At 68.9% G+C, this 55,125-nt stretch carries 57 protein-coding genes and 2 pseudogenes (2 of these 59 cut by a window edge); 32 read left to right on the plus strand and 27 right to left on the minus strand.

The features are described from left to right. Positions 1–129 carry the 5' portion of a MoaD/ThiS family protein gene (locus AB0H88_RS26855; protein ID WP_357648951.1) on the minus strand. The gene continues 123 nt to the left of window position 1, outside the view, so 129 of the gene's 252 nt are visible here — the first part of the coding sequence; it begins with the start codon at positions 127–129; the stop codon falls past the left edge of the window. 175 nt (positions 130–304) lie between these two features. Here AB0H88_RS26855 and AB0H88_RS26860 point away from each other — a divergent pair, with 175 nt between their 5' ends. The 3 genes from AB0H88_RS26860 (at position 305) to AB0H88_RS26870 (ending at position 5,065) form a co-directional block, all read left to right on the plus strand. Then, entirely contained in the window at positions 305–991 is a 687-nt protein-coding gene (locus tag AB0H88_RS26860; protein ID WP_357648953.1) for a response regulator transcription factor, read from the plus strand. A 250-nt stretch (positions 992–1,241) separates the two neighbouring features. Continuing rightward, on the plus strand, positions 1,242–4,592 hold the full coding sequence (locus AB0H88_RS26865; RefSeq protein WP_357648955.1) for a tetratricopeptide repeat protein: 3,351 nt from the start codon (positions 1,242–1,244) through the stop codon (positions 4,590–4,592). A gap of 83 nt (positions 4,593–4,675) precedes the next feature. Beyond that, positions 4,676–5,065 (plus strand): hypothetical protein, encoded by a 390-nt coding sequence (locus tag AB0H88_RS26870; protein WP_357648957.1) that lies wholly within the window; start codon positions 4,676–4,678, stop codon positions 5,063–5,065. Here the strand turns inward: AB0H88_RS26870 and AB0H88_RS26875 are convergent. Together AB0H88_RS26875 and AB0H88_RS26880 are read right to left on the minus strand one after the other, a co-directional pair. Further along, entirely contained in the window at positions 5,043–5,729 is a 687-nt protein-coding gene (locus tag AB0H88_RS26875; protein WP_357648959.1) for a hypothetical protein, read from the minus strand. The genes AB0H88_RS26870 and AB0H88_RS26875 overlap by 23 nt on opposite strands. A 238-nt stretch (positions 5,730–5,967) precedes the next feature. Beyond that, complete coding sequence (locus AB0H88_RS26880; RefSeq protein WP_357649337.1) at positions 5,968–6,393, minus strand: TetR/AcrR family transcriptional regulator C-terminal domain-containing protein; 426 nt, start codon at positions 6,391–6,393, stop codon at positions 5,968–5,970. A 43-nt stretch (positions 6,394–6,436) separates the two neighbouring features. Between AB0H88_RS26880 and AB0H88_RS26885 the strand changes: the two genes are divergently transcribed. After that, a complete protein-coding gene (locus AB0H88_RS26885; RefSeq protein ID WP_357648961.1) occupies positions 6,437–7,030 on the plus strand; it encodes a hypothetical protein in 594 nt (197 codons plus the stop codon). Between the two features lie 16 nt (positions 7,031–7,046). On the opposite strand, the gene AB0H88_RS26890 is transcribed toward AB0H88_RS26885, so the two are convergent. After that, a complete protein-coding gene (locus AB0H88_RS26890) occupies positions 7,047–7,460 on the minus strand; it encodes a glutaredoxin domain-containing protein (RefSeq protein ID WP_357648963.1) in 414 nt (137 codons plus the stop codon). 95 nt (positions 7,461–7,555) lie between these two features. Between AB0H88_RS26890 and AB0H88_RS26895 the strand changes: the two genes are divergently transcribed. Next, complete coding sequence (locus AB0H88_RS26895) at positions 7,556–8,935, plus strand: FAD-dependent oxidoreductase (protein ID WP_357648965.1); 1,380 nt, start codon at positions 7,556–7,558, stop codon at positions 8,933–8,935. Between the two features lie 62 nt (positions 8,936–8,997). Here the strand turns inward: AB0H88_RS26895 and AB0H88_RS26900 are convergent, their stop codons facing one another. Next, the gene (locus AB0H88_RS26900; protein WP_357648967.1) at positions 8,998–9,879 is read right to left on the minus strand and encodes a DMT family transporter; all 882 of its coding nucleotides are present in this window, start codon (positions 9,877–9,879) and stop codon (positions 8,998–9,000) included. A 38-nt stretch (positions 9,880–9,917) separates the two neighbouring features. On the opposite strand from AB0H88_RS26900, the gene AB0H88_RS26905 reads away from it, so the two are divergent. After that, entirely contained in the window at positions 9,918–10,433 is a 516-nt protein-coding gene (locus tag AB0H88_RS26905; protein ID WP_357648968.1) for a MarR family transcriptional regulator, read from the plus strand. Positions 10,434–10,617: 184 nt separating this feature from the next. Here AB0H88_RS26905 and AB0H88_RS26910 read toward each other — a convergent pair whose 3' ends face one another. After that, on the minus strand, positions 10,618–11,538 hold the full coding sequence (locus tag AB0H88_RS26910; RefSeq protein WP_357648970.1) for a LysR family transcriptional regulator: 921 nt from the start codon (positions 11,536–11,538) through the stop codon (positions 10,618–10,620). 76 nt (positions 11,539–11,614) lie between these two features. Then, on the minus strand, positions 11,615–12,217 hold the full coding sequence (locus tag AB0H88_RS26915) for a cadmium resistance transporter (RefSeq protein ID WP_357648972.1): 603 nt from the start codon (positions 12,215–12,217) through the stop codon (positions 11,615–11,617). Between the two features lie 129 nt (positions 12,218–12,346). Here AB0H88_RS26915 and AB0H88_RS26920 point away from each other — a divergent pair, with 129 nt between their 5' ends. Then, on the plus strand, positions 12,347–12,892 hold the full coding sequence (locus AB0H88_RS26920; protein WP_357648974.1) for a flavoprotein: 546 nt from the start codon (positions 12,347–12,349) through the stop codon (positions 12,890–12,892). 48 nt (positions 12,893–12,940) lie between these two features. On the opposite strand, the gene AB0H88_RS26925 is transcribed toward AB0H88_RS26920, so the two are convergent. Next, entirely contained in the window at positions 12,941–13,297 is a 357-nt protein-coding gene (locus AB0H88_RS26925) for a hypothetical protein (RefSeq protein ID WP_357648977.1), read from the minus strand. Next, positions 13,290–13,982: a hypothetical protein gene (locus AB0H88_RS26930; RefSeq protein ID WP_357648980.1), complete on the minus strand. Its 693-nt coding sequence runs from the start codon at positions 13,980–13,982 to the stop codon at positions 13,290–13,292. Before AB0H88_RS26930 ends, AB0H88_RS26925 begins: the two co-directional genes overlap by 8 nt. A gap of 126 nt (positions 13,983–14,108) precedes the next feature. Here AB0H88_RS26930 and AB0H88_RS26935 point away from each other — a divergent pair, with 126 nt between their 5' ends. From AB0H88_RS26935 to AB0H88_RS26955, 5 genes and pseudogenes are all read left to right on the plus strand, one after another. After that, entirely contained in the window at positions 14,109–14,309 is a 201-nt protein-coding gene (locus tag AB0H88_RS26935) for a DUF5708 family protein (protein ID WP_357648982.1), read from the plus strand. A 152-nt stretch (positions 14,310–14,461) separates the two neighbouring features. Next, a pseudogene (locus tag AB0H88_RS26940) lies at positions 14,462–14,587 on the plus strand (hypothetical protein); the annotation flags it as partial. A gap of 320 nt (positions 14,588–14,907) precedes the next feature. Then, positions 14,908–15,360, plus strand: coding sequence for a hypothetical protein (locus AB0H88_RS26945; protein WP_357648984.1), 453 nt, complete (start codon positions 14,908–14,910; stop codon positions 15,358–15,360). Then, complete coding sequence (locus tag AB0H88_RS26950) at positions 15,347–15,898, plus strand: DUF3995 domain-containing protein (RefSeq protein ID WP_357648986.1); 552 nt, start codon at positions 15,347–15,349, stop codon at positions 15,896–15,898. The genes AB0H88_RS26945 and AB0H88_RS26950 overlap by 14 nt, the downstream gene beginning before the upstream one ends. A gap of 7 nt (positions 15,899–15,905) precedes the next feature. Continuing rightward, positions 15,906–16,757: pseudogene (locus AB0H88_RS26955) on the plus strand (PhzF family phenazine biosynthesis isomerase). A gap of 1 nt (position 16,758) precedes the next feature. Here AB0H88_RS26955 and AB0H88_RS26960 read toward each other — a convergent pair. Then, complete coding sequence (locus AB0H88_RS26960; protein ID WP_357648989.1) at positions 16,759–20,169, minus strand: BTAD domain-containing putative transcriptional regulator; 3,411 nt, start codon at positions 20,167–20,169, stop codon at positions 16,759–16,761. 203 nt (positions 20,170–20,372) lie between these two features. Here AB0H88_RS26960 and AB0H88_RS26965 point away from each other — a divergent pair, with 203 nt between their 5' ends. From AB0H88_RS26965 to AB0H88_RS26980, 4 genes are all read left to right on the plus strand, one after another. Further along, complete coding sequence (locus AB0H88_RS26965; RefSeq protein WP_357648991.1) at positions 20,373–21,890, plus strand: FAD-dependent monooxygenase; 1,518 nt, start codon at positions 20,373–20,375, stop codon at positions 21,888–21,890. Between the two features lie 91 nt (positions 21,891–21,981). Next, positions 21,982–22,644: a GDSL-type esterase/lipase family protein gene (locus AB0H88_RS26970; protein ID WP_357648993.1), complete on the plus strand. Its 663-nt coding sequence runs from the start codon at positions 21,982–21,984 to the stop codon at positions 22,642–22,644. Between the two features lie 197 nt (positions 22,645–22,841). After that, positions 22,842–24,101, plus strand: a complete 1,260-nt coding sequence (locus tag AB0H88_RS26975) for a vanadium-dependent haloperoxidase (protein WP_357648996.1) — start codon at positions 22,842–22,844, stop codon at positions 24,099–24,101. A gap of 98 nt (positions 24,102–24,199) precedes the next feature. Then, the gene (locus AB0H88_RS26980) at positions 24,200–25,390 is read left to right on the plus strand and encodes a MarP family serine protease (RefSeq protein WP_357649000.1); all 1,191 of its coding nucleotides are present in this window, start codon (positions 24,200–24,202) and stop codon (positions 25,388–25,390) included. A gap of 15 nt (positions 25,391–25,405) precedes the next feature. On the opposite strand, the gene AB0H88_RS26985 is transcribed toward AB0H88_RS26980, so the two are convergent. Together AB0H88_RS26985 and AB0H88_RS26990 are read right to left on the minus strand one after the other, a co-directional pair. Further along, a complete protein-coding gene (locus AB0H88_RS26985; protein WP_357649003.1) occupies positions 25,406–25,828 on the minus strand; it encodes a DUF6069 family protein in 423 nt (140 codons plus the stop codon). A 195-nt stretch (positions 25,829–26,023) separates the two neighbouring features. Beyond that, positions 26,024–26,182, minus strand: a complete 159-nt coding sequence (locus tag AB0H88_RS26990; protein WP_357649005.1) for a hypothetical protein — start codon at positions 26,180–26,182, stop codon at positions 26,024–26,026. Positions 26,183–26,733: 551 nt separating this feature from the next. On the opposite strand from AB0H88_RS26990, the gene AB0H88_RS26995 reads away from it, so the two are divergent. Next, positions 26,734–27,723: an aldo/keto reductase family protein gene (locus tag AB0H88_RS26995; RefSeq protein WP_357649007.1), complete on the plus strand. Its 990-nt coding sequence runs from the start codon at positions 26,734–26,736 to the stop codon at positions 27,721–27,723. A 232-nt stretch (positions 27,724–27,955) separates the two neighbouring features. Here the strand turns inward: AB0H88_RS26995 and AB0H88_RS27000 are convergent, their stop codons facing one another. The 3 genes from AB0H88_RS27000 to AB0H88_RS27010 all read right to left on the minus strand — a co-directional run bounded on the left by AB0H88_RS27000 (position 27,956) and on the right by AB0H88_RS27010 (position 29,740). Further along, a complete protein-coding gene (locus AB0H88_RS27000) occupies positions 27,956–28,543 on the minus strand; it encodes a UTRA domain-containing protein (RefSeq protein ID WP_357649009.1) in 588 nt (195 codons plus the stop codon). A gap of 157 nt (positions 28,544–28,700) precedes the next feature. Next, the gene (locus AB0H88_RS27005; RefSeq protein ID WP_357649011.1) at positions 28,701–28,919 is read right to left on the minus strand and encodes a DUF397 domain-containing protein; all 219 of its coding nucleotides are present in this window, start codon (positions 28,917–28,919) and stop codon (positions 28,701–28,703) included. Next, the gene (locus tag AB0H88_RS27010) at positions 28,916–29,740 is read right to left on the minus strand and encodes a helix-turn-helix transcriptional regulator (RefSeq protein ID WP_357649013.1); all 825 of its coding nucleotides are present in this window, start codon (positions 29,738–29,740) and stop codon (positions 28,916–28,918) included. Before AB0H88_RS27010 ends, AB0H88_RS27005 begins: the two co-directional genes overlap by 4 nt. 218 nt (positions 29,741–29,958) lie before the next feature. Here AB0H88_RS27010 and AB0H88_RS27015 point away from each other — a divergent pair, with 218 nt between their 5' ends. Beyond that, on the plus strand, positions 29,959–30,423 hold the full coding sequence (locus AB0H88_RS27015; protein WP_357649015.1) for an ATP-binding protein: 465 nt from the start codon (positions 29,959–29,961) through the stop codon (positions 30,421–30,423). Next, positions 30,420–30,605 carry a hypothetical protein gene (locus AB0H88_RS27020; RefSeq protein WP_357649017.1) on the plus strand — a complete coding sequence of 62 codons (186 nt, stop codon included), beginning with the start codon at positions 30,420–30,422 and terminating at the stop codon, positions 30,603–30,605. Before AB0H88_RS27015 ends, AB0H88_RS27020 begins: the two co-directional genes overlap by 4 nt. Positions 30,606–31,164: 559 nt before the next feature. On the opposite strand, the gene AB0H88_RS27025 is transcribed toward AB0H88_RS27020, so the two are convergent. The 3 genes from AB0H88_RS27025 to AB0H88_RS27035 all read right to left on the minus strand — a co-directional run bounded on the left by AB0H88_RS27025 (position 31,165) and on the right by AB0H88_RS27035 (position 34,497). Continuing rightward, positions 31,165–31,698, minus strand: coding sequence for a pyridoxamine 5'-phosphate oxidase family protein (locus AB0H88_RS27025; RefSeq protein WP_357649019.1), 534 nt, complete (start codon positions 31,696–31,698; stop codon positions 31,165–31,167). A gap of 54 nt (positions 31,699–31,752) precedes the next feature. After that, entirely contained in the window at positions 31,753–32,844 is a 1,092-nt protein-coding gene (locus AB0H88_RS27030; RefSeq protein WP_357649021.1) for a serine hydrolase domain-containing protein, read from the minus strand. 663 nt (positions 32,845–33,507) lie between these two features. Beyond that, entirely contained in the window at positions 33,508–34,497 is a 990-nt protein-coding gene (locus AB0H88_RS27035) for a LacI family DNA-binding transcriptional regulator (protein ID WP_357649023.1), read from the minus strand. 171 nt (positions 34,498–34,668) lie between these two features. Here AB0H88_RS27035 and AB0H88_RS27040 point away from each other — a divergent pair, with 171 nt between their 5' ends. The 5 genes from AB0H88_RS27040 (at position 34,669) to AB0H88_RS27060 (ending at position 40,241) form a co-directional block, all read left to right on the plus strand. Continuing rightward, a complete protein-coding gene (locus AB0H88_RS27040) occupies positions 34,669–35,970 on the plus strand; it encodes a sugar ABC transporter substrate-binding protein (protein WP_357649025.1) in 1,302 nt (433 codons plus the stop codon). Then, positions 35,967–36,848, plus strand: a complete 882-nt coding sequence (locus tag AB0H88_RS27045; protein ID WP_357649027.1) for a sugar ABC transporter permease — start codon at positions 35,967–35,969, stop codon at positions 36,846–36,848. The genes AB0H88_RS27040 and AB0H88_RS27045 overlap by 4 nt, the downstream gene beginning before the upstream one ends. Continuing rightward, on the plus strand, positions 36,848–37,735 hold the full coding sequence (locus AB0H88_RS27050; protein WP_357649029.1) for a carbohydrate ABC transporter permease: 888 nt from the start codon (positions 36,848–36,850) through the stop codon (positions 37,733–37,735). The genes AB0H88_RS27045 and AB0H88_RS27050 overlap by 1 nt, the downstream gene beginning before the upstream one ends. Before the next feature lie 25 nt (positions 37,736–37,760). Further along, positions 37,761–39,710: a beta-galactosidase gene (locus AB0H88_RS27055; RefSeq protein WP_357649031.1), complete on the plus strand. Its 1,950-nt coding sequence runs from the start codon at positions 37,761–37,763 to the stop codon at positions 39,708–39,710. A 156-nt stretch (positions 39,711–39,866) separates the two neighbouring features. Next, positions 39,867–40,241: a hypothetical protein gene (locus AB0H88_RS27060; RefSeq protein WP_357649033.1), complete on the plus strand. Its 375-nt coding sequence runs from the start codon at positions 39,867–39,869 to the stop codon at positions 40,239–40,241. Here the strand turns inward: AB0H88_RS27060 and AB0H88_RS27065 are convergent, their stop codons facing one another. Continuing rightward, on the minus strand, positions 40,242–41,186 hold the full coding sequence (locus tag AB0H88_RS27065; protein WP_357649035.1) for an ATP-dependent DNA ligase: 945 nt from the start codon (positions 41,184–41,186) through the stop codon (positions 40,242–40,244). 165 nt (positions 41,187–41,351) lie between these two features. Between AB0H88_RS27065 and AB0H88_RS27070 the strand changes: the two genes are divergently transcribed. From AB0H88_RS27070 to AB0H88_RS27085, 4 genes are read left to right on the plus strand one after another with little or no spacing between them, the layout of a single operon-like run. Next, the gene (locus AB0H88_RS27070) at positions 41,352–42,632 is read left to right on the plus strand and encodes an extracellular solute-binding protein (RefSeq protein WP_357649037.1); all 1,281 of its coding nucleotides are present in this window, start codon (positions 41,352–41,354) and stop codon (positions 42,630–42,632) included. Further along, complete coding sequence (locus AB0H88_RS27075; RefSeq protein ID WP_357649339.1) at positions 42,599–43,510, plus strand: sugar ABC transporter permease; 912 nt, start codon at positions 42,599–42,601, stop codon at positions 43,508–43,510. Before AB0H88_RS27070 ends, AB0H88_RS27075 begins: the two co-directional genes overlap by 34 nt. Then, entirely contained in the window at positions 43,500–44,330 is an 831-nt protein-coding gene (locus tag AB0H88_RS27080; RefSeq protein WP_357649039.1) for a carbohydrate ABC transporter permease, read from the plus strand. Before AB0H88_RS27075 ends, AB0H88_RS27080 begins: the two co-directional genes overlap by 11 nt. Before the next feature lie 19 nt (positions 44,331–44,349). Continuing rightward, positions 44,350–44,889, plus strand: coding sequence for a GNAT family protein (locus AB0H88_RS27085; protein WP_357649041.1), 540 nt, complete (start codon positions 44,350–44,352; stop codon positions 44,887–44,889). Here the strand turns inward: AB0H88_RS27085 and AB0H88_RS27090 are convergent, their stop codons facing one another. Both AB0H88_RS27090 and AB0H88_RS27095 read right to left on the minus strand, forming a co-directional pair. After that, entirely contained in the window at positions 44,890–45,141 is a 252-nt protein-coding gene (locus AB0H88_RS27090) for a hypothetical protein (protein WP_357649044.1), read from the minus strand. A 166-nt stretch (positions 45,142–45,307) separates the two neighbouring features. After that, complete coding sequence (locus AB0H88_RS27095) at positions 45,308–45,922, minus strand: GNAT family N-acetyltransferase (RefSeq protein ID WP_357649046.1); 615 nt, start codon at positions 45,920–45,922, stop codon at positions 45,308–45,310. Positions 45,923–46,051: 129 nt separating this feature from the next. Between AB0H88_RS27095 and AB0H88_RS27100 the strand changes: the two genes are divergently transcribed. Next, positions 46,052–46,336, plus strand: coding sequence for a hypothetical protein (locus tag AB0H88_RS27100; protein WP_357649048.1), 285 nt, complete (start codon positions 46,052–46,054; stop codon positions 46,334–46,336). Between the two features lie 312 nt (positions 46,337–46,648). Then, complete coding sequence (locus AB0H88_RS27105; RefSeq protein WP_357649049.1) at positions 46,649–47,920, plus strand: MFS transporter; 1,272 nt, start codon at positions 46,649–46,651, stop codon at positions 47,918–47,920. A 60-nt stretch (positions 47,921–47,980) separates the two neighbouring features. On the opposite strand, the gene AB0H88_RS27110 is transcribed toward AB0H88_RS27105, so the two are convergent. Then, positions 47,981–48,835: an NAD(P)H-binding protein gene (locus AB0H88_RS27110; RefSeq protein WP_357649051.1), complete on the minus strand. Its 855-nt coding sequence runs from the start codon at positions 48,833–48,835 to the stop codon at positions 47,981–47,983. 63 nt (positions 48,836–48,898) lie between these two features. On the opposite strand from AB0H88_RS27110, the gene AB0H88_RS27115 reads away from it, so the two are divergent. Together AB0H88_RS27115 and AB0H88_RS27120 are read left to right on the plus strand one after the other, a co-directional pair. Next, the gene (locus AB0H88_RS27115; protein WP_357649053.1) at positions 48,899–49,381 is read left to right on the plus strand and encodes a MarR family winged helix-turn-helix transcriptional regulator; all 483 of its coding nucleotides are present in this window, start codon (positions 48,899–48,901) and stop codon (positions 49,379–49,381) included. A 212-nt stretch (positions 49,382–49,593) separates the two neighbouring features. Beyond that, a complete protein-coding gene (locus tag AB0H88_RS27120) occupies positions 49,594–49,800 on the plus strand; it encodes a cold-shock protein (RefSeq protein ID WP_357649055.1) in 207 nt (68 codons plus the stop codon). A 114-nt stretch (positions 49,801–49,914) separates the two neighbouring features. Here AB0H88_RS27120 and AB0H88_RS27125 read toward each other — a convergent pair whose 3' ends face one another. From AB0H88_RS27125 to AB0H88_RS27145, 5 genes are all read right to left on the minus strand, one after another. Next, entirely contained in the window at positions 49,915–51,420 is a 1,506-nt protein-coding gene (locus AB0H88_RS27125; protein WP_357649058.1) for an NADH-ubiquinone oxidoreductase-F iron-sulfur binding region domain-containing protein, read from the minus strand. Beyond that, positions 51,417–52,226, minus strand: coding sequence for a hypothetical protein (locus tag AB0H88_RS27130; RefSeq protein WP_357649060.1), 810 nt, complete (start codon positions 52,224–52,226; stop codon positions 51,417–51,419). The genes AB0H88_RS27125 and AB0H88_RS27130 overlap by 4 nt, the downstream gene beginning before the upstream one ends. Positions 52,227–52,253: 27 nt before the next feature. Then, positions 52,254–53,354 (minus strand): hypothetical protein, encoded by a 1,101-nt coding sequence (locus AB0H88_RS27135; protein WP_357649062.1) that lies wholly within the window; start codon positions 53,352–53,354, stop codon positions 52,254–52,256. Between the two features lie 306 nt (positions 53,355–53,660). Beyond that, complete coding sequence (locus tag AB0H88_RS27140) at positions 53,661–54,944, minus strand: HAMP domain-containing sensor histidine kinase (protein WP_357649065.1); 1,284 nt, start codon at positions 54,942–54,944, stop codon at positions 53,661–53,663. Continuing rightward, a protein-coding gene (locus AB0H88_RS27145; RefSeq protein ID WP_357649066.1) for a response regulator transcription factor crosses the window boundary here: on the minus strand, positions 54,941–55,125 show its end. The gene runs 502 nt beyond the window's last position; the window shows 185 of its 687 coding nt (coding positions 503–687); the start codon falls outside the window, past its right edge; the stop codon is at positions 54,941–54,943. Before AB0H88_RS27145 ends, AB0H88_RS27140 begins: the two co-directional genes overlap by 4 nt.

Consider the following 55,125-nt stretch of genomic DNA (forward strand, 5'->3'; position numbering starts at 1 on the left):
GGCCAGTTCGGCACGATTTTGTGTGATTTTTGTCATGAGTTCACCAAGTGTGGCCGCGTCGAACGGCTCTTCGGCGACTCCGGCCGCCTCTTTCGCGGCGGCCCAATAACGTACCTTTCCCGTGGCCATGGCCACCTCACATTCTTCCAGACTCCATTGTGCGACCGCGTTAACATCGGCGTTCCAGGGTTTGCGCTGTTCATCTGGTGGACGCGCAATGGACGTGACGTTCGCGTGAGATATCCTCGCCTACAGGACCTGGGCGACGAAGCCCCCGGGTCCTTGCGTGTTTGAGGAGGCCGATATGAGCAACCTGCTCCTGCTGACCAACGCCCTTGAGCCATCGGCCGAGGTGCTGCCGGCTCTGGGGTTGCTGCTCCACTCGGTCCGCGTCTCGCCCGCAGAGGCGTCCGCGCTGATCGACACCCCGCCCGCCGACGCCGTTCTGGTCGATGCCCGAAAGGAGTTGGTGCAGGCCAAAAGCCTGTGCCGGCTGATTCGCACGACGGGCATCGACTGCCCGCTGCTGGTGATCGTCACCGAGGGCGGACTGGCGGCCATGACCGCCGAGTGGGGGGTCGACGACGTGCTGCTCGACAGCGCGGGACCGGCCGAGGTGGAGGCGCGCCTGCGGATGGCCGTCGGCCGTACGACTCAGGCCGAGGATGTTCCGAACGAGATCCGTAGTGGCGATCTGTCCATTGATGAGGCGACATATACGGCGCGACTGCGGGGGCGGGTGCTCGATCTGACGTTCAAGGAGTTCGAGCTGCTGAAATACCTCGCGCAGCATCCTGGCCGCGTGTTCACCCGCGCCCAGCTGCTGCAGGAGGTGTGGGGCTACGACTACTTCGGGGGCACCCGGACGGTCGACGTGCACGTCCGGCGGCTGCGCGCGAAGCTGGGCACGGAGTACGAGTCGCTGATCGGCACGGTCCGCAACGTGGGCTACCGCTTCGTCCCCGACCGCACCGACCCGGCCCACGTCTGATCCCGCACAGTTGACATGTGATGTTGACATGTGACGCCCCCAGGGTTCCACTGATGTGACAGGACGGCCCTCGGCCGTCGTGTCGCTGTCATGTCATGTGGGCTGTTTCGGTCGTGGACACCGCCGTCCCGAGAGGGGTGGTGTCGGGGTGGGGATCTTCCGGTCGCTGGTCGAAGAAGGCGCGCGGCCCCGGATTTTTCGGCGTAACGAGAGCATTTGTTCTGCATTTCGGCCGAGCAACCGGGTATTTGTGATCGATTATGGCTATGCGCGGGAGTATTTAGCGGGCGGCGAGCGCGACGGCATTCACGATCTGCGGGCCGGCGGCGATCTCGTCGGGGAATTGGCGTTCTGGAGTCCGGGCGAACGGGTGCGGATCGACGCGCTGACCGAGGTTCGCGCCTGGTCCATCGACGTCCGGACATTGCGCGAGCACGCCGCGGCCAATACGGCTGTGGCCATGGCGCTGGTGCGGGAACTGTTCGCCAGGGACGTCGCCGCGCGCCGGCATGAGGCGCTGGCCCGGGCGCCCGTCGCCGCGCGGCTGGCCGTGTGGCTGCTGCACCTGGACGAGCGCTACGGGCTCGCCGGCGAGTCGGCGCCGCCCCTGTCCATGGAGACGCTGGCCGATCTGGTGGGCAGCGCGCACGATGTGGTGCAGCGGCAGCTGACCCGGTGGGTTCGGCAGGGGTGGCTGGTCCGGCCCGGTTATCGGCGGCTGCGGATCGCCGACGCGGCGGCGTTGCGCGGTGTCGCCGGAGCCTGGGAGCACTTGTCCGCGCCCTGGGAGGGGCGGGTCATACCGTTCCTGACCCGGCCGGGTGCGCCGGCCGAGCCGTTGCCCGCCGGGGAGGTGCCCCGGCCCGCTCAGCTGCCCGCCGACGTGTCCGACTTCACCGGGCGGCAGCAGAGCCTCGATCTGCTCACCTCATGGCTGGACCGGCCGCGCCGCCCGAACACGATGGTCGTGCAGGGGCTTCCCGGCGTGGGGAAGACGGCGCTCGTGACGCGCTGGGCGCACCAGCAGGCGGCCCGGTTCCCCGACGGGCAGATCGTGATCGACCTGCGCGGGCAGTCCCCCAGCCAGCCACCCATGAACCCGGCCGAGGCGCTCGGGCAGATCCTGCGCTCGCTCGGCGTCGGCGAGCACATGCCCGCCGCCGACGAGGCCGAGTTGATGCTGCTGTACCGAAGCCGGCTGGCCGGGCGGAAGCTGCTGCTCATCCTGGACAACGCCGCCGATCCGGCCCAGGTGCGGGCGCTGCTGCCCGGCAGCAAGGACTGCGTGGTGCTGGTGACCAGCAGGACGAGGATGGCGCCGCTGCGCGCGACCGGGCACGCCGACCTGATGGACCTGTCCGTCCTCGACCCGGGCAACGCCGTCGCGCTGCTGGTCGCGGTGCTCGGCGAGGAGTCGCCACGGGCCGCCGACCGCGACGCGCTGGCCGAGCTGGCCAGGGTCTGCTCGTACCACCCGTTCGCGCTGCGCATCTCGGCGGCCAAGCTCGCCGAGGACCCCGGGCTGAGCGTCGAGTCGCGCGTACACGAGCTGCGCGGCCCCGGCCAGCGGCAGCCGCTGTCCGGTGATCCGGAGGACGCCTTCCGGTCCGCGCTCGACCTGGCCTACGAGTCGCTGTCTCCGCCGCAGCGGCGCGCGTTCCGGCACGTCGGGCTCCTGCCCGGCCGCGATTTCACGCCCGAGGTGCTGGCCGCCGCGCTGGGCGGCTCCGTCAGCGAGGCGGTGATCGCGGTCGAGGGGCTGCACCGGGCGTACCTGGTGGAGCCGATGGCCGAGACGCGCTATCGCGTGCACGATCTGGTCAAGCGGCTGGCCAGGGAGCTGGGCAGGCACGCGGAGGCAGGCGTGCGCGAGGCCAGGGTCCGGCTGCTCGACCACTACCTGGGCATGGCGACCGATCCGGCCACACCGCGCGCGTGGTTCGAGGCCGAGCGCCGTTCGCTGGTCTCGGTCGTACGGCTGGCGGAGGAGACCGGCGCGCACCACGCCGCCTGGCGGCTGGCCGAGGCGGTGTTCGAGCCGTTCAGGCGGCTGCGGTACTACCAGAACGACCTGGAGATCCAGCAGATCGGGCTCGACTCGGCGGCGCGGATCGGCGACCGGCGGGCGATCGCGCTGATGCGCAGCCATCTCGGCTCGATATACCGCGACATCGGCCCCTCCACGCAGGCCGCCCGCCACATCGGCGAGGCGCTGTCCGACTTCACCTCGCTCGGCGACCGCGAGGGCCGGGCCCGCGCCCTGAACGACCTGGCCGAGGTACACGGCATCGCGGGCAACAGCGAGGACGCGCTCACGTGCGCGGGCCAGGCCCTGGAGCTCTACCAGGAGATCGGCGACCTGGCCGGGGTCGCCGACTGCCTGCACTCGCTGTCGCGGCTGCACCTGTCCCAGGAGCGGCACGAGCTCGCGCTGCACCACGCCCGGCAGGCGCTGGAGGTACGCGAGCAGCTCGGCGACCCGCACGGCACCGCGCAGAGCCTGATCATCCTGGCCCGCGTACACCACCACCTGGGCGAGCCGAACGCGGCCCTGTCGGAGGGGCTGGAGGCGCTGACGATCTGCCACGACCTGGGCGACGAGCACAGCGAGGCCGAGACGCTGCTCTGCCTGGCCGAGATCTACGACTCGCTCCGGCTGCCGCACGACGCGCAGCGCGACGCCGAGCGGGCCCTGGCCGGGTACACGGCCACCGGCGACCAGCACGGATGCGGCCGGGCCCTGTGCGCGCTGGGGCGCATCGCGCGCAACGGCTCCCGCTACGACGAGGCCCTCGAACACTACGAGCAGGCACTGGCCGTACAGCGGGAGCTCCATCATGAGCAGGGACGGGCGGAGACGCTCGGCGACATCGGGCTGGTGCACTGGCGGCTGGCCGACTACCTGCGCGCCGACGACTACCTCAGCCAGGCGCTCGCCATCAGCCGGGAGATCCACGACCTGCCCGTCGAGGCCAGGATGCTCAACCGGCTGGCGCGGGTACGGCGCCGCCAGGGGTTGCCGCAGGTGGGGTTCGTCCACGCGCTGGAGGCGCTGGACCTGGTCCAGGGCATGGGCAACCGCCGGGCCGAGGCGGACGTCCAGGAGACGCTGGCCTACACCTACCTCTCGCTCGACCGGCACCAGGACGCGCTGCGCGCCGCCAAGGCGTCGCTGGCGATCAGGGAGGAACTGCGCGACAACAAGGCCAGCTCGCTGCTGTCGATCGCGCAGGCCATGCACGTCGCGGGCAAGACGGCTGACGCACTCGGGTACGCCAGGGTGACGGTCGAGCTGCAGAACGAGAGCGGCACCCGGGACCGCTGGGCGGCGGCGCTCACCACGCTCGCCATGATCCTGCTGGACCTGGACCGGCCCGAGGAGGCGCTGACGTTCGCGTCGCAGGCCCGGGAGGTGCACCTCGTCTCCGGCACCCGGCGCGACCTGGGCTGCGCGCTGCGGGCCCTCGGCCTGATCGCCCACCGGCTCGGGGACCGTACGGAAGCCGTGGCCAACCTGAGGGAGGCGGTACGCATCCTGGAGGAGGTGGGTGACGTCTTCGAACTCAAGAAAGCCTCCGTCGAACTCCGCCAAATGTCGTAAATTTTGCGACCAGAGGTCGCAGATCTTGACCGGGTTCCTGCCGTTAGCTGGTACGACCAGCTACTCCAACGGAGGTGAACCGGATGCTCAGAAACCAGCCGCGTCGTGACCTGCGCTGGCTCAAGCGGGACCTGCACTGGCTCAAGCGACAAGGACGCAAGGACCGGCGGATCACGCTCTCCGTGCTCACCGGAGTGCTCGCCGCCTGGATCCGCCAGCTCTCCCCCACCGACCCGATGCCCGGGTCGGGTCCCCTGCTGGCCATCTCCCTGGGCCTGGTGACCGCGTCGGGGGCGGCCTGGCTTGTGGCGGCGGGCTTCCTCGCCATCACGACTCGGCCGCGTCGGGAGCCGGCCGAGGTGCTGCGGTGGGTGTCGCATATCGCACGGGCCAAGGAGTGGGCGTTCTGCTCGCTCAGCGCTTATGTGGCGTGGCACCTGCTGCAGTTCGTCACCGCACTGTTGGTGAGGTAACCCGCTCCAGTGCGTCGAGCCGCACTCCGGTCCCCGTGTAGACGGCCTGGACGATCTCGACCGTGGTGAGCTCCGCGAGGCCGATCGGCAGGTCGGCCCGCTCGTCGCACCACCCGACGATCGCCTCGGCCGTCATCGCGGACACGGGCTCGGCAAAGTGGACGAGGCTGACGTACCAGCGATCACGCAACCGGCCATGTTCGAAGTCGCGCACCCCGCGAGCGGCCAGCCCGTGCGCGAACCGCTTCTGGAGGGTGACCAGCGTGTCGTCAGCCGGATGGCCGCAGGCGAGCACCCCACCCGCGTGGGGGCTCACTCCCCGCAGCACCACCCGGACCGGCGGCAACCCCGCAGCCGCCTCCCGCAAAGCGTCCGCGTAGGCCCGCCGGAGCGGATCGTCCGCTGGGATGACGGACCGGTAGGGCTCCAGGGAACGCAGCGTGACATGCAGGCAGTCCGTGCGGTGCGCCCAGTGTCCGGGCCCGGCGACCGCACCCGCCTGCTGGGCCAGCTCCGCCAGCCGGTCGAGCACCGTACCGGCGGGCCGCAGGATCGCGGCGGCACCCCAGCGAGCGGCTCCCTCCACCATCGGCCGGTCGTGGATGGCCCGGCCCGAGAGGAGCGCCTCGCGGCCGGCGGCGAAGAAGGCAGCGAAATCGGACATCCGGGCAGTATGCCAGCATCGTTGGCATCTCTAGTGATCATGGATGTACGCGGATGGTGTGAGAAGTGGCTGGGCTCGGTCCCGGCGGCGCTTCTACCGCTGCGATGGTGTGCTCGAACATCAAACCGATGGCTACGCGCCTCGGTAGCAGCACGGCTGTGGTCCCGCATTCTGCTGGGGCAGGCTCGATGAGTGGCGTCCCGGGTGGCTCCTTGGGCCCGAGGTGCTAGTGCGCGGCTCAGCCGGTGGGCGCGGGCCGGGCGGTGAGTTGGGATTCGAGGCCGTCGAGGATGGCCTGGAGGCCGAGTTCGAAGCTCTTGTCGGGAGGCGCGGTGGCGTCAGCCTCCTCCCATTTTTCGAGACGGGCGCGGAGCCGCGGGAAGCGCATCGCGATCTCGCTCGCCTGGGCCATGGCGGCCCCTACCTGCTCCTCCTCGTTGCCGCCGTTACGGTGTAGTCGGGCTCTCCAGGCGGCCTCGGCCACTTCGCTGAGGGCGGTGCCGAGGACGTACGTCAGGACTGTTTTGCTGGCGTTGTCCGCATGCACGCCGACGAACCCGGCTGCTTCGAAGACGGCGAGGCAGTGGTCGTCACGGCGTGCCTTGCCGGGGCCGTACATGAGGTGGGTGCTTATGGCAGTCACGAGCCACGGGTGTTTGCACAGTGTTCAAGTCGCGTGTTGACGGAATGCGAATCGGGGTTACGCCGTGATCAATCCAGCTTCTGTTCGGGAGAAGCGTCGTCCGCGCAGTGTCGTCTTCGCGGCGACGGTGCAACTGCTGACCGCCGTGCCCTTCCTGGGCGGTTCCGTCATCGTCTTCTTCTACGGGGCCGGTGCTCAGACGGCGGCCGAGGCCGAGGTCGTGCGGCAGAGTCTTCCCGCGACCGTCCTGGCCGAGCACGGCATCAGCTTCGGGTCGAACCTCGCGGAGATACCGCTCGCCCTCGGGATCGCCCTGGTCCTGACGACCCTGGCGCTGCTCAACCTGACGGGAAACCGGATCGGCCGGACCCTGTCCTGGATCTTGCAGCCGATCCTCTTCGTCGCCGGTTGCGTCATCGTGCCCAGCCAGGTGTTCACCGCTCAGGTCCTCGAATCCTCCTTCAAGAACTCCGGCGACCCGGTGCTGACGCGTATCGACGTGCAGGCCATGGTCGACGCGGCCGTGCACGTCATGCCCGGGTGGCTCCTCCCCGTGAACATCGGGAAGCTCGCCCTGACGACCCTGGGCTCGCTGCTCGTCGTCATCCTGCTCGCCGTCCCGTCGGCGAGGGTTTATTTCCGCAGGGAACGGCCCTGAGGAAACCGGTCGGCCGTCAGCCGCGACCGCCGGTCGGCTCTCCAGGGCCGGGCAGGAGGTGCGGGGTGTACATCGTGACCGCTTCCAGCAGTTGCGGCTTCGACGGGTTCACCATCGCCTTCCCGGCCACCGTCACGGTCGGCACGGTCTCGTTCCCGTCCGCGACCGAGCGGACGAACGCCGCCGCCTCGGGGTCTCGCCAGATGTTCACCTCCGCGTGCCGCAACCGTGTGAAGCGCAGACGCATGCGCAGCCTCATGCAGTACTTGCAGCCGGGCCGCCAGTAGACGACCACGCCCGTGCGATCCGCCAGCGCGTGCGACGTCGCCCGATCTCGGCGGGGCAAGTTCGCGATGATCATCCACGCCGCATAGAGGACGAGGAAAGAGATCGCGATCATGGAGAGCGCACTGGGGAACACGGAGGACATATCGGAAGTATCTCAAGGACCGCCCGAGTCCGACGATGACAGTGGCGGCGGGATGCTGACAGAGATCTGGCAGTACGGATCGGCATGGTCGCACCATGACCGAGAAGACGAACGTACTCATCGTCGGCGGCGGCCCGACCGGGCTCACCCTCGCCGTGGATCTGGCCAGGCGCGGAGTCGACTGCCGCGTCGTGGAGCAGGCCCCGGAGCCCTCAGGTGGCTCCAAGGGCAAAGGGCTGCAGCCCCGCACGCAGGAGGTCTTCGATGATCTGGGGGTGATCGACCGAGTCATGGAGGCTACGACGCTCTATCCGCCGTTTCGGGCAAGGATCGGCAGGGTGCCGGTGTACCAGGGCCGCATGCACAAGCTCGTCGCCCCCACGGAGGCGGTGCCGTACCCCATGGTGATGATGCACCCGCAGTGGCGCACCGAGGCGGTGCTGCGTGAGCGGCTGACCGAGCTGGGCGGAAAGGTGGAGCAGGGCACCGGGTTGACCGGATTCGAGCAGGACGCGCGCGGAGTGACGGCCAGGCTGAGCACGGGGACGACCCTGCGGGCGGACTACCTGGTCGCGGCGGACGGCGGCAAGAGCTTCGTACGCAAGGCGCTCGGCATCGGTTTCGCCGGGGAGACCCGCGACGAGGAGCGGATGGCCCTCGGCGACGTGCGGGTCGAGGGGCTCGGCCGGGACCACACCCATGTCTGGTTCCGGCCGGGCAAGGGAATGGTGGTGCTCTTCCCGATGGCCGGCACCGACAGCTTCCAGATGATCGCCCCGCTGAAGCCGGGCGTCGTGCCCGACCTGACGCTCTCCGGCTTCCAGCGGATCTTCGGGGAACGGTCGATGCTGGGCGGGGTTCGGATCACCGAGTTGCTGTGGTCGTCCCTGTACCGGGTGAACATCCGCCTGGCCGACAGCTACCGGGCCGGCAGGGTCTTCCTTGCCGGGGACGCCGCCCACGTGCACTCGCCCGCCGGCGGACAGGGGCTCAACACCGGCGTACAGGACGCCTACAACCTGGGCTGGAAGCTTGCCCGGGTGCTGGCCGGAGCGCCGGAGGCGCTGCTCGACACGTACGAGGAGGAGCGGCGGCCCGTCGCCGCCCGCGTGCTCGGCCTCAGCACAGAGCTCCTCGACAAGAAGGCGTACAAGCGCGACGAGGAGACCCACCAGCTGATGGTGAGCTATCGGGGCGGCTCGCTGGCCCGGCGGGGCGGGGATCGCGTGCCGGATGGTCGGGTGCGGCTGGCCGACGGGTCTCAGGCTCGGATGTTCGACCTGTTGCGTGGGACGCACTTCACGCTGCTGTCGCCCGATCCCGCGCCTCGCGTGGTCGGTGGGCCGGAGGTGCGGGCGTACGAGCTGGCCGAGCCGTACGGTGCCGATCGCCACACGCTGGTCCGGCCGGATGGATATGTCGGGATCTCGACCTCGTCGGCGGAGGAACTCGCCGCTTATCTGGCCATGGTGTGACCGTGTTAGCTGGCCATGGTGTGACCGTGTTAGCTGGCCATGGTCTGACCGTGCCCGTGGCATCAGGTGCGGGCCGTCGCTATCAGCGCGACGAGGCGCTTGGCGGCCGGCTGGCCCAGCAGGATGCCGGAGAGCACCAGGACCAGCCCGCAGACCTGTTGCGCGGTGAGCGTCTCGCCGGCGAGCGCGGTGCCGAGCAGTACGCCGGTTACCGGGTTGAGCAGCCCGATCAGGCCCACCGTCGCGGCGCTCAGGTGCCGCAGCCCCGCGAACCAGGCGGCGAACGCCAGCGCGGTCGCGACGACCGTGACATAGCCGAAGCCGAGCAGCGCCGGGCCGTCCAGGGACGGCGGCGCGCCCTCCACGGCGACGGCGACGGGTAGCACGGCGATCCCTCCGGCGATGAGCTGCCAGGAGGTCAGCGAGAAGACGTCGACCTGCGCGCTCCACCGTTTGGCCAGCACATAGCCGGCCGACGACATGACCATGGCCAGCACGGAGGCCAGCACGCCGGACGCCTCGACCGACGCCGTACCGTCGAGCAGCAGCAGGCAGACGCCCGCGATCCCGATCCCGGCCCCGGTCACGTGCGCCACCCTCGGGCGCTCGGCGAGCGCCGCCCAGGCGAACAGCATCATCACCACCGGAGAGGTCGCCATGATCGTCGATGCCATGCTGGTCGGCAGCTTCTGGGCGGCCAGGTAGACCAGCGCGAAGAACGCCCCCATATTGAGCGTGCCGAGCACCAGCGAACGCCACCACCACGCTCCCCGGGGCAGCTTCCGAGCGAGAAGCAGCAGGAGTAACCCGGCCGGCAGGGCCCGGATCACCGCTCCGTACAGCGGGTGATCGGGCGGCAGGAACTGGTGGGTGACCAGATAGGTGGAGCCCCAGGCGATCGGCGCGAGCGCGGTCACAGCCGCCCATCGGAAAGTACCTTCCATGGAAGCAATATAGCTTCCATGGAAGGTATATTGGTGCCGTGACGAACAATTTCGACCACGTCGCCCGCATCCAGCAAGCGTGGGCCCACGAGCGGCCCGATCTGGACGTCAGCCCGCTGGGCGTGATCGGACGGCTGCACCGCCTCGCCGGCTACCTGACCGAACGGCTGTGCGTGGTGTATCGCCAGTACGGGCTGGGCGAGGGAGACTTCGACGTGCTCGCCGCCCTCCGGCGGGCCGGAGCGCCCTACGAACGCGCGCCCGGCGAACTGGCCGCGCACACCATGGTCACCACGGGCGCCATGACCAAGCGCATCGACCGGCTCGAACGCGCCGGCCTGGTCACCCGCCAGCGCAGCGCGAGCGACGGCCGCGGCCGGGTCGTCGCGCTCACCCGGGCCGGCCGGCAACTGTTCGACCAGGCGTTCACCGAACACGTGGCGAACGAGCGCCGCCTGCTCGATGGCCTGACGCCTGAGCAGGCCGCCCAACTGGAGTCGCTGCTCACCACCTGGCTCTCCTGCTTCGAGACCCCGCAGCCCGATCAGAGCTGAGGCGACAGCACCCATCTACGTTGGAGATTGCTGCCATTGAAACCATGTGTTGGACCGATGGGCGGGGTCGGCTTCAGGCTAGGTTGCGTGAACCACATTCCGCACCTGTGGCCGCTGGCCTACGGACCCCGTCACCGTTTCCCCCTCCGTCTCCTGGCCCGTGCCGCCCTGAAGGTCACCGCCTTCATCCGCCTGCTGGCACTGGCCGACCATGACCCGTTCCTGACGCACTGACCTGTGGGGTCAAGTGGTGCAGCAAGGCGGACGCGGCGGGATTGGTCGGTCGGGGAGCGCGACCGACCAGCACCACCGTCCTGACCGGGTCGGGCTGGCGCATCTTCACCCGGGGAAGGTTCGCCCGCTCGGCGATCTGCCGCGAGACGATCGCCACACCGATCCCCGCCCGTACCAGATCGACCAGCACTCCGGCCTGGGTGACCTCGCAGGTGATCTGCCGGTGCAGACCGCACCCGGCGGTCAAACGATGTACGGCGGTCTCCAGCCCGGTGCCCGCCTTGAAATCCACGAACGCCTCCTCGGTCAGTTCGGACAGCAGGACGCGTTCGACCCGGGCCAGCCGATGCTCGGGCCCGGTCATCAACACGAGTTCCTCCTGCCAGGAACCAAAGACGGCCAGACCGTTCGGCAGTTCGGCACCGTCCAGCGTGAGATAGGCCAGATCGAGCTCACGGGTCAGCAAGGCGTCGAGCAGGCCGGCGACCGATGCCTCGCGAACGGCGATCTGGATCGCCGGCCATGCGCGATGGAAGGCCGCCAATTCCGCGGGCAGGTCGACGCTGGCCAGCGTCTGGATGGCGCCGATCGCCACCCGCCCGGCGGTCAGCCCCGTGACCGCGGCCACAGCGTCACTGGCGGCAGCGGCGTCGGCGAGCAGCCGCCGGGCGGCAGGCAGGAAAGCGTGCCCTGCCGGCGTCAGTACGGGGCGGCGCCCGGTGCGTTCGAAGAGCTCCGCGCCGAGTTCCCGCTCCAGTTTGCGGATGGAGGCACTGAGAGCGGACTGCACGATCAACTCCGCGCGGGCCGCGGCGGTGAAGCTGCCATGTGTGGTGACCGCGACGAAATGACGAAGCTGACGCATCTCCATCCATCAATGTTAGTGACAGCTGATGGAAGAAGCATGCGCAAGACAGATGGGTGAGTGGTGGGCCGGGTCGTCCCGGTCATAGGCCGAAGGCGCCGCCCTGGATGAGAATGAGCAGGCCGATCGCGATCAGGACGATGGGCAGGAGGATGTGCCCCCATCGGCTGAGGGCCTTGGCGATGACGGGTCGGGTGGCGAAGAACTTGCCCGCCAGGCACCAGACGGCGACCAGGACGAGGAAGACGACGGCGTAGACGCTCATACCGCCGAGCCCGGCGGTGGCGAAGACCGGGACATAGACGCCGATGTTGTCGCCACCGTTGGCGAAGGTGACCGCCGCGACCTCCAACGCCTTGGGTCCGCCCGTCGCGGCCTGCTCGTTGTCGGCGTTCTCACCGTTGGCGTGGTCGCGCCACGCCCGCCAAGCGGCCTTGAGGCCCAAGGCCAGGGGTAGCAGGCCCAGGTAGGGGATGACGGGCTCGGGCAGGAAAGTGGCGCCGAAAGCGGCGGCGATGGCGACGACGAGGATGGCGGCGAACCCGAGGTATTGCCCCACGAAGATCCGCGAGGTGGCGCCGCGATGCCCGGCCCCCTGCGCGAAGAACAGCGCGAGGATCACGATGTCGTCGATGTTGGTGACGGCGAACAGGCCGGCGGCTTGCCCGATGATGCCCACGTGCACGAGGGGCGTGGTTCCTCTCCGGGAGGCGGGAGTACCTGAGGAACGTATCGGGCGTACCGATACCGCTGGTAGTCCCCGCAGCGTTTACCGTGAAGCCCGCGAGTATGCCGCGCCGCCGGGAGTCCTCACGTGATCCAATCCAGCAAGATCCTCTACATCATCGTGTGCGCCGCAGGAGCCGCCGCCGACGTCGGCCGACTGGTCACCTACGCCCAGGATGAGGGCTGGACGGTCCAGATAGTCGCCACTCCGTCCGCTCTGGACTTCATCGACGTTCACGAACTCGAGCAGCAGACCGGCCGCCCCGTCCGCAGCCAGTACCGCAAGCCACACGAGCCTAGGCCCCCCAGAGCCGATGCGATAATCGTCGCTCCCGCGACCTACAACACCATCAACAAGTTCGCCCAAGGCATCGCCGACACCTACGCTCTCGGCCTCCTCGCTGAGGCGCCCGGCCTGGGCATTCCCGTCGTCGTCCTGCCCTTCGTCAACAGCGCTTTAGCCTCCCGCGCCCCCTTTCTCCGAAGCGTCGAAAGCCTGCGTGCCGAAGGCATTGCTGTCCTCCTCGGTCCTGGCCAATTCGAGCCCCTTCCCTCTGGAATCGGAGGGGAGAAGCTGGACACTTATCCTTGGGCATTGGCGCTCAAGGAGATCAGGCGGCACCATCCCCGCTAACAATGTGGAGGTTGTCCACCACAGCGGTTCGTCGAGGGAGGGCCTTACTCATGATTTCTCAGCGTTGGGATCGGTGAACGCTCGTAGACGCAGCCTCGCTGCCACGTTTCCGGCGAACCAGGCGAAGAAGTCGCTGTCCGGATCATGGCCCGCGCGAACCGTCGCGCACCAGTCCTCCCGGTCGAGCACTGCCAGGTACTGGCGTAGGAGGCGGTCTCGATGTTCGGGGGTGCAACCGAGCCTTTCCGCCGGTTTCTTGGCCAGGTGGTCGGCAATCATGGCGGCGTCGACATACCTGCTCACGGTCGCTGTCTGACGGCTGAGATGACCGACGTACGCGTCCAGGACGATGCGTGCCGGCGGATAGTGCTCCAGGGTCAGGCCCATGCCGCCGCAGTCAGCCATGGTCTTCAGCAGCCGGCCGGTGTGATCGATCAGGCCGTCGTCGGCTTCGGGCTCTTCCCCAGCCGGCGACCCTTTGGGCAAGCCACATCAGTGCCTCCTGGCCACCACCATGGCGTCGTGGCAGGGCATCGGCGGCCAACGGACCGAACCAGTTCGACAGCAGCCCAATCGTCTGGATCAGCGGGATGTCCTCTTCCGCCCAATCGGCGGCGAGCAACGCCAGCCCCACGACGGCGGAGCGCCGATCGCCGCTGTGGCGTACGAGCCATCGCCCGGTCCGCTGAACCCGCTGTTTGTCCGCCCGTAGCGCTGCGGCGGCGATGTGCTCGTTGTGCTGGATCGGGACGTCAACGTCGTGGAAGGCATCGGCGAGCTCGCTGGGCGGTGCGTCGGCTCTGGCGAAGTGCGCATCCAGGATCGCGGCGACGTCCACGCCGGCCAGCCGCTGGTCTTCTGGGAGCTCTCGCCGCGATCGCCGACGGTACTGGTGCTCGTCGGGGTACGGCTCGCCGTCACGCGGCAGAGGAGAGTTCGGATCTTGCCGGTGCAGGCTCAACGCGTGGTCGAACAGGCTGATCTGGGGTCCGAGCAGTCCCGGCTCGGGTGTCACGCTCACCGGCGGACGAATGACTCGATTCTGTCGATCATGTTCGGCATGATGCCAGCGCTTACCGGCCAGGGGCAAGGAGTGAACGTCACCCGAAAGATGTAGTCCGATCTCCTCAACGCGCAGGAAGCCTCCGACCTGGCTCTTGATTAGCGTTTCCAGAGAGCGGGGGCGCCGGGTCCCTCATGATCGAAAGAGATTCGCATGGCCCCCGCCCGCAAGACACTCCTCACCGGCCTGGCCGTCTTCGCCGCCGGGTTGGCGCTGTGGTTGTTCGGGCTCGACACCGAGATCTTCGTGTTCACACCGACGAAGGTCGGGCTGGTTCTGATGGTCATCGGCGGTCTGGAGGCCCTGTACGGGCTCTACAAGATCGTACGCGGCGACGGCGCGGAGCCGCGCTGAGCGATCGACGGCTGCCGGAGCGTCACTATGCAAACAGGGAGTCGCCGCAGGCGGCCATCTGGCAGACGAGATCGGCCGGTGCGGCGGTGATCGACACCACCGCCACCCCGCCCTCCGTCAGTACGATCAACGTCGGCCGTTTCCCGACCGGTGTGGCGATCAACCCGGCGGGGACCCGCGTTTACGTCACCAACTACGGGTCGAGCAACGTGTCGGTCATTGACACCGACACCAACGAGCAAGCCACCACCATCAACAACATCGGTCGGCTTCCGATCGGTGTGGCCATTCTCGAGAAACCTGTGGACCGGACCGCCATCGTCTTCCTCGGTGACAGCTACATCTCCGCGAGGCCGGTCGTTGGAAGGGCAACGCCGTCCCGGCGAGCAACCGGGGTGACCGTTGGGGGACCGACCGCGCCGCCTACCACTGCACCGCGAGCGGTTTGCGGTGCACGCCCCAGAGGAGGTGAGCCTCACCAGCGGCAACTGGTGAGCAGGGCGGGCGCCAGCGGCAGTTGGATCTCCCCCTGGCGGGGGGGCAACCTCCCTCGCTCTGGGGAAGAGACCCCCGGTGCGCGGCCCCTACTGTCGCAGTCATGGTTGATTCTGATCGTCGGAGAAGTTGGCCGGCTTACGCGGTGGCGGTGCTGTTCCTCGGTTACGCCGCGGGAAAGGCCGCCTTCGCTCTGCAGGCCCGGCTCGGGTTCCCGGGCGGCCCGCCCGTGTCGGCTGCCGAGACCGGAAGCTATTTCATGGACGCGGCCACCGCGCAGTGGCTCGCAACCGCGTCCGGAGTGTTGGGCGCGTGCGTCGCCATCGCCACGGTCACGGCACTGGGGCGCAGGGTGCCGAGAATGTTCATGCTCCTCGTCCTGGTCGGGATGCTGTTGGCCGTTGGCGGCGGCGCGGGGATCATGATCGTGGACGGGTTCGTCGGCATCGGTGTGGGCTGGCAGTGGTACCACGGGATCCTTGGCATCCTCGTGATCGGGCTGTTCCTGGAGATGACCCGGTCCTACGTGGCGGTGACGAGACGTGCGACGGGCTGATCGGGCGCGGGTGGGCGCTTACGGGGCGGCGGTGTGCGCCGCGGCGTACGGATCGATGAAGTTCGCCCAAGCGCTGGGGGCCAATGCGCTGGCTGACAAGGACCCGCTGCCTCCACAACTGCGCGAGCAGCTGCTCGCGCGTGATCCCTTGTTCGTGGCGAGCCACTGGTTGCTGGCCGGTGCCGCGATGGTCGGTGTCATCGTCGCGCTGGCCACCGTGCGGCCCTGGGGCGCGAGGGTCCCGCGTCGGCTGCTGCGCACGATCGCATGGACGCTGGGGGTCTTCATGATCGCCCGGTCGATCGGGGCGCTGGGATTCGGCTTCGTCGGCGACACACTGCTGCTGGCCGGGGTCCACCCGGCGCCAGTCGAGCACGCCGCGCTGGCCCGCACCTTGGCGCGCTGGGATCTGCTGTTGTGGTCGCCGTTCTTCCTGCTCTGGGGGATGTGCTGGGCAACGGCCGGATGGCGGCTGGGCCGGCGCTGGGGGCCTGCGGGCGGCATGGTCCAGGGCTCAGTAGGCTGCCATGCGCCATGATGACCGCATGAGCGAAGTCCTCAGGTATGCCGCTTTCACCACTACCCCCGCTGGCGGCAACCCCGCCGGAGTGGTCTTGGATGCCCGGGAGTTGTCAGACGCGGAGATGCTCGCCATCGCCGCCGAACTCGGCTACTCCGAGACCGCCTTCCTGCACCCCACGGACGAGCGCCAGTACCGGATCCAGTACTTCAGCCCTCTGGCTGAGGTCGCCTTCTGCGGCCACGCGACGATCGCGGCCTCGGTCGCGCTCGGCGAGCGGATCGGCCCCGGAACCGTGCACCTCGCCACCTAGGCGGGCCCGGTCCCGGTGGAGATCGCCGCGGATCCGGCCGGTGGGATCACCGCGACCCTGACCAGTCCGCCGACCTCCACCCGCCCGGCCTCCGAAGAAGAGGAGGTACGGCCCGTGCTCGCCGCACTGGGCTGGTCGGCCGACGACCTCGACCCCGCCTATCCGGCGCACGTCGCCAACGCCGGCAACGACCATCTCGTCCTGGCCGCGGCCAGCCGGGGTCGCCTGGCCGATCTCTACTACGACTTCGAGGCCCTGGGCAAGATCATGGCTGACCTGGGATGGACCACGGTCCACCTCTTCTGGCCCGAATCCCCCACCGTCTTTCACGCCCGCGACCCCTTCCCGCCTGGCGGCGTCGTCGAGGACCCGGCCACCGGCGCCGCGGCCGCCGCCTTCACCGGCTACCTGCGGACGCTGGGACGCCTCGAGGACGGGACCGTTCTCACCATCCACCAGGGCGTCGACATGGGGCGACCCAGCCTCCTGACATGTAGCACCATTCCCGGCGACTCTCGCGTCACGGTCTCCGGCACCGCGGTGCCCATCCACACGCCTGGCTGAATCACTCGGGATCTGGGTGAGCCGTCCCGAGTTCCCGGCGCGGCCGGGCCGGGTCGACTGCGGTCACGGCCGCCTTCCCGTCCAGCTCCCAGCCTTTGCCGTACGCCGCGGCGAAGGCTTCCTCGCCCAGCGCGGCCCGCCCTCGGCGGCTGAGCTCGCGAACCTGCTGATCGGTACGGTCGTGCGCGCCGCGCAACCTGGAGGCGGCGCCGAGCAGGACGGCCGACTCCTGATGCCGCCCGTGCGCCTCGGCCAGCGCGGCCGCGGTCACCGCCCCCAGGGACATGATCGGCAGGTCCCGGGTCTTCAGTGCCGCCGTGTACGCCTTCGCCAGCATCTTCTCCGCGCCGGCCAAGTCCCCCAGCTCCAGGCAGAGGGAGGCCCGCACGTTGCCGGCCAGCGCCCGCGCGTGCTGACCGGGGAACGTGGTGTCGCCGTGCAGAGCTCGTTCGGCGTCGTCGAGCAGGTCCCGCGCCCGGTCCAGGTCGCCGAGCCGCACCCGGAAGGCGGCCTCCCACGCGTCGACCAGGGCCGACAGCTCCGGCGAGGCCGCGCGTAGCGCCCGCTCCCGGGCCGAGCCGAGCATCGCGATCGTCGCGTCGGTGTCGCCACGCCGCAGGTGCAGGTCGATCCAGCGCAGGTGGAGAAACACCTCGTCGCTGAGGCTGAGCGAGCCGAACTCGCCGGCCAGCGACTGCGCCTCGCGCAGGTCGGCCAGCGCGCCGTCGAGCTCATCGTCGTACTGCCGCAGCTGGGCACGCATCGGCAGCACGGTGGCCTGACCCCAGCGGTCGCCGGCCTGCCGGAAGCAGGCCAGGGCCGCCGCCACGTCGGCGCGCACGTTGTCGAACTCGCCCGCGTTCTCGGCGAACTGCGCGCGGAACATGCCGGCCAGCCCGGCCAGCCACACGTCGTCGCCGTCGGCCAGGCGCGCGATCTTCGCGACCGCGGTCTCCTCCTGTAGGAACGCGAGCGTGACCGCGGTGAGCGCGCCGCACGGGCCCGGCAGCTCGGGGTAGGCGAGCAGCCGGTCGGCCAGCTCGCGCAGCCGCGCCTGGTCGTCCGCGACCTCCTCGGTGGTCGGCCCCAGCCGGGTGTCGGCCCGGTGGATCAGGTAGATCGCGTACGCGCAGTCGCGGCCGGGCGTCGGCTCGCCGCCGCCGGGCACCGCCAGCGCCTCGCCCAGCCAGTAGGCCGCGTCGGGGTACCGGTCGAGCATCTGCCAGTACCAGGTCAGGTTCAGGGCGAGAGTGATCGCGCCGGAGGCGTCGCCGGTCTCGCATCGCCGGCGCAGGGCGGCCAGCGTGTTGTCGTACTCGGCGCTGATGACTCGCAGGGCCGCCAGCTGGCCGGGCCCGCGCAGCCGCGGGTCGTTCTGGGCCATCAGCTTGGCGAAGTGGTCGGCGGCCAGGTCGCGGGCGGTGTCGAGGTGGTCTGTCTCGGCCAGGCGGTCGGTGCCGTACTCGCGCAGCGTCTCCAGCATGCGGTAGCGGCCCGGGTCGGGCGCGAGTTGCAGCAGCGACCGGTCGACCAGGCCCGCGAGCAGCTCGGGGATCTCGGCGGCCTGCACCGCGGTGCCGGCGCAGACCGCGGTGGCCGAGGCCGGCGTGACGCCGCCGGGCAGGATCGAGACGCGTTCGGCGACCGTACGCTCCTGCTCGCTCAGTAGTTGCCAGCTCCAGGCGATGACCGCGCGCAGGGTGCGGTGCCGGGGCAGCGCGGTACGGCTGCCGGTGGTGAGCAGCCGGAACCGGTCGGACAGCCCGTCGGCCAGCTCGGGCAGCGACAGTGTCCGCAGCCGGGCGGCGGCCAGCTCCAGCGCCAGCGGCATCCCGTCCAGGCTGCGGACCACCCGCCGGACCTCGGGCAGGGTCGTCTCGTCCACCTCGAAACCCGGCCGCACGGCCGCGGCCCGCTCGGTGAACAGGCGTACCGACGCCGCCCGCCGGGCCTGCTCGACGCCATCGTTTGGCCCGGGCAGCGCGAGCGGGCCGAGCGGCACCAGCGCCTCGCCGTCGACCGCGAGGGGTTCGCGGCTGGTGGCGAGCACGCGCAGCCCGGCGCATCGGGACAGCACTGCCGCGACCAGGTGGGCCACGGCGTCGATCAGGTGCTCGCAGTTGTCGACCAGCAGCAGGCTCTCCCGGCCGCCGAGTTGGTCAACCAGTACGTCTAGATCGGAGCCCTCGACTAGATCGGAGCCCTCGACCCGCCTCCGGGCCTCGGACAGCGCGCCGGACTCGACCCGCGACCGGGCCTCGAACAGCGCACCGCCCTCGACCCGCCTCCGGGCCTCGAACAGCGCGCCGCCGCGCAGCCCGATCCCGGCGAGCACGGCCGCGCCGACCTTGGCCGGCTCGGTGACCGAGGCGAGGTCGATCATCCAGGCGCCGTCGCGGTACTCGTGGCAGTGGCGGCGGGCGGCCTCGACGGCGAGGCGCGTTTTGCCGGCGCCGCCGGGACCGAGCACGGTGACCAGACGCCCGGCGGCGAGCAGCGTGTCGATCCGGGCGAGGTCGCCGTCGCGCCCGATGAAGCTGGTCAGCGGCGCGGGCAGGTTACTCGGCCTGGTCTGCGGCGCGGGCAGGTTACTCGGCCTGGTCTGCGGCATGGGCAGGTTATTCGGCCCGGTCCGTGCGGCATCGGCGGCCGGGGCGGGCCGCTCGGCGCGCAGCAGGCGCAGGTGGCGCTCGTGCAGGGCGTCGCCCGGGTCGGTGCCGAGGGCGTCGGCCAGGGATTCGCGGACGCGCTCGTACAGGGCCAGAGCGTCGGCCTGGCGGCCCTGGGCGGCGAGCGCGTCCATGAGCAGCGCGGCCGCCCGCTCGTGAACGGGGTGCTCGGCGAGCAGGGCGGTCAGGCGGGCGGCGGCCGCGTCGGCACGGCCCAGAGACAGCTCGGCGTCGGCGAGGTCGGCGACGGCCTCGACCGAGGCGTGGGCCAGCCAGGTCGCGACGGCGGGCGCGACCGCGGCGACGACCGTCGGCTCGGCTCCGGGGCGGTCGCCCCACAGCGTCACGGCCTCGCCGAGCACGGCCGCCGCGGCATTCGGGTCGCCGGCGCGCAGCCGGTCACGGCCGGCGGCGGCGAGCTGCTCGAATCGCAGCGCGTCCACATCGGCCGCGTCCACGTTCAGCCGATAGCCGCCCGCGACCTGCGTGACGTCGCCGGCCGAGCCGAGGGTCCGGCGCAGCCGCGAGACGAGGGCCTGCAGGGCGTGGGCGGCGCCGACCGGCGGGTCCTCGGCCCAGATCGCGTCGACGAGGACGCCCTGCTCGACCGCGCGCCCGCCGGCGAGCGCCAGCCGGACGATCAGCCCCTGCGACCGCGCGCCGGGAACGGGCAGGTCGGCGTCACCGCGAGACGCCTGAAAGGCACCGAGCAGCGTGACGCGAAGCCGCGCATCCCCGTCCATCTTCCGAATCTTCGCGCGCGTGCCGTCGAGTGCCAAATCAGGACTTGTTCCCCCGTGTGAGCGCCGTGTGTGCCCCGTGTGAGCGGCCCGCGCCAGTCTTCGCAATGCCTCAGAGAACGGGATGAACGATCTCGTGGGGCGCGCGGAGGGACCGCGCAAGCGCTCTGGAATAGCGTTCCCATAATTTTCGGAAGGGGGCTCTCATGCATGATGTAGTGATCGTGGGCGCCGGCCCGGTCGGTCTGTTCCTCGCCTGCGAGCTCGGCCTCGCGGGCTGCTCTGTCCTGGTGCTTGAGCGGGAGCCCGAGCCTCGCTCCCCGTGGAAGGCGTACCCGCTCGGGATGCGGGGCCTGTCCGCCGCGTCGGTGGAGGCGTTCTACCGCCGGGGGATGCTGCACCCGCTGCTGACGGCCTCAGGCGTCCCTGCCGGCGGGAACCTCGGCACGGACGAGCCGTCACCCCCTCGTGGCGTGGGCCACTTCGCCGGCATGATGCTCGATCCGGCCAAGGTCGACGTCGCCGCCCTGCCGTTCCGACTGCCCAGCCCGGCGATGGAAGGCGTGATGACGAACCTCGAAGCGGTCGAGGAGGTGCTGTCCGAGCGGGCGGCCCAGCTCGGCGTGCAGATCAGGCGCGGCGTCATGGTCTCAGCCGTCGCGCAGACCGATGAGAGCGTGGTCGCGCGAGCCGGCGAGCACGAGTACGCGGCGCGCTGGCTCGTCGGCTGCGACGGCGGCCGCAGCACGGTGCGCGGGCTCGCGGGCTTCGACTTCGTCGGCACCGAGCCGCAGTTCACCGGCTACGTCGTACTCGCCACCATCGCCGATCCCGAGAAGCTGCGGCCCGGGTTCACTCTGACGCCGACCGGCATGTACCTCCGGACGCCCGCGGACGGGTACATCGGCATGCTGGACTTCGACGGCGGCACCTTCGATCGCTCGCAGCAGCCGACTCGCGACCATCTCCAGGCGGTTCTGCGCCGGGTGTCCGGCACCGACGTGACGCTGAGCGACGTCCATCTCGCCTCGAGCTTCACCGATCGGGCGATGCAGACGACGACCTACCGGCAGGGACGCGTCCTGCTCGCGGGCGACGCCGCCCACATCCACTCCCCCCTGGGAGCACAGGGACTCAACACCGGCGTCGGCGACGCCCTGAACCTGGGCTGGAAGCTCGCGGCGACCGTACACGGGGACGCGCCGGACGAACTGCTCGACACCTACACCCGCGAACGCCACCCGATCGGCGCCTGGGTGCTCGACTGGACGCGCGCCCAAGCGGCGGTCATGCGGCCGGACCCTCATGCCCAGGCGATCCAAGCAGTGATCCGCGACCTGCTCGGGACCCGTGACGGAACCACCTACGCGTTCGAGAAGATTTCAGGATCGTCGCTCCGCCACGACCTCGGCAGCGAGCAGCCGCCGCTGGTCGGCCGCAACGCCCCGGACCTTCACCTTGAGGACGGCACTCGCCTCGGCGACCTGATGCGGGACGGACGAGGCGTCGCACTCGATTTCAGCACCGACCGACGCCTGCACGACTCAGCGATGGGCTGGCAGAGCCGGATACGGTACGCGGCCGGCCCGGCGAGAAACGACCTCGGATTCGGGGCCGTGCTCATCCGCCCCGACGGCATAGTCGCCTGGGCAGGCGATCGCGACCCTGATCGTGCAGCGTTCGAACGAGCCGCCGGCCATTGGTTCGGCAGTCCGGCAGTTTGAATCCCTTTTCCTTCCTGCGAGCGCTACAAGGGCGCGAAGGAAATCACGGTGCTGCCATTTTCCTCTCCTCAACCGAGTTCAAGGAGCACACATGACGATCACCCTCCGACCGGGAAGCACCGTGATGTTCACCGGCGATTCCGTCACCGACTGCCAACGACTGGAAAGCGAAGACGGCCTCGGCTTCGGCTACCCCCTGCGCGTCGCGGGCGAGTGGGGACTGCGGCACCCGGACCGGCCCGTGACCTGGCTGAACTCCGCGATCGCGGGCAACAAGGTGATGGACCTCGAAGCCCGCTGGCAGGCGGACGTGCTCGACGCGCGCCCGGACGTGGTGTCGATCCTCGTCGGCGGCAACGACGTGGCCTGGCACACGTACGACCCGGACGGCTACGTGATCTCCGCGGAGGAGTACGCGGCGGGTTACGACCGCCTGCTCGCGCCCCTCGCCGAGGCCGGCGCCGACCTGATCCTCATCGAGACGTCCCTCCTGCCGATCAGCGGCAGCGTCGAGGTCGGCGACGTGCACATCGGCGAGGAGGAGCGGAAGGAGTGGCGGGCCGAACTGGACCCGAAGAACCAGGTCGTCCGCGAACTCGCCCGCAAGTACGGCGCGCACCTGCTCGCCGCCGACGGCATGTTCGCCGAGCTCGCCGCGACGACCGGGCCGGAGTACTGGGCCGCGGACGGCGCGCATCCCACGCCGGCCGGTCACGCCGCACTCGCGGCGGCCTGGCTGCGCCTGGTCGCGTGACCGGGCTTCGCAATCGCCCGCGACGACGTTAATCCAGAAAGCGCGGATCGTTGAGCCGGACACTTCAGCTTCGCGTTTCCGGCTACGTCATTATCGGCTTTTCGCCCATTCGGCCGCTGTAACGGCCGGAGCCGGCATAGTACTTTGCTTCAGTGCTTAGATCACGCAATGCGGGCTGGGTCGCCAACCTGCGGCGCATGGCCGTTTGGCCGGTCGTCGCCGGAATCGTCATCGCCGGTTCGCCGGTCGCACTCGGCCCGCCATTCGCGTACGCCTCGAATTCCCGCACACCCGCCAATGCCGTCATTGTCTGGGACGGCAACGCCCAGACAGCGATCTGGGATATCGCCGCGCAGCAACCGCAAGTCCAGGCACGTAGCTTCGCGATGGTGCACGGGGCCGTTTACGATGCGGTGAACGCGATCGCCGGCACTCCGTATCAGCCGTACCTGATCGCACCGCCGGCCAGGGGAACCGAGTCGACGGACGCGGCCGTCGCGACCGCGGCCTTCCGTGTGCTGAACGCGCTGTTCCCGGCGCAGCAGGCGAGGTTGGAGACGCAGTACGGCGAGTCGCTGGCCGCGATTCCCGACAGTGCGGCGAAGCAGCGCGGGATCACGGTGGGCACTCAGGCGGCCGCTGCGATGATCGCCGCGCGGCGGGACGACGGGGCGTTCGGCAGCCAGACCTGGACCGTCGGCACCCAACCCGGCCAGTGGCGGCCGGCACCTCCCGCTTTCGCCTCCGACGGGGCATGGGTCGGTGACCTCAAACCATTCCTTATCCCCCGCGCGTCCATGTTCCGCACCTCCGGCCCACCTTCGCTGACCAGCCGCCAGTACGCCCGGGACTTCAACGAGGTCAAGACCATCGGCTCGGCAACCAGCACCGTCAGGACCGCCGACCAGACCCAAGCCGCGATCTGGTGGCATGATCGGCATCTGGCCGAATGGGAGATCAAGCGCCAGCTTGCGACGACGCGGGGACTGAACACGCTTCAGACGGCGCGGATGTTCGCGATGGTCGATCTGACCGAAGCCGATGCCACGACTGCCTGCTTCAACGAGAAGGCGGCATGGAGTTTCTGGCGGCCGGTCACGGCGATCCAGCTGGCCGACACCGACGGCAACCCGGCAACGGCCGCCGACCCCAACTGGGCGCCGTTGCTCGTCACGCCGCCGCACCCCGACTTCACCTCGGGGCATACCTGTTTCACCGCGGCGAGCATGTCGGCGCTGGCGTACTTCTTCGGCCGGGACGACATCCCCTTCAGCGGGTACAGCGCCGCCTCGGGCACCACCAGGTATTTCCGCGGCTTTTCACAGGCGCTCGCCGAGGTCGTCAACGCCCGCGTCTGGGGCGGCATCCACACCCGCACGGCCGACGAGCAGGGCGCGAAGATCGGCGGGCAGGTCACGGCCTACATGGTCGGGCACTACTTCCGCCCGAACAGGTAACGGCCCCGGCACCGTGCATCCGCCAGTGGGGCCACTACATTCGCTCAAAGCCAATCCCGCGCGAGCGCAGAGATAAAGATCGGGTTTACCTTTGCCTAGTGAACGGTGATCTGCTCGACATCGTGTTGGTTGCCCTGGTGATCGCCTTCAGTTTCTCCGGATATCGCCAAGGGTTCGTCGTCGGGACGGCGAGCTTCATCGGTTTCATCGGCGGATGTGTGCTCGGGATTCACCTCGCGCCGCTCATCGCGGGCTCAGTTGTGGACGGAGACCTCCCGCAGTTATTGCTGGCCCTGGTAATCGTGCTCCTGGCCGCGATGATCGGCCAGTTCGCCACGTCCACCATGGGCGCGGTGTTGCGTTCCCACCTGCGGGACGAACCAGCCCGGCTGCTGGATGCGGTGGGCGGGATGCTGGTCGCCGCCTTTTCGGTGCTGGTCATCGCCTGGTTGGTCGGCAGCCTGCTGGTATCCACCTCGCTGGTGCCGGTCGTGGAACAGATTCGTGGCTCGCTGCTCCTGGCCACGGTTGATCAGGCGGTTCCGGACGCGGCGCGCGACTGGCAGAAACCGTTCAAGCAGTTCATCGACCGGTCCGGCTTCCCGCCGGTGCTGGACGTGATCGCCGGCCAGCCGCTCGTCGACGTTCCACCGCCGAACGCGGCAGTGCTGAACAGTCCTGGGTTACAGCAGGCACAGGCAGGGATCGTGCAGGTGCAGGGGACGGCGAGCTCCTGCCGAAAGCGCATCACCGGCACCGGATTCGTGTACGCGCCCGATCACATCATGACCAACGCGCACGTGGTCGCGGGGGTGGACCAAGAGTTACTGATCGTCGATCACGAGCAGCGTCCTCGTCCAGCGGTGGTGGTTCTGTACGACCCGCGGCGAGACGTGGCGGTGCTGCACGTGCCGGGCCTCGGACTGCCGAACCTGACCTTCGTCGGCGAGGCGGCCAAGGGCGCTGACGCCATCATCGCGGGGTACCCCCAGGGCCGCGGGTTCACTCCGCAGCCGGCCCGGGTCGTGGCGCGGAAGAGCGCTTCCAGCTCCGACATATACCGAGAATCCCAGGTGACGCGGGACGTGTACCTCATTCGGGGCAAGGTCCAGCATGGCGACTCGGGTGGTCCCCTACTGGCCACCGACGGGCGGGTGCTGGGCGTGACCTTCGCCGCTGTCACCAGCCAGGAGGACATCGGCTACGTACTGACCGCCAGCGAGGTCGCCGCCGACGCCCGCGAGGCCGCGACCGCCACCAAACCCGTCAGCACTCAGACCTGCGACTGATCCCGTCTCCGTCGATCAGGAGCGTCCGTCGATCAGGCGGCGGGCGATGGCCGGGACCACGATCGCGGCGGCGACCACGTGCGTCACCATCAGCAGCACCTTCGTGGCCGCGGACGCGTCCACGAGCGCATCCGGTACCAGTGACAACGCGGTGAGCACGATCGTGGTGCGGACGAACGCCGTGCGCGGGCGGCGGGCCGCGCGGGCCAGTACCAGGGCCAGCGCCAGGCCCACCACGGAGAAGATGCCGGTCAGCACGGCGAACCCGGACAGCGGGATCGGCGCGCCGCCGACAACGAGGCTGATCCCGGCGAACTCACCCGCCGCTGCGACGGCCGCGGTCGCCACGGCGGCGACGGCCGCGGCGGTCAGGCCGCCGATGATCAGTGGCTTCGCGGGAGCGGTGGTGGCGGTGGCGGTGGTGGTGATGCTGGACATCGTGGGCCTCCGGTGAGTGGCGACCGGCTGTTGCCGGTCTCTCACCTTTGCTACGAACGGGCTCGACGCCATTCGACATCACTCCCAAAAATAATTCAGAAGACGGTCGGCCTGGGGGTGACGATGGTGGCGGCGGACCGTGGCCTCACAGGCCCAAGCACTCGGTGCTCGGGCCGCACAAGCCCGAGCACCGAGTCAGAATGAGGCGGAAGCGGCCGCGTCGCCGGATCTCAGGGCCGCCTCGACGATGCAGAGAGCTTCACTCTCGTCGATGCCGACACTCGCCACGACGGCCGCGTAGTCGGCGGCGGCCTGGCGGGCTCGTTCGCGAGCCTCCTCGCCGGCCGCCGACACGAACGACCCCGCCCGCCCCGGGTCTCGATCAGCCCGGCCTCCTCGAGCTCCCGGTAGGCCCTCCCGGCCGACCGTGTTGATGTTCCGCGCACGACGGCGTCCTGGCGTGGACGGCGATGATGGCGGCCAGACCCAGCACCATGAAGCCGAGGGAGGCGGCGCTCCACCAGCCGGGCGCGGACCCGAACAGCAACACCACCGGCAACCCCAACAGCACGCTCGGCGCGTTGCCATCGCGAGCTTGCGACAAAGTCAACAGGGTGGACGACGCTCGACGTCGTCGCCGAGACGTTCACCATCGCCGGGCGGAAGATCGACGAGTTGCCTCCAGGCGCGTCTCCTCCCGCTCCGACCAACCGATCCTGCGAAGCATTCCCAGAGTCCGAGGGGCGCCGTGCCGTCCTCGAACCAATCCATGAATCCCCCGCGCGAAGTTTGACAAATTCGCCGTCATATGTTCTCTCCATTTGCCTTCAGAGCGCATTTATTTGATTTGTCAAATCAGCTCGATAAAGGCTTTGCCACTCGAAATTAAGGGTTACATTAAATGCATGGAATTTCGTCGTCTCGGCCGTAGCGGCCTCTCTGTCAGCGCGATCTCCTATGGGCACTGGCTCGCGTACGACGCCCCGGACCAGGAAGAACGTGCGCGGGCGTGCGTCACGTCGGCGCTGGACGCGGGCATCACCACGTTCATTACCGCGGACGCGTACGCGAACACCGCAGCCGAGTCGGTGCTCGGCCGCGCTCTAAAAGGACAGCGCCGGGAAAGCCTGGAGATATCCACGAAGGTGTTCTGGCCTACTGGGCCGGGCGGGCCCAATGACAAAGGTCTTGGCCGCAAGCACGTCATGGAGTCGGCACGCGCGTCGCTGCGGCGGCTGGGCACCGACTATCTCGATGTGTACCAGGCGCATCGATTTGACCGCACGGTGCCGCTGGAGGAGACCATGTTGGCGTTCGCCGACCTGGTCCGGCAGGGCCATGTGCTCTATGTCGGCGTCTCCGAATGGACGGCCGAGCAGATCACGCGGGGCGCCGCGCTCGCCCGGGAATTGCACGTGCCGTTGGTCTCCAACGAGGCCCAGTACAGCGCGTTGTGGCGGGTGATCGAGGCCGAGGTCGTGCCGGCATGCGAACGAGAAGGGCTCAGTCAGCTCGCCTGGTCCCCTGTCGCGCAGGGCGTGCTGACGGGCAAGTACCGGCCAGGGCAGCCGTCGCCCGCCGGGTCGCGCGGGGCGGACCTGACCGGTGCGGGCAGTTTCATCCAGCCCTTCCTGCGTGAGGACGTGCTGGTACGGGTGCAACGGCTGCGTCCCCTGGCCGACGAGGCCGAGCTGACTCTGGGGCAGCTCGCGCTGGCCTGGGTGTTGCAGCGCCCGAATGTGGCTTCGGCGATCATCGGGGCGTCGCGGCCCGAGCAGGTGGAGGAGAACGTCAAAGCGGCCGGGGTCCGGCTCGACGCCGACCTTCTGGGGCGCGTCGACCAGGTGCTCGACGGCGTTGTCGAAACGAACCCGGCGCTGACGACCACCCCGTAAAGGGATGGCGGGCCGCGACCGGTCGCGGCCTGGAGTGGATCGGTGTCGGCGGACTGCAGCGCGTTTTCGTTACCTTCTGGCGCCCGCGCCCGTCATACGAGCGACGGCCGTATACGCCCATGGCCGTCGGACCGACAACGGGCCACTGGACGTCGTTCAAGGTGACGGCTGAGGGCAGCCTTCAGGCCGCGCCGGCTTCCGGAAGGCCGTGAGGGCTGCCTGGGCTCTGAGCTCAGAATTCGTCGTAGCCGGAGACTTGGCCGATCGGGAAGATGTGCCGGTTGGCGGCGCAGATCGTCTCCAGGACGTGGACGGGCGTGTCCTCGGTGGAATAGCTCGCCCTCAGCACCTGGACGATCCACTCGCCGGGCTCAAGCTCCAGCGTCTCGCGCTCGAACGGTGTCGGCGGCCGGGCGGTCAGGTTCTCCTCCGCGTGGCCGAAGGCATAGCCCAGGGCAGTCAGCGCGGACTGGAGTGACGGCTGTACGAACTCCGGCTCGGCCAGTCGGGTGTCGCCGAACAGGTCGGCGCGGAAGTAGCTGGTCGCGATCCGTACGGGCACGTCGTTCGCGGTCATCATCTTGCGACGGGCGACGATCTCCGTACCGGGCTCGACTCGCAGGCAGGCCGCCACGTGATCGCCGGCAGGCTCCAGCCCGACGTACAGCATCCGGCGGCCCGCCTTGAGTCCCTGCCGTTCGGCTTCGGCGAGGAACAGGGACTTCGAACCTCGTACGGCGGGCTCGGTCGGCAGCGCCCGCTGTACCAGCACTCTGGGCGCCGCCGTCGTCGAGTCGCGGGTACGGGCGATCAAAGCCATTGTCAGCTCCACGTAAAGAGGGTTGATGTGCCTCGATGCTAGGCCGCGGCTGCACCGGAGGCCAGATGCTGCGATTGTTTGTGCGCAACAAACAAGACAAACCGGGAATACAGCCATAGCAAAGCCCCCGATGTAATATCGGGGGCTTTGCGTGACGTTAGAAGTCGAATTCACCCTTTTTGGCACCGTCGATAAAGGCGGCCCAGACCGCGCCGCGAACGACGTACGGGGCCTGGTCGGGAGCCTCAGTGTCGCGGACGCCGACACGTCCACCAGACAAAGGAGCAACCTCCAGGCAGTTGCCGTTGTTCGCGCCTGAAGCCTTGGCTTTGCGCCAGTCGGCGCCGGCCAGTTCCTTGGACAGTTCCTCGCTCATTGCTCATACCTCGCCATCATGTCGCGGATCACGTCCTTTGAGACATGCAGGGGATGCGCCCATGCACGGATCTTGTCGTACCTCAGGCTAATCCCCTGCACCTCGTCCACGCGATCGGTTACTTGGCCACTCGATGCGGACTCCAGGTAAGCCCAGTCCCTCGCGTCGGGAAGCTGCGCAATGGCGAAGCCTCCCAGGAGCCCGGTTGTCGGCCCTGCTTCAAGCGGGACGATCTGAATCGTGATCTTCGGGTGATCCATGAGTGACAGCAACCGCTCAAGCTGTTGCCGCATGCCCTCGTGTCCGCCGATCGGACGATGCAAGACACCCTCATCCATGATGCCGGTGAACATGGGAGACGTAGGCCGGTCGAAGATGGTTTGCCGCTGGAGCCGCGCCTCAACCGCCTGCTCGACCTCCTCTTCGGTCGCGCCAGGCACTCCCCGCAGGACAGCTCGCGCGTAATTGGCCGTCTGTAGGAGCCCCGGCACCAGGAGGGGTTCCCAGCTCCGTATGATCCGCGCCGCTGCCTCGATCTTCGGCCACTGCCTGAACCACTTCGGCGCGGTCTTGGGGTTGATCTCTTTCCAGAGGGCGACTAGCTCCCCCTTGAGCCCTAGTGCCTCCTCAGCGCGCGTAACGAACTCCTCCGGCACTGGACGTTTCGCAAGCTCGTAGTAGCCGACCATCGTTCCCGAATACCCCACCCGCGAGCCGAACGCTTCTAGCGACCAGCCCTGAGCATTGCGCAGCCTGCGCAGCTCAAGACCAAAGGTGGCCTCTGGCGGGAGGCATTGGGATTCGTCTGGCCATGCCGACATTTCGACCCTCCGTTCGGGGGGACAACAGGAATTGCGGACGGCAACAACAACAGCCGCAACAGAATTGTTGAAAGGTGTCGCAGTCGCCCTATCCCAAAACTAGCTGGCCAAGAGCATTCTTGGAAATGCTTCTCGGAGAACAAACGACAGCGGTTCAGTCGCCCATAACAGGACAACTCTTACCTAGTTGCGAGGCGGGCGGCATACCAGACACAGACATGGTCGGTGATTCTGTGCCAGCACAAACAGTGGAAATTGTCATATCTAGGTTCATAACTCTGCGTCGAAATGCCAAAACTCCCTGGCAGGCGCGGCAAGCGATCAAGATATGGCTTGCCGCCAGTGACCCGGTACGAGACGACGCACTCCAAGTCGTCTCCGAGCTGGTGACGAACGCCTGTGTGCACGTGCCGCAAGGCCGGCAGCGCGACTGGCTCAAACTACGGATGGGCTTCGGGAAGGGCTTCATCCGTCTGGAGGTGATCGACCCCGGTGCCCCGGCGTCAGAGCCACGATTCATCCCTGGCCAGTCTCCGCATGTCGAGGCCGAGTCGGGCCGCGGCCTCGACATCGTAAGCAGGCTCTCCGTGCGGTGCGGCACGTACGTCACTCCGCTCGGCCGCCGCGTTGTGTGGTGCGACCTAGAGATCCCCCACTCCCTGCCCGACCAGGAGCCCAGATGACCCCCCAAAATCTCGCAGAGAAGTTCGATCAGTGGGACATCTTTCCCGACCTGGCCATCGGCGTCGGGGCAGCTCGGAAGCGGGCGGCTATGACTGACGATCAGCGGCGAGAGGGAAAGCTCCTTGCGCTTGTTGCCGGTGATCTCGACCAACTGCACGCCAAGCTAGAGCGCCAACCTTGAAGCTCGTGACCAGCCGAGTGCCACCGCCACGGCTGGTCACTCTCCCCCGGCCCCACCGCTGAGCAGCGGGAAAGGAGACAAGCCGCCAAGTTGTCTCTTGAAGTGGGCCTTGGGGGCGGCCTTCGTCGTTGAATCCGGTAGCGACGAAAGCCGTAACAAGGTCTCTCAGGCTCGCCTTGGTTGGTTGAGAACTGCCCCCTACCTCCCAACCAGGGCATCCCCTCATCCGCGAACGTCCGTCCCTGGTGTTCGCGGATGAGGTCGCCCCCGGTTGGACGCACTTTTCAACCGGGGGCCTCACTTCCACCGTCCATTTGGTCCCGCTCTACCCAGCCGACCCGGCGAAGCGTGCTGGGGAAGGCGGTCCGAGCGGAGCGAGGCCCTTCAGGGGGCGGGCGTCAGCCCGCCTGGGAGAGCGTCCGGAGCGAAGCGGAGGGCCTTTGTGGGCGGGTGGGCATCAGATGGCCAACCACCGAATCGGGTAAGGGGTGGGAGCAAGAACGTCCGGAGCGAAGCGAAGGCCCTTCAGGCCGAGTCGCGGATCTCAAGGTGGCGCCCCTCAGCTCCACCGGTAGCGGGTCTGGGACGACTCGCTACCAGTGGCGAAGGCGAACCCCTTGTCCGGCTGGACTCGGTAGAGCTGAACATTCCCAGTCCGAACGGCGTCGCCCAGTTGATACCAGGTTCCGTCCTCGCGGGTGAGCTGCCACCCATAAGCCTGTTCGAACGCAGTCGCCACGGCTTGCCTGGTGGCCTGGTCAGTGACCAGGCTCGCAGTGCCTTCGATGACGTAGTCCATGCCGGTCAGGGTGTCGGTTCCGGTGGTCAGCGCGCAGTGCTGGTTGGCGCTGAGGTTCCTGGCTTTCTGCTCGTTGTCGCCGGTGGTGAACCACATCGCGCCGAGCGCCCAGATCGCCAGCAACGGTGTCACGTGGGGGCGGCCATCCCGGCGCACCGTGCATAGCTGGAATTTCTGGATCCGACGCAGTGCCCACTCCGTCGCCTCCCACGGCGTCGGACTGGCGCCTGGCGAGGAGAACGGACCGAGACTGGTCTGCGGCGCGGTCGAGTCGCCGGCCGTATGAGCGGACATGATTTCTCCTTGTGATCGTCGCGAATTTGACCCCGGCGCATCCACGGGGAAAGCTCAGCGGGTCTTGGCGAGATAGTCGGCCAGGATCGTGGTGACCGACAGCATGGTGTCGAAGTTCGGGACGAGCCGGGTTTTCGTCAGCGCGAAGGCGACCCCCCGCGCGGGGTCCGCGTAGGCGTAGCTTCCGCCCCCGCCCGGCCATCCGAATGCCACGGAGTTCTCCTCGGCAGGGGCACCCATCCTGCCGATCGGGAAGCCCAGCGCCATCCGCGCCGGATGACCGAAAACCTGATCCGCACCCTCGAACGCGAGCGCGGACAGCTCCGCCAACCGCGCAGAGTCCACGAGCCTGCCCTGCAGCACGGCGTTGTACATCGCGGCAAGGCCGTGCGCGGTGGCGCTACCCACCGACGGTATATCGGCGCGCAGGATCTCGCCGTTGTTGCCGAAATCGGCACTCGGCTGGTTTTCCCACGGCGCGAGGATCGCATCACCGTCGTCCGGGTCGGCAGGCCATTGGCGCGCCTGCTGCTCCAGGCGCGCCAACCCCGGCAGCGACTCCTTCGGGGCGCCGAAGTAGAGCTGCCCCTCGATCCCGAGCGGCGCAGTGATCCACTCACGCAGCAGCTCGCGCATGGGCCGCCCGGTCGCGCGGCGGGCCAACTCGCCGACGAGATAGCCAAAGGTGTAGGAGTGGTAGCCCATGGCGGCGCCCGGCCGCCAGCGCGGCTCGGCGGCGGCCAGCGACTCACATACCCTGGACCAGTCGGGAAGCTCGCCCGGGGTGATCTCGCGCGGCATGGCCGGAAGGCCGACCGTGTGGGTCAGCACGTGCCGCAGTGTCGCCGTGGCCTTGCCACGCACACCGAATTCGGGCCAGAGGTCCGTGACCGGGCTGTCGTCATCGAGGAAACCACGCGCCACGAGCAGATGCGCGAGCGTGGCCGCCACGTTCTTGCCAGTGGAGAAACTGAAGATCGGCGTGCCGGAGGTGACCGGCCGCCCGGTGGCCGGGTCGGCCGTGCCGGCCACCGCGTCGACGATCAGCGCGCCATCCTGATAGACGGCGACCTGCACACCGGTCTCCGCGCCGGTATCGACCAGCGTGTCGATATGACGTTGAATCTGGTCCTGTATCTCACTCATCGCTATCCTCATCACTTCCCCGGCCGCGCGGAGGAATCGCCCCTCCTGCCCGGCGGAAGGTGGTGTGCCGTGCCACGAGCCTCGCAGGAGTCGCACACCGAGCGACTGCCGCGGTCACAGGCATCCGGGACCCTTTTCGTGCGGGGCATCTTCCGCAAGTAGGACGACCGACGGCCGGAAAACTCATCGCGCTGGGCAGAGCCAACCGACGGCGGCCATCACGCGGACAACCTTCAGCCACGAAAGCACGAGAGTCAGCTTGGGTGAGACACCGTCAACTCCGCACGCGCCTCGTCCAAGCTGAGGTGAGTCATCCCGTCGTACGTCCATGCCTCCGAGGAGGCAGACCCGCAAGTTATCGGCGGGCCCGAACCTTTGTGTGCTGGTCGATCCACTCGATACAGGCTCAACAGCTAACAGTTGGCAGCCCCCCACGCCGCCGATATCAAACCGGTTATTACCTGGTCCGCCCCAGCGGGCGCTGTCGATCAGGGCCAGCAGCAGGCGAAGCGTTCTTGGGAAGGCAGTCCGAGCGCAGCGAGGCCCTTCAGGGGGCGGGCGTCAGCCCGCCTGGGAGAGCGTCCGGAGCGTAGCGGAGGCCCTTTTTGGGCGGGCGGGCATCAGAGGGCCAACCACCGAATCGGGTAACGGGCGGGGGGAGGGCTAGGCCGACTCTCGGACGATCAGGCTGGTGGGGAGGGCGATCGAGTCGACTTGGTCGGCGCCGTCGATCAGGGCCAGTAGCAGGCGTACCGTCTCCTGGGCCACGTCCCTCAGCGGTTGCCGCACCGTGGTCAGCGGCGGATGGGTGGAGATCGCCACCGATGAGTCGTCGAAGCCGCCCACCGCCACGTCTTCCGGCACCCGCCGGCCCGCCGCCCGTAGCGTGTGCAGGGCCCCCGAGGCCATCACGTCCGAGGCCGCGAAGACCGCGTCCAGGTCCGGTACGCGTTCCAGGAGCCGGGCCATGGCGGCCTCGCCACTGGCGTGGGTCCAGTCGCCGTGTTCGATCAGTTTCTTCGACGCCTTGCGGCCGAGGACGTCGGCGAAGCCTTCGAGGCGCTGGATGCCGCCCGGCGTGTCCATCGGGCCGGTGATCATCGCGATCTTCCTTCGGCCTCGTGAGACCAGGTATTCGGCCATCTGACGGGCGCCGCCCCGCTCGTCGCAGGCCGCGTACGGGATCACCGTCTCCCTGCCGATGACCGCGCCGCAGGAGACCACCGGGATGCCGGCGCCGTGGAGGGTGTCGACCAGGGGGTCGCCGGCATGGGTGGACAGGAGGAAGACGCCGTCGGCGTGGCCGCCGCGTACGTAGCGGAGGACCTGTTCGCGCTCCCTGTCGTCGCCGGCGATCATCATGACCAGCGAGAGGTCGCGTTCGCCGAGGCGGCGGATCGCGGTGCGGATGGTGGTGGTGTAGTTGGGGTCCTCGAAGGGGGGTTCGGACAGGACCATGACGACCGATCCGGCGCGCTGTCTGACCAGGTTGCGGGCGTTGCGGTTGACGACGTAGCCGGTCTCGGCGATGGCGCGTTCGATGGCGATCCGGGCCGCGGGGCTCACATAACGGTCGCCGTTCAGGACCCGCGAGACGGTGCCGCGTGAGATCCCGGCCGCTGCGGCCACGTCATGGATGGTCGGCCTCTTCACGCGTTCAGCATCTCACGGTCCAACGCCGAAACACTGTGAACGTGCACACACCTTTTGGGCCGTTTAACGACCACATAACGAAGGGTTGACAGCGCAGATGGCCGGACACACGCTGTGAACGTTCACAGATCCACCGGTCACAGACTCCCCCAGGTCGAGGTACCCATGCACATGAACAGGCTTGCCGCTGTCGCCGCGGCCGTCACCCTCGTGGCCGGCTGCTCCAGCGGTGGTGCTCAGCAGAGCGCCGCCCCGTCGAGCTCCTCCACACAAAAGGCCCAGAAGGTCGCCCTGACCTACTGGAACTGGGTGCCCGGCATGGACAAGGTCGTCGCGGTCTGGAACAAGGCGCATCCCGACATCCAGGTCACCTCCAGCACCCAGGCGGGCGGGGACGACTCGGCCACCAAGTTCCTCACCGCCGCCAAGGCCGGGAACCCGCCGGATCTCGTCCAGGCGGAGTACCAGGCACTGCCGTCGTTCGTGGCGGCCGAGGCGGTGGCGGACATCAAGACGGCCGCGGATCCGGTCAAGGCGCAGTTCGGCGAGGGCATCTGGGGACTGGTCACGCTGGGCACCGACGCGGTCTACGGCATCCCGCAGGACAGCGGCCCGATGCTGCTCTACTACCGCGAAGACCTGTTCAAGAAGTACGGCATAGCCGTACCGAAGACCTGGCAGGAGTACGCCGACGCGGCCAGGGCCGTGCACGCGAAGGACCCGAAGGTGTACCTCGGCACGTTCTCCAGCAAGGACCCGGGCTCCTTCGCGGGCCTGGCCCAGCAGGCGGGCGGGCAGTGGTGGTCGATCAGCGGTGAGGCGTGGAAGGTCGCCATCAACGACGAGCCCAGCAAGAAGCTCGCCGACTACTGGGGCGGCCTGGTCAAAGAGGGCGTCATCGACAACATGCCCTACTTCACCCCCGAGTGGAACAAGGCCCTGAACGACGGCAAGCTGCTGACCTGGCCGTCGGCCATCTGGGCGCCCGGCCCCTTGTCGAGCAACGCGCCCAAGTCCAAGGGCAAGTGGGCGATCGCGCAGCTGCCGCAGTGGAACGCCGGCGAGAACTTCAGCGGCTTCTGGGGCGGCTCGGCCGTCTCCGTATCGGCGGGCTCCAAGAACAAGGAGGCCGCGGCCACGTTCGCCACCTGGCTCAACAGCGACCCTGAAGCGCTCGCCCTGCTGGTGAAGGAGGGCGCCGTCTATCCCGCCGCGACCAAGGGCGCCGACCTGCTCTCCGAGCCGCCCGCGTACTTCTCGAACGTCCCCGACTTCTGGAAGCAGGCGGCCGGGTTCGGCGCGGGAGCGCGCGGCTTCACCTTCGGCCCGAACGTCAATGTGGCCTACAACGCCTTCAAGGACGCCTTCGACAAGGCCGCGCTGAACAAGACCTCCTTCAGCGGCGCCCTCCAGAGTGTCCAGGACGCCACGGTCGCGGACATGACCAAGTCCGGCTTCAAGCTCGCCCAATGACCCCGAGGAAGAGCTGGGCGCCGTACCTGTTCCTGACGCCGGCCGTCACCCTGTTCGCCCTGTTCCTGGCGCTGCCGATCGGCTACACCGTCTACCTCAGCCTGCGCCGGACCAAGGTGTCGGGACTCGGGCTCGGCAAGGGGTCGAAGCGGGAGATCTTCGTCGGGCTCGACAACTACGCCGCCGCCATCGGTGACGGCGAGCTGTGGACCGGCTGGCTGCGGGTGCTCGGCTACGGCGTGCTGGTCCTGGTCGTGATGCTGGGGCTCGCGCTGGTGTTCGCGCTGATGCTGGACGCCGCCAGGGTACGGCTGGCGCGCTTCTCCCGGATCGCGATCTTCCTGCCGTTCGCGGTGCCGGGCGTGGCCGCCAGCCTGATGTGGGGCTTCCTCTACCTGCCGAGCGTCAGCCCGATCAGCGAGGTGTTCGGGGTCGCGCCGCTGAGTCAGAGCGCGGTCGTGTACTCGATGGCCAACGTGGCGGTCTGGGGCGGCACCGGCTTCAACATGCTGGTGCTCTACACGAACCTGCGGGCGGTGCCCCAGGACCTCTATCAGGCGGCCCGCATCGACGGCGCGTCGGAGCTGCAGATCGCGCTGCGGGTCAAGATCCCGATCCTGGCTCCGGCGATCATCCTGGTCACCGTCTTCTCGATCATCGCCACGGTCCAGGTGTTCACCGAGCCCACCGCGCTCCGGCCGTTCTCCAACACGATCAGCTCGACCTGGAGCCCCTTGATGAAGATCTACCGGGACGCCTTCGTGACCGGTGACCTGTATGCGGCGGCGGCGACGGCCGTGGTGATCGCCGGGATCTCGCTGGTGCTGTCGTTCGGGTTCCTGCGCGTGGTGAAGAACCGCGCGTTCGGGGAGACGTGATGGCTCGCGCCCTGTCCGCGTCTCGGAGAGGCGTGCGGGCCCGCTCCGCGTATACGTACGGGCCGCTCGGGCTGGTCCCGACCGGGGTTCTGCTGGTCGGCGCGGTGTACTGCCTGTTCCCGGTGAGCTGGGTGGTGATCGCGGCCACGAAGACGTCCGGCGAGCTGTTCTCGACCTCGACGTTCTCGCCCGGCACCGGGTTCTTCCAGAACCTGGCCGATCTCGCCGCCTATCGGGAGGGGGTGTTCTGGCTGTGGATGCTCAACACCCTGCTGTACGCGGGAGGCGGGGCGCTGCTGTCGACCGCCGTGTCCGCGGTGTCGGGCTACACGCTGGCCAAATATCGCTTCGCCGGCCGGAACCTGATCTTCAACATCCTGATCGGCGGCATCCTGGTGCCGGCGGTGGTGCTGGCGATCCCGCAGTATCTGCTGTTCGCCAAGGTCGGCCTGGCGGACACGTACTGGTCGGTCCTGCTGCCGCAGATCCTGCATCCGTACAGCATCTATCTGGCCCGTGTGTACGCCGGCGCGGCCATCCCCGACTCGCTGCTCGAAGCCGGGCGCATCGACGGGGCCTCGCACTGGACGCTGCTGACCCGGGTGGCGTTGCCGCTGATGGGGCCGGGGATGGTGACCATCTTCCTGTTCCAGTTCGTGGCGATCTGGAATAACTTCCTGCTGCCGTTCATCATGCTCGGCGACGACGGCAAGTTCCCGCTGACGGTCGGGCTCTACACGATGCTGGCCGCCGGGGCCAACCATCCGAGTCTGTACAACCTCATTCTCATCGGGACGTTCCTGGCGCTGATCCCGCTGATCGCGCTCTTCCTCACGATGCAGCGGTTCTGGCGCACGGACCTCAGCAGCGGCGCCGTCAAGGCTTGACAACAGATCCAAAAGGGGGACCTATATGCCCGAGGGCATCGCGTTCGGCGGGGACTACAACCCGGAGCAGTGGCCGCTGGAGGTGCAGGAGGAGGACGTACGGCTGATGCGGCAGGCCGGGGTGAACCTGGTCAGCCTGGGCATCTTCGCGTGGGTGCTGATGGAACCCGCCGAGGAGGTGTACGAGTTCGGCTGGCTCGACACCATCATCGACCGCCTGCACAGCGCGGACATCTCGGTGAACCTGGGCACCCCGACCACGGTGCCGCCCGCCTGGTTTTCCAGAAAGTATCCCGACGCCTCCCCCATGACCCGCGAGGGCGTGCGCGTCGGCGCGGGCGCGCGCGAGACCGCCTGCTCCAGTCACCCGGCCTTCCGCGCGGCCAGCGCGCGGCTGGCCGAGCGGCTGGTGGAGCGCTACGGCGGGCATCCGGCCGTGGTGATGTGGCATGTGCACAACGAGTACGGGGCGCCGCTCGGCGAGTGCTACTGCGAGTCGAGCGTGGCCGCCTGGCGCGAATGGCTCCGGCATCGGTACGAGAGCCTGGACGCGCTCAACGCCGCCTGGGGCACCGCCTTCTGGGGTCAGCACTACGGCGAATGGGACGAGATCGACGCGCCCCGATGGAGTCATACCGTGGTCAACCCGGCGCAGCGCCTCGACTACGCCCGTTTCGCCAACGAGGAGCATCTGTCGCACTACCGGCTGCAGCGCGACATCCTGCGCCGCAGCGGCAAACCGGTCACCACGAACTTCGCGGGCACGGTCAACTGCAAGTCGATGGACCTGTGGCGCTGGGCCCCCGAACTGGACGTCATCGCCAACGACCACTACCTGAACGGCGAGCAGCCCGACAACCACATCCAGCTCGCCATGTCGGCCGATCTGAGCCGCTCCCTGGCCGGCGGCGGGCCGTGGCTGCTCATGGAGCACTCGACGAGCGCGATCAGCTGGCAGCCGCGCGGCATCGCCAAGCGGCCCGGCGAGATGCGCCGCAACAGTCTCGCCCACGTCGCCAGGGGCTCCGACTCGGTGCTGTTCTTCCAGTGGCGGGCCTCGCGGTACGGCGCCGAGAAGTGGCACTCGGCGATGATCCCGCACGCGGGGACCGACTCGCAGATCTGGCGCGACGTCGTCTCGCTCGGCGCCGACGTGCGCCGACTGGCCCCGGTCAAGGGCGAGCGCGTCACGAGCGAGGTGGCGGTGGTCTGGGACTGGGAGTCGTACTGGGCGCTGGAGCTGGAGTGGCGACCCTCGGGCGACCTGCGCTTCCGCGAGCGGGTGGACGCCTTCTACGAGGCACTCTGGCGGGAGCACGTCACGGTGGACTTCGTCCACCCTTCCGCCGATATTTCGGGATACAGGCTGGTTGTCGTGCCGAGCTCGTACCTGCTCGCCGAAGGCTCGGCCAAGAACCTGCAGCGCTATGTCGAGGCGGGCGGCCACCTGCTCGTGTCGTACTTCTCCGGCATCGTCGACGAGAACGACACCGTCCACGCGGGCGCCTACCCCGGCGCGCTGCGTGAGGTGCTCGGGCTGTCGGTCGAGGAGTTCCACCCGCTGCGCGAGCTGGAGACCGTGACGCTCACCGGCGGGGCGACCGGCCGGATCTGGTCCGAGCGGGTCCGCCTCGAACGCGCGGTGGCCGTGCGGCACTTCACCGACGGCCCCGACGCCGGGCATCCCGCCATGACCGCCAACGCGTTCGGCGGCGGCACGGCGAGCTACCTGGCCGCCGCGCTCGGCGGCGACGACCTGCGGGACCTGCTGGGCGAGGTGCTCGACCGCGCGGGCGTCTCCCGGCCGCGCGACCTGCCCGACACCCTGGAACTGGTACGGCGCGGCGCCTGCGTCTTCCTCATCAACCACGGCGACACGCCCGTCACAGCGCCCGGCCTGGCGGGCACGGACCTGCTGACCGGCGACCCCTTCACGGGCGAGGTCCCCGGGGGCGGGGTGGCGGTGGTGCGCTGAGGGCCAGGGGTTCCTGCGGGCCGGGGTGGCGATCGTGCGCTGAGGGCCAGGGGTTCCTGCGGGCCGGGGTGGCGATCGTGCGCTGAGGGCCATCCGGCGATTGTCAGGTTGATCAAAGTCGGCCCCGGCGACGTTGATCAGCATTAGAGTCCTGGCGTGATCGCCCCCTCCCCGTCCTTCAGCCGGACGACTTCGCCGAGCGGCACAACCGTCGCGTTGGTCTCCGTCCTCGCCGTCGTCATCTGGCTGGCGGGCTTCGTCGCCTGGATGGCCGTGTCGCTCCTCGGGGAGAAGGCGTGCGCTCTCGGCGCGCTGACCTATGACCAGACCGCGGAGTGCGACTCGGCCAGCACGTGGGGCACGGTCACCCTCTCGACCTGGCTGCTCGCGCCGATCGGCTGCGCGGTGCTGCTCGCCCTGCTCACGGCCATCCCCGAGCGGCACACGAGCGCTCGCCAGGCGGCCCTGTACGCCGTGCCGCTCGTGCCGCTGCTGGTGATCGCGGAAGCGGCGTTCGCGTACGTCCTGTGATCATCCCTCTCTCCTGGCCTTCGCCCGGCGCTTGCCCTCGTGCATCGCCTGGACGCGGGCGATCGGGATCGTGTGCCCCTCCTCGACCAGGTCCGCGGGCAGCCGCTGCGGCTCCGGCATGAGCTCCGCCCAGGGATCGCCGTCCGCGAGCAACCGCGGCGCGGTGTGGACGGTGAAGTCGGACGGCGCGACCCGGTCGAGGTCCTCCCAAGCCACCGGGAAGGAGACCGGCGTACCTGGACGAATGCGCGGGCTGTAGGCGGCCGCCACCGTCGCCCCACCCGCCCGGGTGGAGTCGAGGAACACCTTGCCCTCGCGGTCCTCACGGATAAACGCCGTGGTGGCGAGCGCCGGGTCGACGCGTTCGGCGCGCGCGGCCAGGGCTCGGGTGGCCGCGGCCAGGTCGTCCATCGCGGTCCCCGCCACCACGGGCACGAACACGTGCAGCCCCTTCGCCCCGCTGGTCTTCACCGCCCCGGCCAGCCCCGCGTCGTCGAGAGCCTGGCGTACCAGCCGGGCGGCCCGGACGACCTGCGGGAACGCGTCCCCTTCTGGCGGGTCGAGGTCGAGCACGAGGTGGGTGGGATGCTCGCCGCGGAACAGCGCCGGGTGGTATTCGACCGCCCGCTGGTTGGCGAACCAGAGCAGGGTCCTGCGGTCGTCGCACAGGGCGTAGGACACCTGCCGGTGCGACGCCTCGGCCCAGACGGAGATCGTACGGATCCAGTCGGGGGCGTACTTGGGCACGTTCTTCTGCATGAACGCCGCCTGGCCGGGCCGTACGCGGATCACCGACAGCGCGCGGTCCCGCAGGACCGGGATGATGCGGTCGCGCACCGCGTCCAGGTAGTCGACCAGATCCCGTTTCGTCGCGTTCGATCCGTCGAACAGCGGCTGGTCGAGATTGGTCAGCGACACTCCGTCCCGCGTCTCATCGCTGGTCACTCGGTTCACGATGCCGAGATACGGACGTGAGGTCAACTTTCCGCCCAACACGGGTGGGGCCGGTTTTACGGGGGAAACAACCCACTGCAAATGATTGACGTCACGTAGCCCTTTCATTACCGTCCTAAGTTAAATATTGTCTGGGCGTAACGAACGGGCGTGGCCATGAGCGATCTGAGCAGACGTGGATTCCTGCGGGTCGGAGTGGCAGCCGCCGGGGCGTTGGCCCTGGCGGGTTGCGCGGGCGGTGGCGGCGGATCGGGCGGGGCGGCCAGCCTGCAGTTCGCCTGGTGGGGAAGCACCGCCAGGCACAACAGCACCCAGCAGGCCCTCGCGGCGTTCCGCAAGAAGCGCCCTGGAGTCCAGGTCAGGACGCAGTTCTCGGGCTGGGACGGCTACTGGGAGAAGCTGGCCACACAGACCGCCGGCGGCAACGCCCCCGACGTGATCCAGATGGACTACTCCTACATCGGGGAGTACGCCCGGCGTGGCAGCCTGCTCGACCTGGGCCCGTACCTCGGCAAGGGCTTGGACCTGTCCGGCTTCGCGAAGGACGTCGTCGACGCCGGGAAGATCGACGGCAAGCAGTACGGCGTCAACTTCGGTATCAACTCCATGGCCCTCATCTGGAACCGCACGCTGGCCAAGGAGATCGGTGTCGAGGTGCCCGAGACCTTCACCTGGCCGGAGTTCGGCGAACTGTCCAAGAAGATCGCCGACAAGGCGCCCAAGGGCGTCTACGCCAGCGAGGACGGCGCCCAGGACGGCGGCGCGTTCGAGAACTGGCTGCTGGAGCGGGGCAAGATGTTCTTCACCCCCGACGGCAAGCTCGCCTACGACGAGAAGGACCTCACCGAGTGGTTCACGTTCTGGGACGGGCTGCGCAAGGCGGGCGCGGCGGCCCCGCCCGACGTTCAGGCCACGGCCGCGGGCGATGTGCAGAACAGCCTGGTCGCCACCCGTAAGGCGGTGATGGACTGGGCCTGGTCCAACCAGCTCACCGCCTACATGAGCGTCACCAAGGACGACATAGCCGTCCACGCCTTCCCCACGGGGGACAAGCCCGGCCAGTACTACAAGCCGTCGATGCTGCTGACGGTCAGCGCGGCCACCAAACGGCCACAGGACGCCATCGCGCTGGTCAACGCGCTGGTCACCGACACGGACGTGGCCACGCCACTCGGCTCGGAACGAGGCGTACCGCCTTCTTCGGCGATCCGGGCCGCGCTGGAGCCGAAGGCGTCGCCGTCGGAGAAGCTCGTCTACGCCTACATCGAGTCGCTCGCCGACAAGGTCGGCCCCTTGCCGCCTCCTCAGCCGCTCGGCGCGGGCGAACTGCACAACAAGGTGCTCATGAACGTCAACCAGCAGGTGGGCTTCGGGAAGCTGTCCATTGCCGAGGGGGTGTCCCGATTCTTCGACGAAGCGCGCCGCGTACTGAAATAACGGTCAAGAGGAGAGAAGGGCGGTCGGCGTACCTCTTCCTGTTGCCGTGGTTCGCGGGGCTGCTCCTGCTGACCGGCGGGCCGATCCTGGCCTCGCTGTTCCTCTCGTTCACCGACTTCGACCTGCTCACGACGCCGTCGTGGGTGGGCCTGGACAACTACGCGCGGATCATGGACGATCCGCACTTCGGCAACGCGGTGCGGATCACGATGATCTACGTGGTCGCCTCGGTGCCGCTTTCGGGAGGGTTCGCCCTGCTGGTGGCGGTGCTGCTGAACCGGCCCATGCGCGGTGTGGGCGTGTATCGCGCGGCCTACTACCTGCCGTCACTGCTGGGCGGCAGCGTGGCGGTCGCCATCCTGTGGCGGCAGATCTTCGGGCCGGACGGGCTGGTCAACGATCTGCTGTCCGCCTTCGGGATCGTCGGGCCGAGCTGGATCTCCACGCCTGAGTACGCCATCTACACCCTGGTGGCGCTGCACATCTGGCAGTTCGGCTCGCCCATGCTGATCTTCCTGGCCGGCCTCAAGCAGATCCCGGCCGAGTTGTACGACGCCGCGGCGGTCGACGGGGCCGGCAAGGTGCGGGCCTTCTTCCAGATCACGCTGCCCATGCTCAGCCCGATCATCTTCTTCAACCTGGTGCTGCAGACGGTCAACGCGTTCAAGGCGTTCACCCCGGCGTTCATCCTCAGCGGCGGGACGGGCGGCCCGGCGGACTCCACGCTCTTCTACACGCTCTACATCTACCAGGAGGGGTTCGGGAACTTCCGGATGGGCTATGCCTCGGCCCTGGCCTGGATCCTGCTCCTGGTGACCGCGGCCTTCACCGCGCTGGCCTTCCGTTCGTCGAGGTACTGGGTGCACTATGCCGACTAGGTCACGCTGGGCCGTTCACGTACTGATCGTCGTGGGCGCGCTGGTCATGCTCTATCCGTTGTTCTGGATGATCAGCTCGTCGTTCAAGCCCAACGACGAGATCTTCGCCGATCCCGGCCTGGTGCCCCAGACCGTCGTCACGGACAACTACACCGATGGCTGGAACGCGCTCGGCGTGCCCTTCACCGGCTTCTTCGCCAATTCGTTCATCGTGGCGACGGCGGCCGTCGTCGGTAACGTCCTGTCGTGCTCGATGGCGGCCTACGCGTTCGCCAGGCTGTCGTTCCGGTTCAAGCGCGTCTGGTTCGGCGTCATGCTCGGGTCGATCATGCTGCCGATCCACGTGCTGATCGTGCCGCAGTACACGCTGTTCAAGGCGCTGGGGTGGGTCGACACGTTCCTGCCGCTGATCGTGCCGAAGTTCCTGGCCGTGGACGGGTTCTTCGTCTTCCTGATGGTGCAGTTCATCCGGTCGCTGCCCAGGGAGCTCGACGACGCGGCCAGGATCGACGGCTGCGGGCCGATCCAGGTGTACTGGCGGATCATCCTGCCCCTGTCGAGTCCCGCGCTGATCACCACCGCGATCTTCACCTTCATCTGGACCTGGGACGACTTCTTCAGCCAACTCGTCTACCTCAGCGACGTGTCGACGTACACGGTGCCGCTGGCGCTGCGGGCCTTCCTCGACTCCAGCAGCGGCTCCACCTGGGGGCCCATGCTGGCCATGGCCGTGTTGTCGCTCGTGCCGATCCTGGGCTTCTTCCTCATCTTCCAGCGGCGCATCACCGAGGGCATCTCCACGACCGGCCTCAAGGGCTGACGGGTGGCATGATGCGGGAATGGTGGTGGTTCCCGAACTTCCGGCGGGCGACAGGTTATTGCTTCGTCCGTGGCGGCTGGACGACGTCGTGGCGGTGCGGGAGGCTTCCGAAGACGCCTACATCCCCCTGGTCACCGGCGTGCCACCGCGTTACTCGGCCGCCGAGGGCATCGCCTTCATCCAGCGCCAGTGGAGTAAGGCCGCCGACGGGATCGGCTACTCCTTCGCGATCGCGACGGTCGGCGACGACCGAGCCGTGGGCCAGATCGGGTTGTGGCCGGGTCTTCACGGGCGGGCTTCGGTGGGTTACTGGGTGGCGAAGTCGGCCCGCGGCCGAGGCGTCGCCGGCACCGCCCTGCGGGCCATCTCGTCGTGGGGCTTGGAGCGGCTGCGAATTCCACGGCTGCAGTTGCACGTGGAGCCGTGGAACACGCCGTCCTGGAGGGCCGCCGAGGGAGCGGGGTTCCTCCGGGAGGGGCTCTTGCGCAGCTGGCAGGAGGTGGGCGGTGAACGTCGCGACATGTACCTGTACTCGAAGCTCATCGGCGAGCACGGTTGATCAGGGGAGCTCGGCTTCGATGAGAAAGCGGTGATCGCGAGTGGTGAAAGCGCCCTGGGAACAGATGCGCTCATGGAGCTCACGTAGCCGCCGGTCATAACGGTCGAGGTCGAAGTCGCGGACTTGCCACGGGACCGCGCGCAACTGGAAGACGACGGCGCCGATGTCGTGAAAGACGTAGTCGACCATCTCCTCGCGGGCGTCCAGTACGCGCAGCCCGGCGTGGCGCAGCTGCTCGACCGCGACTGCCAAAGTCCAGCTCGCTGGGTCGGTAGGGGGCGGCGCCCCAGAGCGTCATTCAGTTCCAACCCATTACGGCTGCCTACTCGCTGGGTGAGCCACCCGCCGAGGGATGCCTCCGTGGCCTGCTCGACGAGCCGTTCATAGGTCGGTGGGCTATTCGAACCCAACGAAATCCTCAACGCACAGGCTGGGTTGGATGCGGCTCGCTGGGAACCATGCCGGCCATGGCGTTGGTGATGACCCACCGTTCGTGATCCCGCCAGGCGCCGTCGATGAAGAGCAGCTCCGGTGAGCAACCCTCGCTGCGGAACCCGTGGCGTTGGACCAGCTTCAGGGAGGCGTCGTTGCCGGGTTGGATCTGGGCTTCCAGCCGATGGAGGCGCAGCTCTTCGAACGCGTAACGCATCACCAGGCGGAGCCCTTCGGACATGTACCCCTGACCGGCGGTGGGGGCGAAGGCCGCATAGCCGAGGGAGGCGGTCTGGGCGCGCCCGCGGATGATGCTGTTGATGTTGATGTTGCCCGCCATGGCACCGGTGTCGCGCAAGCAGACCACCAGGCCTTCGGCCAGCAGCGGGTCGGCGAATTTTCCGAGAAAGGCGTGGAAATCCTGCGGCGTGGCGGGCAGGGACATGTACGGGCCGTACAGGTCGGCGCTGGCCCTGACCAGCTCGGTGAACTCGTCCTGATCATCGACGGTCATCCGGCGCAAGGTCACGCGACCGGAATCTCCCCCAAAGCCGGTCAGGATGCTCTGATCGCTGCTTTCGACGCCATCGTTCTGAATCACAGCCCACAGGCTAGCTGATCGACAACTTCGCAACAGTGGGCCTGTTCAGCCCTCTCCCCCATGTGCTGGAGCAGCGTACGGTGGACCTTCTCTAAGATCCGGCATCCACACGGTTTCGAAACGGGAGCTATGGCGGCAGAGTTCGAGCTCGGCGATTACATCCTGGTGCAGGACGGCAGGACACTGGAAATCTTCCACCGGGGCCTGTCCGAGAGCATGCGCTACCACGTGGCGTTTCTCGGCGTCGACGCCCGGCCGCACGGCGACGGCTTCAAGGTCCATCTCGGCACCAGGCATGGCGACGACCAGGTCAACGGCGGAGTGAAACTGAAGATGAGCCAGGAGGAGTTCGCGCGTTTCCGCGAGTTCATCGCCCTGGCCATCGCGGCCCGCGACCGTACGAGCACCCTGTGACCGGAGTTCTACCCTCAGGCAGCGGTGTTGTCCCCGAAGCGGTCAACAATCGCCTTGTCAGCCGCCTGGGCCGACGGTTAGTCTCGAGCAGCAATTGATCCTTCGAGGAGCTGAGATGCCCGGTCAACCGAGCACGCGCTGACGTTCTAGGTCACTTCCCGACCTGTCACCGCGTGCTGCATTCGAACTGCGGCACAGCGCACCTTCCTGCCCAGATCCTGCGGGACGGGCACCTTTTCTCAGCGACTCAAGGACCCCTGTGCCGTACGTTTCCCCTGCCGTTCCCGCGCGCCCGCCCCTGCGAGGCCGCCGATGACCGGACCCGACCCGACCCCGCCCAATGTGTGGCGAGACGGTGACTTCCGCAGGCTCTGGATCGGTCAGACCACCTCCCAACTGGGAACTCAGGCCGCCCAGGTCATCCTGCCGCTCATCGCCGTGGTCGCGCTCAGCGCCGACACCGAGCAGGTCGGCGTCCTCCGCGCCGTCCAGCAGGCACCGATCCTGCTGCTCTCGCTCTTCGCCGGCGCCGGGGTGGACCGCCGGCGCTCCCCCGACGTGATGGTGCTGGCCGACGCCGGCCGTACCGTGGTGTTGGCCGTCGTCCCCGTCCTCTACCTCCTCGGCAGGCTCGACGTCCCGCTGCTCGTCCTGGTCGCCTTCCTCGTCGGCGCTCTCACCGTGTACTTCGACGTGGCCTACCAGACCTCCCTCGTACGACTGGTGAAACGGGACCAGCTCGCCCAGGGCACCAGCGCGCTCGAAGCCAGCAGATCCGGCGCGCAGATCGCCGGCCCCGCGCTCGGCGGCGCGCTGATGTCGCTCGTCACCGCGCCGATCGCCATCCTGGCCAGCGCCTTCTTCTTCACCCTGTCCGTCCTGTCGATCCGGCGGATCCGCCGTACCGAGCCGATGCCCAGGCCGGCCGCGGGGCAGGGGCGCGTGTGGCGGCAGATCCACGAGGGCCTGCGCCTGGTCATCGACGACGCCTCATTGCGGGCGGTAGGGATCGCCTCGGCCCTCTTCCAGTTCTCTTTCGCCGCTGTGATGACCGTCTATCTGCTCTTCTTGCCGCGTACGCTGCACCTGTCGGGCGCCGCCATCGGGCTCGTACTGGCGGCGATGGGCCCGGGCGCGCTGGTGGGTTCCCTGCTGTCGGCCAGGTTGCCGAGGCGGTACGGGTACGGCGTCGTACTGGTGTCCGCGGCGGTGCTCGCCGATGGTGTGATGCTGTGCGTCCCTGCGCTGCACGGCTCCTCCGCGGTCACGATCGCCGCGCTGATGGCGGTCAACTTCCTGTTCGGCGTCTTCAGCCAGGTGGTCGACGTCACCGTCGTGACAGTGCGCCAGGCCATCACCCCCATCCCGATCCAGGGGCGGGTCGTCGCGACGCTCAACTTCGTCGGCATGGGCCTGACCCCGCTCGGCTCGCTCCTCGGTGGCTATCTGGCCGGCACGCTGGGGCTGCGAACGAGTCTGCTGCTGACCGCTGTCGCTCTGGCCCTGTCTCCGGTGTTCATGGCCCTGTCCCCTCTCGCCCGTCTGGGGAGGCAGCTCCCTGATCCGGCGGGCGGCCCCAGCTGATTCCGGGCCGGCTCAGGAGCGCGACCACGGGTTCATCCTGAAGAAACAGATCGACGCGGATCAGGTGGTCCGGAAGGCGTCGGCATTGCGTGCGCACCAGGCGGCGAAGGTGCGGGGCTTGCGCCCGAGTAGGTGCTCCACGGTGTTGGTGCGGAATCCGGCGGTGTCGGCGCGCATGAGGTGGAACCCCTCGATGACGGCCTCGGCCAGCGCCGGAGGTGCCCCGTTGGGGAATCGGGAGGCTACGGCCTCCTCTGCGGTGGTCACCGGCCGGATCGCGATGTCCCGGCCGGCCGCCGCAGCCAGGATCTTGACCTGTTCGGTGATGGTGAACAGTTCCTCGCCGGTGAGGACATACTCCTGCCCTTGGTGACCGTCACCGGTCAGGGCCAGGGCGGCTACGGCGGCGATGTCGGCGGGGTCGATCGGGGCGTATCGGCCGGGTCCGACCGGATCGAGGACATAGCCCGCCTGGCGGATGGTGGGCAGCCAGTCGAAGGCATTGGTCATGAAGCCGCCGGGCCGCAGGAACGTGGCCGGGATGCCGGAGGCTCGGATGGCCTGCTCGCGTTCGTGGTGCCAGCGGCCCATGGCGGGCATGGGGTCGCCGAGCACGTTGAACGAGGACAGGTGCACGATGTGGCGTACCCCGGCGGACTGGGCGGCGGCGACGGCGTGCCTGGTGTGGTCGAGGCCGATGCCGGGGGTGAGCAGGAACAGACGGTCGACTCCGGCGAAGGCGGGCGGCAGCGTCGCCGGGTCGCTGAGGTCTGCCACGACCCGTCCCGTCCGCTCGGGCAGCGTGGCGGCGCGGGCGGGGTCGCGGACCAGAGTGCGGAACGGCACGCCGGTCTCGTCCAGCTCGCGGACGAGCTCGCGGCCGACGTTCCCGGTCGCGCCGGTGACCAGTATCATGAGGACTCCCAAATCGTGTACCGGTTAATGATTCGGCAGAACGTTAACCGGTACACGATTTGGTTGTCAAAACCACCGGAGGCCATGCCCATGCCCGAGTTCCTGGACCTGCACAGCAAGGCGTCGAAGGCGCTGCGGGCGGCGGCCGAGGCAGCCGTGCGGCGCCACGGACTGCACCTGGGGCAAGATCACCTGCTTGCCGTGCTGTGGCGGCAGGACGGCCGCACCCCCGGTGAGGTCGCCGCCGCGCTGAACGTCACCACCCCCAACGTGGTCAAGGCGGCCACCCGGATGACCACGGCCGGCCTGCTCACCCGGCGCCGCGACGACCGGGACAATCGGCTGGTCCGGCTGTGGCTCACCGACGCCGGGCGTGCCCTGCAAGCTCCCATCGAGAGGGAACGCCGGCTGCTCGAAGAGCAGATCACCGCCGACCTCACCGAGACTGAGCGCGAACATCTGCTCAGCGCACTGACGAAGATCCGCAGCGCAGCAACCGCCCTGCTGGACACCCCCATCGATCAACGCGGCTCCGACCTCACCTAGGCCGACGTACAAGTTTCCTAAGCTGCGGCGAGATATGTGCTAGGCTCGGCGCGTTGCAGTTGTGGTACCCATAGAGACTTGTGCGCACCTGAACGAGCATGATCTTCAGGTGCGTTTTTTGTTTGCCGGTCATCTCCGGATGGGCTCATCAAAGCGACACAGGATCCGAAAAGTGCGGATCCCGTATCTGCAACCATCAGAAGGAGATTGATATGGCATCCGGAACCGTGAAGTGGTTCAACTCGGAAAAGGGCTTCGGCTTCATCGCGCAGGATGGCGGCGGCGCCGACGTCTTCGCCCACTACTCCAACATCGTTGCCAACGGCGGCTACCGTGAGCTGACCGAGGGCCAGAAGGTGGCCTTCGACGTCGTCCAGGGCCAGAAGGGCCCGCAGGCGGAGAACATCGTTCCCGCCTGACACGGCGCATGCCTCAAGTGGGGCCCGCATCCGCATGGATGCGGGCCCCACTGCGTTCGGATGGCGCTCTTCCGTGGTGACGATCCAGCGGCCGGATGCCCTGATCGGGGCCGGTCAACGGGACGCGCGCCTGCCTGGCGCGACAGCGGACGGCGTCCCGCTGAGCCCGAGGGCCAAAGCGGGGCACATCTCGACGGCTCGCAGGGCGTCCGGCAGGAGCCGCGCGGGCAACTCGCTCTCGGTGAGCACCGGATATCCGAACACGTCCAGCTGTACGACATCGGGAACGAGGTGGCCGCACAGGCCGTGGCCGGCGCAGCGGGACCAGTCCACGGTCAGCCGCAGCCCGGAGTCCTGGCCCGCTTCACCCGGCACCGGCAGGAGCCCACGTACGGGGCGGCCGCAGCCGCCCTTCGCGGCGTGCGCGGCGACATCGTCGCTGAAGACGTCGAGCGCCGAGAGCAGGAACCTGGTGGTCCCGTCCGGATGATGACAGGCCCCCCTGCCGCGGACGATCCCGCTCCCCTGCCTGATCGCGGCCAGCGCCCCAGTGCCGGCATGGCCCGCGGCCAGGGAGGAGAAGGATCGGGCGATGGCGGGCAGCCCCATGTGGCAGGGCCCGCACTGCCCCGCCGACTCGGCCGCGAGGTAGTCGGCCACCCTGGCCACCTCTCCCAGGGGGCACGTCCCCTCCTCCAGGGGGACGATGATCCCGGCGCCCAGCGCGGCGCCCGCCTCGGCCATGGACTGCCGTGACACAGCGACCGCGGCGGCCTGGTCCGGGGCGAGCCATGCCCCGTGGTAGCCGCCGACCATCACGCCCTGGCCCGCGTCCAGCCCGCAGTGCTGAAGCACCTCCCAGAGCGGGAGGCCGGCCGGGGTCTCCACGACGGTGCGCCGCCGGCCAGGCCCGGTCACGGTAAGCAGGACCGTACCGGGCTCGGCGGGCGTTCCGACGGCTCGGTAGCCGGCGGCTCCGAGTTCGGCCAATACGGCCAACTGGGCGAAGGTCTCCGCGTTGGACAGCAGGGTCGGCAGGCCGTCGACCCCGCTCTGCGCGGCCCTCACCTTCCGGCCCGGCGGGATCGGCGTCTCCCCGTTGACCCCGCGGACCAGGGCGCCGCCCTCTCCGGTGATGAAGCGTTCGGGCAGGTTAACGACCCTCACGGCGGGGACAATGCCCGCCTCCCCGACCGCGCTCAGCAGCGAGCGCTCAGCGGCCCCGCCGTCGGTCACACCGATGACGATCTCACTGGCGTCGAGCGCGTGGGCGGCGAGCGCGGCCCCGCCGAGCACCAGGTGCGGCGCCCGCGCGAGGAGAGTCTTGTCCTTGGCGCTGGCCGGCTCGCCCTCGGTCGCGTTGATCAGAACCACCGGCCGGGTGTCGCGGCGGACGGCCGCGTCGGTCACCGCGCCGAGCTTGCGGGCGAACGGGAAAGCGGCGCCTCCCCGGCCGCGGAGATCGACCTCCTCGGCCAGCGCGACCAGCTCCCGCAGCGAGAGCCGGGGCAACGGCGAATGGCAGCGGCGGTGGGCGGCCAGATCCAGCCGCGGCATGTTGGCCAGGCCGTGGAAGAGCCGGGCCGGGCCGATCGTGACTACCTCAAAAGCATCGCTCACCTGTGACTCCCCGTCCATAGCCGCGCCTCGTGCTTGAGCTCCGCCCAGAACTCCTCGTCCGGCACGCCGTGCGCCCCGGGGTCCGGCACCCGCCGAGTGGTATGTGCGGTGACCCGTCCTGCCTGCCGGCGGACCGTGCCACGCCCGCGCAGCCACATCAGGAACCTGACGAGCGCCATGACGGCGACCAGCGCCAGGCAGGCGACATAGCTGAGCGTCACCCAATCCTTGGGCGAGCGGCCGGCGTTCAGGCCGTGCATGATCGCGACCGGCCAGCAGAGATAGGCGCTGATGTGCAGAACCCGCCAGGTCCAGGGACGCCCCCTGCCGATGAACCTGCCTCGGGCCACCCCACTGGCGAAAGCGAAGATCATCAGGTCGGCGGCGATCGTGCCGAGGCCGATCCAGCGGGCGCGCTCCTGGTGGCCGATGAAGGGGACGGCGGCATCGATTACCGACACGTGCTGCTCCAGCACCTTCAGCAGCACGTGCACGACCAGGAAGCTCACTGACATGACCGCGGCGGCCCGGTGTCCCGACTGGGCGATGACGCGCAGCCGTACGGGAGTGAACCGGCCGGAGGCCGCCAGCCCGGCCACCACCACCGCTGACAATCCCACCAGCGTGAAGACGCCGGAGTAGAACTCCAGGAAGTCCCGCACGTGGATCACCACGTCGGCACCGCGCTCGGTGGCGCCGCCGGCCAGGACGGCGGCCAGGAGCGCACAGAGCAGTACGGCCCGGAGGATCTTCCACCGCCGGGGACGGGCGCGGGCGACCTGCCTGCTGAGTTGTCGATGCTCCATGGGCGTCCTCTGTGGGCGTCGGTACGGTCAGGACGATCGCGGCGCGGACGTGGCGCTCGGAGGGTGCGGAGTCGATGACCGGGCGGGGTCCGTCCCGAAGTTGAGCAGCGGGTTGCCGGAGTCGACGCGCATCCCGGAGCGGTCGGCGTAGAAGCGGTCCTCGTCCGTGTGCAGGGTCCAGCCGCCGATTCTGGCGCCGTCCAGCGACACGGCGCGGTATCCGCTGAGCAGGGTGAAGCTGGCCGTCGCCTGGCCCTGGGCCGACGGGCCGCCGCAGGGCCGGTCGGTGCTGACCCTCCCCAGGTATTCGCCCTGCTGGACGGGTGCGCCGTCCTTAACGCCGGTGATGTCGGCCACCTGGTAGTACTCGGTGGCCGTCCCGTCGGGGTGGATCAGCAGGATCATGGCCCGGCCCGGTGAGCGTGCGCAGAGCCGGTAGAGTCTGCCCGTGCCGGACGCGAGGACCTGGCCGTCGCCTCCCGCGAAACGCAGCCCGGACATGTCGGCCATGGACTGCACCGTCCAGGACTGGCCCGCGCGCCAGGGGAGCGCCAGCCCGGCGGGTGGGTTCCCGCTCTGCGTCGTGCCGTACCGCTCCAGGGACGGTCGCTGGTCCGCCGGGATCACCGCCGCAGGAGCCTGCCGCAGGAACTGGGCGAAGTCCCGGGTGCCTGCCAGCGCGATCCGCCAGGTCTTCCCGGCCCGCCGGGCGACGAACACCGATGCGTGCGGCATGGCGTCCATGCCGGGAGCCGGCGGCACGGCGCACGTTCCGAACGCCCAGTCCCCGGCCTGGCCGATCCGTACCAGATGCACGTCCGGCTGGGGCACCTCCTGAGCCCCGAAGGCGCTGCGCACCAGCGCGCCCCACTGCACAGTCACAGTGGCCCGCACCTGACGTATCAGCGGCGCGGTGTCAGGCGGCCGGGAGACCTTCGCGGCCGGATGGGTACGGACGACCGCCGCGCTCGGCTGCCTCACTGCCGGGACCATCGGCCGGCCATCGACCTCCTGCTGAACGATGGCGCACAGGGCGAGGCCGGCGAGGACGACCGTGAGGCCGCCGAGGCGCCCGATCAGGTTGGTCAGCGGCAGCATCGAGCGGCGACCGGAGGACGATCGCGGCATTAACATCCCGGGCCGCGAGAGACCCCGCGGGCAACGGCCTCGCTGGGGGCGGATGCCACTGTTGAACGCCACATCATGGCTGAGTCCCTTCCGTAGGCACACCGACGAACCGGCGGCGGGCGAACACGCCGCCACCGACACCAAACAGTGCCATTACCGGCGCTAAGGGCACGCTGCGGCGGTGTTAAGGCTCGGCTAAGGCAGCTCGGCGGGCATCCCCGTTGAGGCTCGGCTAAGGCAGCTCGGCGGGCATCCCCGTTGAGGCTCGGCTAAGGCAGCTCGGCGGGCATCCCCTTTGAGGCTCGGTTAAGGCGACTCGGTGGGCGTCCCCATCCCCAGACGAACGATCACCGCCGCCCCGCCCGCCGGGGAGGCTTCCAGGTGCACCGACCCCCCAGAGCCTTCCGCGGTACGGCGGACGATGTCGAGGCCGAGCCCCGTCGAACCGGCGGTGCTGACGCCACGCGGTAGCAGGTTCCTGCCGCCGAATCCGGGGCCGGCGTCACTGACGACCAGGTGGGCGACGACGCCCAGCTGTTCTAGCGTCACCGACAGGGCGGTCCCCTCAGGCGTATGGTCGAAGACGTTGGTCAGCAGCGCGTCCAGGCATGCCGTCAGTTCCATGGCCCCGACCTCGACCCGTACCGGCTGGTCCGGGACGCTGACATGGAGCGGGCGGCCCTGCTCCTCGGCGAGCGCGGACCAGAAGGCCGCTCTCTCCGACACGACCTCGGCGGCGTCGCAGCGCGGATGGCTCGACCGGGCGGGCCGCCGCGTGTCATTGATGAGCTCCGTCACGGTCCACTCAAGAATGTCTACCTGATGGCCTATCCGCCTGGCCTCGTCCGGGTCGCGCAGGGCCTCCGCTTCCAGCCGGAGCACGGTAAGCGGCGTGCGCAGCCGGTGGGAGAGGTCGGCGGCGGATTCGCGTTCACGGTCCGGCAGGTCCGATATCCGCTTCGCTAGATGGTTGAGGCCGGCACCGACATCGCGGATCTCCGGCGGTCCTCCGGGGCGGACCCGGGCCCCCAGTTCTCCGTGAGACAGTCGATGCGACAAGTGCGCGAGCATGGCGATCCGCCGGACCAGGGAACGCGCGAGCCAGTCGGCCAGCAGCAGGCTTACCGCCAGCAGACCCGCCCCCAGCAGTACGAGAATCGTCCAGGCCTGCCCCACACCGGAGCGCGACTGGGCGTCGGAGACGAAGCTCCGGATGACCGCGGGGCCGCCCTTCCCACCCAACACGGCGACCAGGATCTCCTGCCCGCCTGCCACGTCCACGGTGATGCTCCGGCCGCGTTCGGCGAGCCGGGCCGCCGCGTCCCGGGGAGCGGGCGCACCGCTCGCCGTGCCGTCCGCCCATAGCACCGTGAGGGGGTAGTCGCTCGCCTGCGACTGCTGGAGGGTGATCTCCACGGTCTTCCTGTCACCGGTCGCGACCATTGGGGCCAGCGAATGGGCCCGCACCGTGGCGGCGCCCATTGCCCGGGTGGCGGCGACGTCCCGGACCAGGAAGGCCAGCGGAGCCAGGAACGACACCAGCACCAGCGACGCGGTGGCGCCCACCAGGAGCGTGATGTACCGCCTCATCGAGAGGGATCGACGATCTTGACTCCCGATCCACGTATCGAGCGTAGATATCGGGGAGCCGTGGCGGTCTCACCAAGCTTGCGGCGCAGCCAGGCGATGTGGACATCGATCGTCTTGTCGGCACCGCCGAAGGGGATCTGCCACACCTCGGCGAGCAGTTCCCGCTTCGAAACCACCTCCC

This window comes from Nonomuraea sp. NPDC050680 (assembly GCF_040654555.1).
GTDB lineage: Bacteria > Actinomycetota > Actinomycetes > Streptosporangiales > Streptosporangiaceae > Nonomuraea.

Bases quoted from the DNA above. Each gene is read 5' to 3' on its own strand.
- AB0H88_RS26935 (WP_357648982.1), top strand. From the start codon at position 14,109: ATGGCCCCCGCCCGCAAGACACTCCTCACCGGCCTGGCCGTCTTCGCC.
- AB0H88_RS27135 (WP_357649062.1), bottom strand. From the start codon at position 53,354: ATGCCGCGATCGTCCTCCGGTCGCCGCTCGATGCTGCCGCTGACCAAC.
- AB0H88_RS26985 (WP_357649003.1), bottom strand. From the start codon at position 25,828: ATGTCCAGCATCACCACCACCGCCACCGCCACCACCGCTCCCGCGAAG.
- AB0H88_RS26860 (WP_357648953.1), top strand. From the start codon at position 305: ATGAGCAACCTGCTCCTGCTGACCAACGCCCTTGAGCCATCGGCCGAG.
- AB0H88_RS27020 (WP_357649017.1), top strand. From the start codon at position 30,420: ATGACCCCCCAAAATCTCGCAGAGAAGTTCGATCAGTGGGACATCTTT.
- AB0H88_RS26910 (WP_357648970.1), bottom strand. From the start codon at position 11,538: ATGGAGATGCGTCAGCTTCGTCATTTCGTCGCGGTCACCACACATGGC.
- AB0H88_RS27000 (WP_357649009.1), bottom strand. From the start codon at position 28,543: ATGGCTTTGATCGCCCGTACCCGCGACTCGACGACGGCGGCGCCCAGA.
- AB0H88_RS27100 (WP_357649048.1), top strand. From the start codon at position 46,052: ATGGCGGCAGAGTTCGAGCTCGGCGATTACATCCTGGTGCAGGACGGC.
- AB0H88_RS27120 (WP_357649055.1), top strand. From the start codon at position 49,594: ATGGCATCCGGAACCGTGAAGTGGTTCAACTCGGAAAAGGGCTTCGGC.
- AB0H88_RS27040 (WP_357649025.1), top strand. From the start codon at position 34,669: ATGAACAGGCTTGCCGCTGTCGCCGCGGCCGTCACCCTCGTGGCCGGC.
- AB0H88_RS27110 (WP_357649051.1), bottom strand. From the start codon at position 48,835: ATGATACTGGTCACCGGCGCGACCGGGAACGTCGGCCGCGAGCTCGTC.
- AB0H88_RS26890 (WP_357648963.1), bottom strand. From the start codon at position 7,460: ATGTCCTCCGTGTTCCCCAGTGCGCTCTCCATGATCGCGATCTCTTTC.
- AB0H88_RS27130 (WP_357649060.1), bottom strand. From the start codon at position 52,226: ATGGAGCATCGACAACTCAGCAGGCAGGTCGCCCGCGCCCGTCCCCGG.
- AB0H88_RS26970 (WP_357648993.1), top strand. From the start codon at position 21,982: ATGACGATCACCCTCCGACCGGGAAGCACCGTGATGTTCACCGGCGAT.
- AB0H88_RS26870 (WP_357648957.1), top strand. From the start codon at position 4,676: ATGCTCAGAAACCAGCCGCGTCGTGACCTGCGCTGGCTCAAGCGGGAC.
- AB0H88_RS27005 (WP_357649011.1), bottom strand. From the start codon at position 28,919: ATGAGCGAGGAACTGTCCAAGGAACTGGCCGGCGCCGACTGGCGCAAA.
- AB0H88_RS26995 (WP_357649007.1), top strand. From the start codon at position 26,734: ATGGAATTTCGTCGTCTCGGCCGTAGCGGCCTCTCTGTCAGCGCGATC.
- AB0H88_RS26960 (WP_357648989.1), bottom strand. From the start codon at position 20,169: ATGGACGGGGATGCGCGGCTTCGCGTCACGCTGCTCGGTGCCTTTCAG.
- AB0H88_RS27045 (WP_357649027.1), top strand. From the start codon at position 35,967: ATGACCCCGAGGAAGAGCTGGGCGCCGTACCTGTTCCTGACGCCGGCC.
- AB0H88_RS27030 (WP_357649021.1), bottom strand. From the start codon at position 32,844: ATGAGTGAGATACAGGACCAGATTCAACGTCATATCGACACGCTGGTC.
- AB0H88_RS26900 (WP_357648967.1), bottom strand. From the start codon at position 9,879: ATGGAAGGTACTTTCCGATGGGCGGCTGTGACCGCGCTCGCGCCGATC.
- AB0H88_RS27085 (WP_357649041.1), top strand. From the start codon at position 44,350: ATGGTGGTGGTTCCCGAACTTCCGGCGGGCGACAGGTTATTGCTTCGT.
- AB0H88_RS26925 (WP_357648977.1), bottom strand. From the start codon at position 13,297: ATGGCTGACTGCGGCGGCATGGGCCTGACCCTGGAGCACTATCCGCCG.
- AB0H88_RS27050 (WP_357649029.1), top strand. From the start codon at position 36,848: ATGGCTCGCGCCCTGTCCGCGTCTCGGAGAGGCGTGCGGGCCCGCTCC.
- AB0H88_RS27070 (WP_357649037.1), top strand. From the start codon at position 41,352: ATGAGCGATCTGAGCAGACGTGGATTCCTGCGGGTCGGAGTGGCAGCC.
- AB0H88_RS27025 (WP_357649019.1), bottom strand. From the start codon at position 31,698: ATGTCCGCTCATACGGCCGGCGACTCGACCGCGCCGCAGACCAGTCTC.
- AB0H88_RS26965 (WP_357648991.1), top strand. From the start codon at position 20,373: ATGCATGATGTAGTGATCGTGGGCGCCGGCCCGGTCGGTCTGTTCCTC.
- AB0H88_RS26875 (WP_357648959.1), bottom strand. From the start codon at position 5,729: ATGTCCGATTTCGCTGCCTTCTTCGCCGCCGGCCGCGAGGCGCTCCTC.
- AB0H88_RS26945 (WP_357648984.1), top strand. From the start codon at position 14,908: ATGGTTGATTCTGATCGTCGGAGAAGTTGGCCGGCTTACGCGGTGGCG.
- AB0H88_RS27010 (WP_357649013.1), bottom strand. From the start codon at position 29,740: ATGTCGGCATGGCCAGACGAATCCCAATGCCTCCCGCCAGAGGCCACC.
- AB0H88_RS26895 (WP_357648965.1), top strand. From the start codon at position 7,556: ATGACCGAGAAGACGAACGTACTCATCGTCGGCGGCGGCCCGACCGGG.
- AB0H88_RS26975 (WP_357648996.1), top strand. From the start codon at position 22,842: ATGGCCGTTTGGCCGGTCGTCGCCGGAATCGTCATCGCCGGTTCGCCG.
- AB0H88_RS27080 (WP_357649039.1), top strand. From the start codon at position 43,500: ATGCCGACTAGGTCACGCTGGGCCGTTCACGTACTGATCGTCGTGGGC.
- AB0H88_RS27055 (WP_357649031.1), top strand. From the start codon at position 37,761: ATGCCCGAGGGCATCGCGTTCGGCGGGGACTACAACCCGGAGCAGTGG.
- AB0H88_RS27015 (WP_357649015.1), top strand. From the start codon at position 29,959: ATGGTCGGTGATTCTGTGCCAGCACAAACAGTGGAAATTGTCATATCT.
- AB0H88_RS27105 (WP_357649049.1), top strand. From the start codon at position 46,649: ATGACCGGACCCGACCCGACCCCGCCCAATGTGTGGCGAGACGGTGAC.
- AB0H88_RS27140 (WP_357649065.1), bottom strand. From the start codon at position 54,944: ATGAGGCGGTACATCACGCTCCTGGTGGGCGCCACCGCGTCGCTGGTG.